Below are 57671 nucleotides of genomic sequence, written 5' to 3'. Positions count from 1 at the left end.
AGTGCTGATCAAATGGCTCATTTTTGTAATCAATTCGATAAGGTTTGTACAGATTTAGGGAGTGCTGTTATATACTGCCATCATCATTCAAAAGGATATCAAGGTGGTAAGCGTTCTATGGACAGAGCTAGCGGATCGGGTGTATTTGCTAGGGATCCAGACGCCCTTATAGATTTAACAGAACTATCTTTATCTGATGAGCTTATTAAACATGAAAAGGAAAAGGCTGCAGCAAATTATTTAGCTTTGGCTATTCAAAATCTAAATGAGGATTATTTTGAGGAAAATGTTGGTATTGATGATACCTTAAGCAAGGCACAAATGTTATCCCATGCTAGAAAATCATTATCTCAAAGTAAGTTTATAGAATTAGAGGGAAGATTGGATGGTGTTATGAGATTGGCAGCGCAAAAGACTGCATGGAGAATTGAAGGTACACTTAGAGAGTTTGCCGGATTTGATCCTGTAAATGTATGGTTTGACTATCCAATCCATAAGATTGATGAATCTGGTGTTTTGAAAGATGTGATGCCTGAATCGGAAAAAGCTCCATGGCAGAAAGGAATAGAATCTAGAAAACCTAAGGAGAAGAAGAAGGAAGAAAGGCAAAATACATTAGAAATCGCATTCGCAAGCTTGGAGATGGATGGAAAAGATATAACTATTCAGGATTTAGCTAAAGAAATGGGAGTATCAGAGCGAACTGCTTGGAGAAGAATAAAAGAACATGGTGGATTTGATTCTGAGGAAAAAGGTCCAGGTAAACATAGTATACTTCATAGAAAATCAGAAGATACTACGTGCGACAAAAACTGATTTTGTCATGCGTGTCGCAGTGCGTCAAAAACATAAATTTCAGTTATTGTCGCAGTGCGTCAAAAACCCGTGACAAAAACTGATTTTCAGTTATTGTCGCAGTGCGACGGCAAAAACATATATATAATATATATATTTTTCTGTCGCGTGACACAAAATGTCATAGACTGTGAAAGATTAGTTGGGCGTAAGCATTCGCCCAACATAACTATTCACGGTCGCCTAATGACTAAAGCAAAAATGCCGTTATGAAAAATATTAATAGATAATCAATATCATTTATAAAAGGATGGTAGAAAAGAATGGAGAATGTTATGATAGAGTTTTTTATGTCAATGAATCCACCAACAGTTACTCATCAAGAAAAGCAAGTTAATTTTAAAAATAAAACCTTCTACGAGCCGCCTGAACTTAAGCAGGCAAGAAATAAGCTGATTGGTCACTTAGGTAAATTTAAACCGTCTAGAAAGCTTAGAGGATCGTTAAGGCTATATGTAAAATGGTGTTACCCTATGAGAAATAGTAAGGTAGATGGTCAGTACAAAGACACTAAGCCTGATCTAGATAACGCACAGAAGTTATTGCAGGATTGTATGACAAGCGTTGGTTTTTGGTGCGATGATGCTCAAATTGCAAGTTTAATATGCGAAAAGTTTTGGGCTGATATTCCAGGTATTTATATTAGAGTTGAAAAAATAGGAAGGTGATTTGGTTGAACGAAAAAGAAAAATTGATAAAAATGATTGATAGCTGTTACCTAGCAAAAAAAGGTGTGGCGATAACATTTCATATGAAACGATTTTGTAAGACAGAAGTTGTTATTTATGTTGATTCTGAATTGAGTTTTTTAAAGCCAATAATACTGCATCATTATGATCATAATTTAGATAATGAGCATGTGAGAATAATCAATTTTGGAGAGGTAGAATATGACAGCTAAACAATATTTGATGCAAGTTCAAGCTTACGAGTATAAGATAAAATTAAAAATTGACCAAATTATTGAGGAACGTTCTAAGGCTGAAAAGTGTAGTGCTGTCTTATCTGAAAGAGTTCAGACATCAATATGTGGAGATAGTTTATCTAGCATTATTGCAAAAATCTATGATTATGAGAAAGAGTTGGATATTTTGATTGATAAGCAGATTGATATTAAGAGAAATATTGTATCTAAACTAGATTTGATGATGGATGATAGATACATAGAAATTTTAGACAGAAAATATCTTAAGGGGTATAATTTGATTAAAATAGCTTATGAGATGGGGTATTCATATGCGCAAGTGAAAAGATTTCATGGGAGGGCATTACAAAAATTTGGTGAATTATTAAAAGATGAGCCACAATGAGCCATAGAAATGTGATATTATGGTATTGTGGAAGTTGAGGGTGGTAGTCATTGTGAATCACTAATTACCACCTTCTTTGACTTAAGTAGACGGGCTTCATGACCTCCCTAAAATAATTTATTCAAAAAAAGGACATCTTGGGCAGGATGTTCTTTTTTCGTTGAATTTTTCTAGAAAATTTGACAATAATATATTGTGGAAAATATTTTCCTCTGGTATAGTTAGGGTAAGAATGATTATATTAGGGGGAAAATAGTTAATGGCGGTTAAGACGGTGTATTTTTATGATGTTAAAATTAGAGAAAATGAAAAAGAAAGTCTTTATTTAAAACATAAAAACATTATAGAGAAACATGGAAAGAAACATGGTAAATCAAAGAGTGAGTATATCAGCATAAACTTGTACGATAAGAACGAAGAAGATGATGAAAAAAGAATTGTTCTTGATGTTTTGGAACACAATAAAACTTTTTTCTTTGGAAGGTTAGGCAGACCGAGCAAAGCTGGAACAATAGGTAAAAGAGATTATGAAAGTGGTTCACTTGAGGATGTTTTGACGGCAGAAGAGGAGATAAAGAGAGGAATTCAGTTAGTTAATTATTTTTATTTTGTGTATTCAAGTAACATTTTATGCATTACGAATACTAAAGGAGGGGCGAAACATTTTAGTTTTAATGATATAGTGAATATTTTTGAGGGTGAAGGAGTAGTATCTTCATTTCCAATACCTAATGAATATGGGTTAAATGCGTTTTATAAAAATGACTATTCAAAAATAAAATCTATAGAGTTTGAATCTGCTGATATAGATAGCTCTTTCTTGAAGCATATATTAAATTTAGATGATAAGACGCTACTTCAAATGCAAGAGAATAAAAATAAGGTGGGTATATATTTAAAAGCTGATAGAGATAAATTTATATTAGATAATAAAGATGTTGTAAGGAATGCAATAGATTCTCTTAAGGAAGGTGTAAAAGCCAAAAAACTAAACAAAGCTAAAATAAAAGGTAGCACTAAAAATGAAAAGAAACAAGAATATGATTTAATGTCCTTGTATTATAAATACACGATTGATGTAAAACTATACAGATATGAGAATGGAAGGAAACATTCTCATGATTTGGAAGAATTAAAAACAGAATATCTATCAGCTTTGAAAACAGCATACAATGAAAAGAAGGAAATATTTAGTAAAATGAAAAAATAGTATTCTCTTTGATGGGGGGAGGGCTGAAAATGAAAAAAATATTTAAGTATCTAATTGTGCTAATTGTGTTGGTATGTATGTGCTTTCTTTTCATTAAAAATACAATAGTGAGGATTAATGATTTTGGTAATATATTTCTTTTTTTTATAACTATCAATTCAATATTATGTGGGTTTAGTACGAATAATGAAAGTAAAATACTGAGTGTTACATCTGAAAGTATAATTCAAGAATTAAGAGGGAGCGGAATAATTGCCGAAAGAGAAAGGTTAGTATCTATTAACTTTAAATTTTCAGTAGTATCAATCTCTCTTTCCTCGGCGCTATATTTGATATTGATTTTAGGCATTCTAAAAAATATTGTGATTTTTAAAATTGCGACCTATGTACTTATAGTATTAACCATAGTAGGAGTCAGCCTATTTATTAAGTCATCAAGTAAAATAAAGAGTATAATAAAGATTGTGTATGATGATAGGTGTCCGTTCACTAAAGACGAGTTGGAAAATATGAAGGATGATATAGAAAAATTACATTAGATATAGTAATGATGACTAATAACTTATAAGAAAAAAAGGACCCAGAGAGGTCCTTTTTTCGTGCAAATAAAAAGATTGATTAAAACGTGCAAAAGTTGAGAAAGGTGGTGAGTCTGATGGCTAAAGGTAAATATCAAGAATGGCTAGAGCCTGAAGGCTTGCTAAAGCTTGAAGGTTGGGCAAGAGATGGTCTAACAGACGAACAAATTGCAAAGAATATGGGGGTTAGAACATCTACTCTTTATGACTGGAAAAAGAAGTATTCGGAGATTTCGGAGGCCCTAAAAAAGGGAAAAGAAGTTGTTGATAGGCAAGTTGAGAATGCTTTACTAAAAAGGGCATTAGGATATAGTTATACTGAAACAACAAGAGAACTAGTTGGAACAAAGATGGTTATTACTAAAGAAGTTGTGAAAGAGGTGCAGCCAGATACTACAGCTCAGATTTTCTGGTTGAAGAATAGAAGACCTGATATTTGGAGAGATAGAAAAGACTTAGAGGCTAAAGTGGATATGAATCAAAATGACCAATTCAAAGAAATGACTAAGGAAGAGCTATTAAAAATAGCTGGTATTGATGATGGATAAGCACTTAATAAGACAAAGGGCAAAGATAGAACTTGCAAGACGTGAGTTCTTTTTTTATTGTAATCTTAAAGCTCCGGATTTCTATAAACCGAATAGAAAATTCCTAGTTGACCTCTGCAATGAACTACAAGACTTTTATGAGCAAAATGATTATGATGTTTTGATAATCAATGAGCCGCCTAGACATGGTAAGTCTAGAACAGCTGGCTGTTTTGTCGAGTGGATACTTGGGGAGCACCCAGAGGAGAAAATAATGACAGGGTCATACAACGAAACATTGTCTACTGTATTTTCTAAGAATGTCAGAAATTCAATACAGGAAGAAAAGGCTGATAGTACTAAAGTTGTGTATTCAGATATATTTCCGGATAGACGAATAAAAAAGGGCGATGGATCCATGAATTTGTGGTCGCTTGAAGGTGGATATAATAATTATCTGGCAACATCACCAACCGGTACAGCCACTGGGTTTGGTGCAAGCATATTAATTATTGATGACCTCATTAAAAACGCTGAGGAAGCCTATAATGAGTCTGTAAAAGAAAAACATTGGGATTGGTTTACCAATACGATGTTATCTAGGCTTGAGGAAAATGGAAAAATCATAATTATAATGACAAGATGGGCTAGTGATGATTTAGCAGGTAAGGCATTAGCTGAACTGCCTGATTTAGGGTTTAATATAAAACACATTAACATGAAAGCCATGCAGGATGATGGAACAATGCTTTGTAATGAAATACTTTCAAAAAAAACCTATGAACTAAAAACTAAGGCAATGGGGGAAGATATAGCTAGTGCAAACTACCAGCAGGAGCCAATAGATTTAAAAGGTCAATTATACAATCTCAAGACATATGACAAATTGCCAGAGTTTAAATATCGATGTAATTATACGGATACAGCTGACACTGGAGATGATTATTTATGTAGCATTGATTTTGGAATAACTTTTGATGATGAAGCATATATTATAGATGTTTTATACACAAAAGAGTCAATGGAAACTACAGAAGTGAAACAAGCTGAAATGATGGCAAGAGATAATATTAATGTATCTTTTATTGAATCGAATAATGGTGGTAGAAGTTACGCAAGAAATGTTGAAAGAATCATGAGAGATAAACTAGCAACTAATAAAACAGTTGTTAAGTGGTTTCATCAATCAGAAAATAAGAAAGCTAGGATATTGTCAAACAGTTCATGGGTAAATCAACATATTTACGTTCCATCTACTTGGAGGAATAAATGGCCTGAGTTTGCAAAAGATGTAATTAAATATCAGCGAGAAGGAAAGAATAAACACGATGACTGTGCAGACTGCCTAACAGGTATTGCAGAATCAATAGTTAAAAATAATAAGAAGTTCAAGACTATGAATAAATCTAAGTTAGGATTGTAAGGAGGTGTTACATTGTTTAGAACAGATAAAGACGAATTGAGTATAGACGATATACAAAAGTTTATTAAAAAGCATAAAGTTGAATGTGCTAGATATCTCAAGCTACAAAATTATTACGAGGGTAAGCACGATATTTTAAATGTCAAACGTGATGATGGTTTGCCTAATAATAAGATAGTTAATCCATATCCTAAGTACATTACTGATATGCTTGTAGGTTATTTTGTAGGCCAACCGATAAGTTATTCAAGCAAAGGAAATAATAAGTTAATTGATGAATTACAGGGTATATTTGATTATTCAGATGAACAGGAAGAAAATTTAGAGCTTGCCAAAATTTGTAGCATCAAAGGAAAAGCATATGAATTATTATATCGTGATGAAAATGCCAAGATAAGATTTAATGAGATTGACCCATCAAATATGTTTGTAATATATGATATGACAATATCCCCAAGTATTAAATTTGCAATTAGGTATTATGATGTGGGTGATGGTAATGATAAAGTCACATTCGTTGAAGTTTATGATAAAGATGCCTGTTGGATTTATAAAGGGAAAGATACCGATTTAAAACTTGAAGATGTAGCTGAGCATACATTTAATGATGTTCCAGTTGTAGAGTATGTTAACAACAAAGAAGAGCAGGGAGATTTTGAACAGGCGATACACTTGATAGATGCATATAATAAATCACAGTCAAACACATTAAACGATATGGATCAGTTTACCGATGCGTTTTTAGTTTTGGTAAATATGAATGGTACAAATTCAGATGATATTGATGAATTAAGAAAAGAAAGGGTTTTATTACTTGATAGTGAGGGAGATGCTAAATGGCTAATTAAAGATGTAAATGATAGCTGGGTTGAGAACTACAAGGATAGATTAAGGCGAGACATACATAAATTTTCATACACTCCAGATATGCAAGATGAAAGCTTTGGTAATAATCTTAGTGGTGTATCTATAAGATATAAAATCCTTGCAATGGAACAGATAAGGTCGAATAAAGAACGTAAGTTTAAAAAAGGTCTACAAAGACGAATAGAGCTTATTTGTAATACCCTTAGCCTTGAAAAAGATATAGATTTATTCACTGATATTCAGATTAAGTTTTCAAATACGCTGCCACAAAATGTATATGAACTGTCTCAAACAATCAAAAATTTATCTCCTTATCTCAGCAATGAGACATTAATTAATCAGTTGCCATTTGTTGAAAATGCCGTTGAAGAGATTGAGAAAAAGAAAAAGGAAGAGGATTTGACAGTTGAAGAACCTTACAATATAGGGGTTGATGTAAATGCCGAAAGTTAAAATATCGGACTACTGGATTAAAAGAGCTAAAGAAAGGCAACTCGAAGATTTGAGGGATTCTGATGAAGTAATTAGGTTGGTTAATGAGCAATTTGAGAATTGTTTGAAAAAGATAGAAAAAGAAATAGCAATGATATTTTATAGGTTTTCTGAAAATAATGAGATAGATTATGATTTAGCTATAAAACTTTTAACTGGTAAAGAATACACTAAATTCAAACGAGAGCTTGCTGAATATATGGAAATGATAGATAACCCTAATATTCTGTTAGAACTCAATACGCTGTCAGCTAGAAGCCGAATTTCACGACTTGAACAATCATTCTTTGAGATACAAAAGCATATAGATGGTGTTTTTAAATTTACTGATGAAAAAGTAGAGGGATTATTATATGAATCTACTAAATCAAATTATTTTAAAACTTTATTTGATGTTAGTGTGGCCAGTGAAGTGACTGTTAAAAATCTAAATGTATTATCTAAAGCTGAAATATTAAAAGAGTTTGCTAAACCCTGGAGTGGCAAAAATTTTAGTGAGAGGATATGGAAAAACAGAACTTTGTTAAAGGATACTTTGGAGGAAATAATAATACAGTCAGCTATTCAAGGTGTAGACACTGAGGATGCAATAGATAAGATCACTAAAAAAATAGATGTTAGTAAAAAAGCAGCAGCCACACTAATTCACACTGAACAAGCATATTTCAGTGGACTCGGAACTAAAAAAGCATACGAAGCTATGAATGTTCAAAAATACATTTATATAGCTACTCTTGACTTTAGAACATCTGATACTTGTAGGGAATTAGACCACGAAATATATCTAGTATCTGAAGCTCAAGCAGGTGTTAACTATCCACCAATGCACCCCAGATGCCGAAGTGCAACAGCACCATATACAGGAAAGTTAGAAGGAACTAGAACAGCAAGGGATAAAGATGGTAATGAGGTAAAGGTAGATAAGTCTTTAAATTATAAAGAGTGGTATAAGAAGTATGTTGAAAGTAATCCTGAATATTTGATTGAAGAAAAGAAGTGGAAGAACAGACATAGTGATAAAAAACAGTTTGAAATGTATAAAAATGTAGGCGTACAAGTTCCTAAAAGTTTTGATAATTACCAAGATTTAAAGTATAATGAAAGTGAAAGAGATAGAAGGTTAAGAAGTGTTGATTACACTAGGAGAATGAAGCTTAAAAATAATCCTGAACTGAAGTTGCCTAACGTTGACACCGCAACAATTGACAAAAATAAATTTGAAAAATATCTATTTGGTGGCAACAACGTAAGTGGCTTGAATAAAGGAAAGTTAATTGAAAAAAGGCTGGGCTACAACATAGATAATTATAAAGAGTTCGAAAAAGATATACTTAAAAAGGCTAAAGAAAATCCAGTTGTAAATAAAGGTAGCAATGGTCATGTAACTAGGTATGAACAAAAAATTATCATGTACAATAAAGACGGGATACCAACTAATGTAAAAGTAGGTTGGGGTGTAGATAAGGATAAAACACACTTAACTACTGTGATAATTGAAGAGGTGAAGTAATATGAAAATAAAACAGTATGATAGAGTTAGATTAAAAGACGGTAGAGAAGGTGACGTAATGGAGATATATGGAGATTATGAAGTCTTTTTAGTTACTGTTGGTAATGATGAATATACTTGGGAAGATATAGATGTAAAACTAGATGATATTGAAGAGGTGATATAGTGGACAATCTCAAAATAGTTTATAAAATTCTTGTAGGAATTGAAGAATCTATGGATAGCAATATATTTGATGGAACATTTCTAGAAGCATTAAAAATAAGCGAAGAAAGACGCAATAAAATACTTCAGTCAATGATTGATGATGATTTAATTGATGGCTTTGCAAGAGTTAATTATTGCGGTGGATATGGATTTAAAGCAATAGAGCCTAGATTAACAATCAAGGGTATGGAGTTTTTACAAGAAAATTCTACAATGCAAAAGATTAAGAATGGTTTGAAAGATGTTAAAGACATCACACCATTTATATAAGCACTTTAACAGTAAATGTTGAGGTGCTTTTTTTAATACAATCGTCCTAGACACGACGTTAAAAGGTCTTATTTTATTACAATGAAAGGAGTAACTATAAGGGATGAAAAATAACTTACAGGGACTATTAAGAATGAATTTACAGCTACTGGCAGAAGATACAGGAGCTGGTAATGGTGGTGAGAATCCACCAGAAGAAAACAAGCCAGAGAGTAAAACTTACACAGATGAGGAACTACAGAAATTAATTCAATCTGAATCTGATAAAAGGGTTACACAGGCGATGGAATCGTCTAGAGCTAAATGGGAAAAAGAGTACCAGGAGAAACTAGAAAAGGAAAAGTCAGAAGCTGAGAAGCTTGCTAAGATGACAGCAGATGAAAGAGCAAAGGCACAGTTTGAGAAAGAAAAGGAAAAGTTTGAATCAGAGAGGGCAAAATTTCAGAGAGACCAATTGGAACTAGAGACAGTAAAAGAACTTGGTAAACAAGGGCTTGATGTTGAATTTAGTTCTTTTTTAATGGGTGAAAATGCTGAATCTACAAATGAAAATATCAAGCTGTTTAAAGAAAAGTTTGATAGTGCAGTAGAAAAGGCTGTTACTGAGAGGTTAAAAGGAAAAACACCCAAGACTACTGACAAGAATACTACGATATCTGTGGATAAGCTAAAGGGTATGTCTATTGATGAAATCAATGCAAATTGGGATTCAATCAAAGGCATGAAGTTATAAGAAAGGTAATGGTGAATTAATATGACAGTAAAGAATTTTATACCTACACTGTGGAGTGCTAGGCTACTTGCAAACTTAGATAAAAAATTAGTGTATGCTAATGTGGTAAATCATGACTACGAAGGGGAAATCAAAAATTTGGGTGATAAGGTTAAAATTAATCAGATTGGACCTATCTCAATAAAAGATTATTTAACTGGTGATGGTGCAGCAAAGAAGCTTGCAGACCCAGAAGAAATAACTTCAACTCAACAGGAACTAGTTATAGACCAAGCGAAATATTTTAACTTTAAAGTTGACGATATCGACGCAGCTCAAGCGAATATTAAGTTAGTTGATAAAGCTATGGATAGAGCATCATATGCGATTGGTGATGTAATAGATCAACATATAGCGAGTTTTGTAAAAGATGCAGGAATAAAAGTTGGTACTTCGTCAGCACCTGTTGATATTGAAGTAGCGAACGCTTATGATCAGTTAGTTGATTTGGCTGTTAAACTAGATGAAAATAATGTAACAAGAGCCGGCAGATTTGCCATTATACCAGCTTGGTATTTAGGGATGTTATCAAAAGACCCAAGATTCACTAAGGATTTCAAAGTGCTAGAAAATGGTGTAGTGGATGGTGCTGATGTAGCAGGGTTTAACCTTAGAATGTCTAATAACGTGCCTGTATCAACTAAGAAGTATTCAATAATGGCTGGAACAGACCAAGCAATTAGCTATGCAGGTCAGATAACAAAGATAGAGCCATACAGACCAGAAAAAACTTTTGCTGATGCGGTAAAAGGGTTATTTGTTTATGGTACAAAAGTTATTGAACCAAAGGCATTGGTTAATTTTACTTGTCAGATAAAAGCTGTTTAGGGGTGATTTAGATGAACGAGAGAATAATTGAAAAACTCAAGATATTAGTAGGAACTATCGAGAACGAGATAACTATATCTCTCGTTCTCGATATCCTAATTCAAAAGATAAAAAACTATTGTAATAGGGAAGATATACCAACCGAATTAGAACTTGTTATTGTGGAGATGCTGGCTGAGTATAATAAATCACTATCTTCTAGTGGTCAAGATACTCAAAATACAGGTGGGATTAAATCCATAACTAGAGGGAATACGAAAATAGAATATAATGTTAGTACTAACACTAAAATAACAAGTGTGGATGATTTGATAAGTAAATATAAAACGCATTTAATAAGGTTTAAGAAAGTCGGAACTATCAGAATGAATGGAGGTAACTAAGTGAGAGAATCAGACATATTGGCAAGTACCTACCATGATAGAATGGATATAATTAGACACATGGAAATAGAAGATGATTCACACTTAACTACAATGAAGCCACAAACTATTAAATCTAATGTGCTTTGTGAACTAGATAAGGCGACCACAGGATATCACGATAATGAAATAGTTATTGATTATACAGTGTATACACGACCTGAAGAAGATGTTATAGAGGGTGATAAACTTGTTATAACTCATTTAGGTCGTGTATATGATTGTGTGGCAGGTATACCTTTTAAGTGGGCGTCACATTTAGAGATTCCGGTAACGCTGAAGGAGAGAGTATAATGAGTTTTGAATTTGAGGGAATGGATGAGTTAATAAAACGACTTGAAAATATTGAAAAGAAAATACCTGAAGAATTTGATAAATTAAAAATGACTGTTGCTACTGAAATACTTGAAGACGTGGTTGAAAATACTCCGGTGAATAAAAATCCTAAAGCTAAAACGGCAGGAAATCTAAGACGTGGATGGAAAATAAGAGATTTAGGAGATTCGGTTGAAATATATAACGATGTACAGTCTAAGGGGGAATACTATGCTTGGGATGTTGAATACGGTCATAGGACTAGGGCAGGTATGGGACTTAAACCATCTAAGCGTAGACGTAAGAGTGTAGTTGGTGATGATGGAAAAATACTATTTGTTCCAGGTAAATTTATGCTTAGAAATGCTATGAAGGTAGGAAAAGAAACATTAGAAAAAGAAGGTAAAAGAATATTGGATGAGATTACGGGTGGTAAATAATGATTAAGATAAATGAATTGATTAAATCAGTATCATCTATGATTTATGAGACCATAAAGGATACTGACTATAAATGTAAAATAACAGATGATGACGACCAATTACAATTATATTTAAATAAAGGTAGCTGTTTTTTTATTGATGTTCATATAGAAAATTCAAAATCAGTAAATTTACACTTTAATAAAAAATCACTTGTAATTGACATACGATACTTCCCACACGGTAGAGTTAAAAAATCCGATTTAAATGAAATCAAAGAATTGTTAGAAACTCAATTTGTAAGAAGTATAAAGGTTGGTAGAAGATATATTCATATATCCGATATTGACACTTTGATACTAAAAGATGAAGTGGGGTATACTTTGAATTTTAGCATTAAAACAAGTTATCATGAACAGGTATATTTTGATAAAAATGATAGTAATGTGATTGAAGTTATAAGAATGCGTAGTAGTGACGTATTAAAAATAGAAAGTGAGGTAAAAAATGGGGCTAACTGAGTTAAAAATTAGTTTCAAAGAAGAAAAAAGAAGAGCATTAGAAGGTGCTAGTACTAGTGTGGCTCTTTTGATATTAAAGGACTCAACTGTTAAGGGTTTGAAAGAATACGTGTCATTTGATCAAGTAACTGAAAAGTATAAATCTGATAATCTTATGTATATAGAGCACGCATTCAAAGGTAATATTCAGGATGTGAGAGTAGGTGGGGTGCTTGAGGAAAGAGCGTACACACCATCAAAGGTTATTGTATATTCAATAGGTAGTGATGATACATTAGATAACGCACTTGAGGTATTAGAAAATGTTGAATTCAATTATATGTGTATGCCTGATGCTACAGACGAGGTTGAAAATCCAAAGCTAATAGCATTCATTAACAAACTTAAGGAAATAGGACATTGGGCGGATGTTGTAATAGCAACAAATAATCCAAGTAATTCAAGTAGTGTGATTGAGTTTGCGACAGATAATATAAAGGAAGGTTCAGTTACCTACACTGCCAATAAACTATTGCCTTTTATCGTTGGTGCGTGTGCAGGTACACCTTTTACACAATCCATAACATATTGCAATGTGCCGTTCATCACTAATATACCTAAAAAAACTAATGAAGAATTGAACTCTTTAATAAATGCTGGTAAGTTGGTACTCGTAAAAAAAGGCGGTAAAGTAAGAATAGCCAGAGGTGTTACATCTCTAACTGGCGTTGATGGAAATGAAGGAGAAACTTTCAAGAAAATAAAGCTAGTACGAACGTATAAGATGATTAATAACGCTGTTAAAAAGTCCATTACCGATTTTTATGTAGGTAAGGTATCTAATAGCTATGATAATAAATGTTTGCTGATATCTGAAATAAAAGGATTTTTAGAGGATTTGAACAGAAGTGAAATGATAGCAAATGGATTTTCTGTAAATATTGATATGGAAGCACAAAAAAAATATTTGATTGAAAAGGGTGTTGATGTAAAATCTTTGAGTGAACAGGAGCTTAAAGAATTTAATACTGGTTCAAAAGTTTTTATAGTGATAACGCTTAAGGGCGTGGATGCTATGGAAGATTTTTATATAAATATAAATGTTTAGGAGGTGCTTAAATATGGCAGATAAAGAACAAGTAAAACAGATACTAGGTACTGATGGTATAAGTGGTACTTTCGGTGAGCTGTGGTTAGATGGGGAATATGTTGCAGAACTTGAAGGGTTTCAAGCTAAAATAGATTTTAAAAAGACGGCAATACCAAGACCAAGACAAATGATAGACGCCCATAAAACAACAGGAGCAGAGGGTAAAGGGTCTTGCACTATGACTAAGGTTTCATCAAGAATGACAAAGTTGATTGGTGTTAGAATGAAAGAGCAAAAAACAATTAGTTTTGAAATTATATCTAAGCTTGATGACCCTGATAATGTGGGAGCTGAAAGAATTAGATATATGGGAGTGCAATTTGATGACTTAACCCTTGCTGACTTTAAAAATGGAGAGGTTGGAAAAATAGAAGCCCCATTTACATTTGATGATTTTGACCCAATAGATTTGATATAAGGAGATAAAAAATGAGTGAAAAAAATGTTAATTTGATTGATTTATTGCTTAGTAAAGATAGAGATGATTTTTTAGTTAAAAAAGAGGAAATAGAAATAGATAGCTTGTCTAGAATGTTTAATCAACCTTTTATCATTGAAATGCGTAGGATGAGTTTGGAGCAAGAAGCAGAGCTTGAAGAGTATGGTTACAAGCTTAAGATGGCAGACAAAGGGAAGCTAGAAATGGCTGAAAATAATAGGATGAGAAAGTTGCTGACTTTAGTTTATTCTGTATTCTATAATGGTGAAGCACTATTTAAAAATAAAGAACTTATAAGCAAGTTTAAGGTAGGGACACCAACTGATCTCGTATTAGTTTTGCTTACCCCAGACGAAATAGATTTATTATATGCTGCATATGATAATTTAATTAATAATATACCAAAGGAAGATGAAATAAAAAACTAATTGAGGTGGATGATGAATTGCGTACTTTTTACTATTTCTGGAAGTACGCAAGACTGACTCCATCTGAATTATATAAAAAAAAGAAATCAGATATTGGTGAATATAGAATGATGAAGGCATTTCTATTCAAAGAAATAGAAGATAGATTAGACGAGAAAAAATATCAACTTTGCCCTTTTATGGTGGGAGAAAGGGGGTAGTAGATGGCAACAAATACAACAGAATTGAAAGCTAGGTTTAAAGCTGAAGATTTAATGACTAAAGAATTAAAGCGGATGCAAGCGGAGCTTAGAAAATTTAAAAAGGAAACGAAAGAAATTGAAAAAGCCAATAAGGAATTTGATAAGAGCTTGAAAGGTAATAAAAAATTAAAAGTGGATGGTAAGGATGCTAAAAAACAAGTTGATGAAGTATCAAAGAAGTACAAATCTTTTGGTGATATGATAAAAAAATCGAATAAGATACCTATTGAAGTAAAAGATTTAGCATCTAAAGGGTTGGATGCCATCGGTGGTAAGCTTAATAAGCTAGGACCACTTGGAAGTATCCCACTTAAACTTTTAGGAAAACATCCCGTGTTGGCTGGAATAGGATTGATAAGCCTTGGGATTGGGAAACTTGCTAAAAGTGCATATAACGATATTAAAGTGAAATTAAACGATATGACCCAATGGGGAATACAGAAGATTCAGCAAGGTCTTAATAGCCTTAAAGATAAGGTCATAAAAGTTACAATTGACGGATATAATAATTATTCGGATTACAAAGCTAGGGCAAGTTCACTTGATAGAGGTGGTATGAGTATTGGTGGATATGATAGTCTAGTCCAGGGTGTAGCTAGAAATTCACGATCAAATTTATCTGATGTTAGAAATGGTATGACTAAGCTTATGCAGATGTCACCTGATGTGTTTGGCGGTAAACCTCAAGAAGCTGCTAAATTCTACCAAACTGCTATGCAATCATTTAGAAAAGGTGGTTCATCAGGAGAAGAAGCAAGTTCAGCAATGTATCAGTTAAATCAAGGTTTGGCAAGTGGTACACTCCAAGGTGATGAACTTAGAACGATAAGGGAGTCAGCTCCACTAATGGCGAAAATGATTGAAAAAGAAGTTGGAATGGGCATTAAGGAAGCCGGGAAAGAGGGTCTTCTTACTGCTGATTTAGTTAAACGTGCAATTCTTAAAAATTCAGAACAGGTAAATAAAGAATTCCAAAATATACCTATGAACTTCAAAGATGCTTGGGTAATAGCAAATAACTTACTAGAATCAAAAGTATATACACCTATGTATGAAAGAATGCAAAAGATTTTCGACAGTCAAATAGTTAAGGATTTCTTTAGCGGTTTGTTTACAGATGCAGAAAAAGCTATTGACGGACTATGGAAGTTATTAGATATTACTAATTTTGGGGGTATCGATTTTAGTAAGCTAAAAACGGCAGCGAAGCCAATAACGGATATGCTGGATGATGTTTATAATCATATTATTACTAATTCTCCGGAAGCACAAGAAGCCATAAATATGTTTGGTCAACAGGTAAATGGTGCATTTGAAGGAATGGGGGATGTATTCCAATTTTTCAAAGGTGTAGCTGAAGATGTGTTTAAATTTTTGAAAGAAAATCCTGATTTTATAAAAAATGCAATAAAATTATTGGCATCTGATTGGGAGAAAAAATGGCAATTAATGCAGGTGAAACTTAAACTTGCTGATAAAGTAATATTACCACTATTAACTGGGATTAATAATGCTATCAGCGGTATCGTTGGCGCATTAAAAGATGTTATGCAATGGTGGGATAAAACTATCAATCATATGAGAAATACCAACTTTGAGGGGCTTAATGGCTTAGATGGTTTCCAAACAGGCAGTAGTAGCGGTGGCATAGGTGTAGACAACAGTGGAGTACCCTCATATGCGAGAAGAGCTATGGGACAGTCAAGAATACCCTATGACAACTACCCAATTAGAGCTCATCAAGGGGAAAAATTACTGACAAAACGAGAGGCAAATGAGTATGAAAATAGAGATCAAGAACGTATTGTGATAAATATAAATGATATTACAGTAAGAGAAGAAGCCGATATTGATTTATTAGTTAGTAGACTTGTAAAAAGAATGAAATTGGCTAAAGCAGGGGGTGTATAAAACTTGGAAGTATATCTAAATTCAAATACTGAAAATTTAAGATTTCCGGTTATACCGTCAGAGATAGGGAAAAATATCAATGCTGATATCTCAGGGGAAAATATAGTAAAAAAAGGGAAGGTAAATATCTTTAATGGATATGAGCCTTCCTCGATTAGTTTATCCAGTTTTTTCCCACATGAGGGTGCTAATTATCAATTTATAGATGGACCTACAACAGACCCATATAGTTACGTTAATAAGCTAGAAAAATGGTGTAGAGATGGGGAAAGACTTAGATATATTGTGACATCGACACCTATTAACATACCTGTAAGAATAAGCCATTTTGAGTTTCTTGAAAAAGATGGAAGTGGGGATGTATATTTCACATTAGAGTTAAAGGAAGATGAAGATATCATTATTCCAGAATGGACACCTCCGAACACCTCAAAGAGTTCAAATCCATCAAATACAGTTCCAAATAAAGTGTATTCGAGAAACCTAGAAAAAAATGAGTTAAGTAAAAGCTCTAAAATACATACTGTAAAGCATGGTGAATATCTATTTATGATTGCACAGAAATATTACGGTAATGGCTCTAAATATAAAAAGATAACATCAAATGCAGAGAATTTAAAGAAGTACCCACAATTAAAAAAATCTAATGTAATATATAGTGGTTGGAAGTTGGTGATACCTTAATGAAGTATAAAAATGAAGACATAGAACTAATAGTTCACATTAGACAAGGTAAATTTTATAAACTATCTAGCGTACTATCATCTGTTACCTGGAGTGGGGATATTAAATCCCCATCTAGGTGTTTGGAGTTTTCATTTATCCAAGCAGTAAATGACTCAAAAATACAACAAATAGGTATAGTAGAAGGCTCTACTTGTTGTTTTTATGTAGGTGGAAAAGAGATATTCAGAGGAACTATAATAGATATTGATAAATCAAATACAGATAATCGTCTATCTATGACGGCTTTTGATATAGGCTTCTTATTGAGTAAGGATCAAGTAAGTTATAATTTTGTAAACACAACAGCTTGTGATATTGCAAAAGCGGTGTTTAAGGGAAAAGACGGTCAACATGCTTTAGCTTATGGTAAGCTTGCACCTGCTGAAACTAAAATTACAAAGCTGTTTATTGGTGCTACTAGATATGATGTTATAATGAGTGCGTATACAGAGCATTCTAAGAAAGATAAAGCTCATAAAAAATACATGATTGAAGTTGATTTGGATAAGTTTAACGTCGTTGAAAAAGGTATAGTTAAATTGAAGCTTATGTTTGAGGAGTCAAGCAATATAGAATCAGCTAGCTATAAAATATCGATGAATGATATGGTAAGTAGGGTATTGGTTGTTGATGAAAAAGGAAACAAGGTAAAAGAAAAAATCGATCCACAGCTAAAAAAATTATATCATTATATAACTAAGGTTATTGAACAAGGAAAGGATAAGGCTTTATCTGATGATGAAATTAAAAATGAATTAAAGGGTCCTGAAAAAACTTGTAGTATTTCAGGATTTGGCAATATAGATTGTAAATGTGGCTACAAGGTACAGGTTAAGGATAGCTTTACAGGATTAGTTGGAGAGTTCTATATTGATAAAGATAAACATACATGGTCAGGTGGTAAATATAGTGTTCATGTGGAGACCATAGTTCTTCTGTCAAGGAAGTAAGAAGAAAAGTTGTATAAAAGCCTTGAAATCAAAAGGTTTAGAGAAAAATGCAGAGGTTTGGACAGAGGGGTTACATTGTGATTTTAGAGCATTTGACAATAGTTCTGACCACTGGAAAATAGAGGGGTGTGGCAACAGAACTGCTTTTTTTGCTTGGTGTAACAACGGTACTATTGTTTTTGAGGTGTTTTTAGGGTGTGTGACTATAGAACTGTTGTCAAATTTTTTTGATTAAGAATTACGATAATAGACTAATAATCATTATGCTAAATTAGCAATTTAATTATACTAAATTTGAAAGGGGACTCGAGTGTGGATGAACTAAATAGAATTCATGAAAATATAACAGTGATACAACCTCGTAGAGTGATTAAGGATTATGCTGTTGGTATCTACGCTCGTGTGAGTACAAACCGTAAGGAACAAATGGAAAGTTTGTCTACACAAGTATCAGGACTCACTAGATTGGCGGTAGCTCATAGGACTTGGTTTGTAGCAGATATTTTTTTAGATGTTGCTTCTGCTAAAACAGGAACATCAAGAATAGAATTCAATAGAATGATAAGTGAATGTGAAAAAGGAAATATCGATATTATACTTACAAAAAGTATTAGTCGTTTTGGACGTGACACACAGGAATGTCTGGAAGCCATACGAAAGATTCGTGCAGCGGGCAAAAGAATTATTTTTGAACGAGATAAGATTGACACAGAAGCAATAGGCGATGAATTGCTTATAAGTGTGATTGAAGCTTGTGAACAGTCTGAGAATGAATGGAGAAGTGAAAATATACGTTGGGGGCTGAAGAGGAAAGCAGAGAACGGTACATCAGGATTATATAATCGTCCTTGCTATGGATACAAAAAAGATAAATATGGAATGCTAGTTATTGATGACGAACAAGCTAAAGTCGTCAGAGATATTTTTAATTGGTATCTGGAGGGGTGTAGCATAGGTGGAATTATAAAGAGATTGGAAACAAACGGTATTAAATCGCCAAAAGGAAAAGAACGCTGGAGCAAAAAAGGAATTGAATCCACATTAACAAGGCAGAAGTATACAGGAGATGTGGCAATTGCTGATTCCGGCGGCTCCGAGAATCAGTATTTGAATAAGGAACACCATGAGGGAATAATATCAAAAGAGCAATTTGAAGCAGTTCAACTTGAGATGGAGTCCCGCAGCAATGTGGAAGTTTTAGAAGATGGAACAGTGCGTAGAAAGAATAAAAAATATAGCTCGAAGAGAGGAAAATAATAGGAGGATACATATGGGAGATAAATATTCTAAGTCAAATATTAATAATTTTTCAGGAAATGTTTTTAATGGACCTACTAATATCGTGACAGGAAATAACAAATTTAGTGAACATGAAGAAGATAGGATTGCGAAATATACACCAGATCCTGTTTGGAGAAGTCCTATAACAATGGCATTACTTTCATGGATGGGATTTTTCATTTCATTGATAGGGGTTTTTCCAATGTATAAAACATTTGAACCTGTAATTAATTTATTGACCAACAAGAGTAATCAAGTTAACACAAACAATAATATATATGCCGTAATTTTTGCTGTAACAATGCTAGTTTTGGTGCTGATATTCTGGTTAAGGAGTATCACAAAAAAAGAAACTAGACACCCCTTATTCTTTAATTATGCGATAAGTGGACTTGGAAGGAAGATTACAATAGAAAAAATTCATATTGAAAAATGTCCTATATGTGGTGGAAAAATGAAATACTTCAATAAACCAGTAGAGTGGATAGATGTATTAAATTCAGATGGAAAAATAAAGCGTGAAGTTACAAAAAGAGTGGCTGCATTACAGTGTAAAAGAAATTCAGAACATTGGTATGAAGTGGATCCGGCTGCAGATAAATTAAAATAGGTTTAGTGAAAATAAGTATATTATTATTTTAAAGTTGCGACTATATGCAAATTAAAAAATGTCAGTTGATGCTGGGTAGATATTTCGAGCGATAAATCTCTGAAAAAGATTAATAATTTCTATATTATGTAAAATAGCCTAATCAAAAATTATATGATTGAAACAATAGAAATGTTATAGTTATGATAAAATCAATGGGTTTTGCAGAGATATTTAATTTTCCAAAATAGCCTAATAATCTCATGTGGAGACTATAGTTCTTCTGTCAAGAAAGTAAGGAAAAAAAGCATAGAAAAGCCTTGAAATCAAAAGGTTTAGAGAAAAATACAGAAGTTTGGACAACGAGTTTATACTATGATTTTAGAGCGTTTGACAATAGTTCTGACCACTGGGAAATCAGAGGTCGTAGCAATAGAACTACTTTTTTTGCTTGGTGTAACAACAGGACTATTGTTTTTAAGGTGTTTTTAGGGTGTGTGACTATAGAACTGTTGTCAAGGAAGTAAAAATTAAGATTGTTAAAGCAGAATAACCCTCATAAACTTACAGAGTAAGAATCAAAGAAGCTCAATGGATAACAAAATCCAAAAGGCTTCTTTTTCTTTTTCAAAAATAAAAAGGTCTTTCTTAAGGTATCCGTATAATATCTAATTTATGAATAAAGAAACGGAGGGATATATATGAAATACGGATATATTAGAGTATCGACAAAGGAACAAAATATAGACAGGCAATTAACTGCTATTTTGAAAGAGGGAGTAGAAATGAATAAAATTTATATCGACAAGGCAAGCGGGAAAGACTTTAACCGCAGGAAATATAAAAAGCTCATCAGAAAACTAAAATCGGGAGATGAGCTATATATTAAATCCATAGACAGACTGGGAAGAAACTATGATGAAATTATTAAGGAATGGAATCTAATTACCAAAGAGAAAAATGCTGAAATCATCGTACTTGATTTTCCTCTTCTTGATACAAGAACAAAGGTAAGTGATATAACCGGAAAGTTTATAGCCGATATTGTCTTACAGATATTATCCTATGTAGCTCAGATAGAAAGAGAAAATACCCATCAAAGACAGATGGAAGGGATAAGAGAAGCCAAGAAAAGAGGAGTAAAATTCGGCAGAAGTAAAAAAGATATTCCTAAAGAATTTGAGAATATGGCTAATAAATGGAGCAAAAAAGAAATAGGCTTAAGAGCCGGAGCCAAAGAACTTGGTGTAAGCCATACTACCTTTTCCAACTGGCTGAAGGAAAGAGGATATACAAGAGAAAAATGAAAAAGAACCTGTGATAAGGTTCAAAAGTCGTAATCAAAATATAATTGTAGTAAATCGTCAAAAAAAGTAGACTTTAATTTACAGACAAAAACCTATAAATTAAGTGCTGCCTAACATCTACCAAAAGTCGTCAAATCCATAGTGAATCACACAACAAACCTATTTTAATCATTATACCAGAAAATGGCACGCAAAGTCTAACATTATTGACATTTAAAGTCTAAGTTTATTTCCAGAGATTGAAGCAATAAACAAAGGAAGGAGATAGAAAACAGATGAAAAAAAGAGGTAACATACAAAAGCTAACTTCATTCTTCTTAGTTTTTGTTATGCTTTTAGGTATGTTTATACCAATTGAAACTGTATTTGCGGAGAACAAGGAAGTTCAAGTTAACATTACAGATTTTAGTATCACAAATTCAGAAGGTGTTGTACCACCTGATGGGTATTTTTCCAACTCATTATTTAAGTTGAACTATAAGTGGGATGCTTCAAGTCATGGAAATGAACTACACGAAGGAGATTACTTTGAAATAGACTTACCGGATCAGTTTAAATTTCCACCAGAGTCATCATACTGTAATTTTGATATAAATGCTCCTTCAGGGGAGTTGATGGCAAGGGCTGTTATTACACCGCAAGAACCCGGTGGCGGTAAAATTAAAGTAACCTTTACAAGCTATGTCAATGATAAGTTCAATATAACTGGAGATATGCACTTAACAGCAAGATGGAATACAACATCATATCCTGTCGAGCAGGAGGGTGAATACGAAATTGCTGTCGGTTCTTTTAATCCGCATATTACATTAAAACCATATGTGCCACCACAATATGGAAATGAGATTCTTTATAAAGTTTCAGGGCAAACATTAACAAGTGACAGTCTGGTCAGATGGAGAATCCGAATAAACGCAAAGCAAGGTGATTTGAACAATGTTATTATCAAAGATACATTGGAAGTGGAAGATCCGGGAAGTCCAGAAGGCATTGAGTATGTGGCAGGTGAGTTTGTTTTATATGAAATAGTCTTTGAAGATGGTAAACCTGTTGAAAAAAATCCTGTAAATGTAAGTAATCAAGTCACATTATCTTCAGATAAAAGAAGTTTCACTTATAGCATGGGAAATCTTGATGGGAAAGCCTATATGCTGCATTATCGTTCAACATATAGACAAGGACTTAAATTAAAAAATACAGCTGAACTTACAAGCACAGAAACAGGGAAAATTGTACAAAGTCAGTTTCAAGATGCAGAAAGTGGCGGTGGCGGACAAGGAAATTTAACGAGCAAGATTAAAATCGTTAAAGTTGCTGAAGATAATGAAGAAATTAAATTAAAAAATGCTAAATTTAAAATCACAAGAAAAGCCTCAGGAGCAACATTTGAGGTCATAACCGATTCAAATGGAGAAGCTGTTACTATGCAATTGATTCCGGGAGAGTATGAAATAGAAGAAATAGCCGCACCGGATCATTATTTGGTTGACAACACGAAATATACAGTGGTCGTTACATCTGATAATCTTGAGATAAAAACAATCACAAACGAACCGGAGAAAATAGACATTAAAGTCCAAAAGAAATGGATAGGACCGGTAGGTTCTGAAGTTACAGTTGTTTTGAAAGCAGATGGAGTACCGGTTGCTGAACATAAACTGTCTGCTCCTGATTGGGAATATACTTTTACAAACCTTAGAAAATACAATGCTAAAACAGGTGAAGAAATTAAATACATTGCAGAGGAAAAAGATGTCTTGCAGGGGTATACTCCATCTATTTCAGGTTCAATAGGAGATGGCTTTATCATAACAAATACCAATAATGAAAAGGTAGATATTCCTGTAGAAAAGAAATGGGTAGGACCAGCAGGTGATTCTGTAGTCGTACAGGTTAAAGCCGAAGGTAGTAATGATGTAGTAGCAGAATATGAGCTTAAGGCAAATGAAAATTGGGAACATATCTTTACAGGACTTGATAAATACGCACCGGACGGCACGCTTATTAAATACAAGGTAGTAGAGAAAAATGTTCCAAATGGATATAAAGTTTCTTACGAAAAAGATCCAACAGGCAAGTGGGTTATCACCAATACCAATGTTGAAAAAACAGAAGTTTCTGTAAAAAAGAAATGGATAGGAGCAGAAAGAGATTCTGTACTTGTAGAGCTTAGAGCTGAAGGTAGCAACGATGTAATAAAAGAATATGAACTCAAGAAAAGTGAAGGTTGGAAGCACACCTTTACGGGACTTGATAAGTATACAGCGGACGGTACGCTTATTAAATATAAGGTGGTAGAGAAGAATGTTCCGCAAGGTTATGCAGCTACCTATGAACAGGAATCTGACAACTTATGGATTATTAAGAATACACAAGATAAAACAGAGGTAAAAGTAACCAAAGAATGGGAAGGTGTAACAGGAAATCATCCGACAATCAAATTACAGCTTCTAAAGAACGGACAAAATGAGGGGAGTCCGATTGAATTAACAAACGGAACAACCACATATACTTGGACCGACCTTGATAAAACAGATGCACAAGGAAATGAATATAACTACACAGTAAAAGAAGTAGGAGAAACAGCTAATTCCATTCAGCTTAATGGAGATTGGTATAAGGTTAGCTACGGAGGCAACACACAAGATGGACTAACAGTTACCAACAAAAAACTTTCCCCTTGGACACCGATGATACCACCTACAAGAGATATTAAGGTAACTAAAGAGTGGAAAGACATTTCAGGAAGTAATTTGAATGAAGCTCCTGTTGATAAGATTAAAGTAGAACTATATAAAGACGGAATTGCCACAGGAGATATAAAAGAGCTTACAAAGGATAATAACTGGACGGTAACTTTTGAAAAACTGAAAGTCTATGAGTCAATAGAAAATCCTACCATTCATAAGTATACCGTTAAAGAAGTAGGGGAAGTTGGATCAGCTATTCAATTCAATGATAAATGGTTCGGAGTAAGCTATGACGGAACTATGGCAGATGGTTTTACCATTACCAACAAAGAAAAGACGCCATGGACACCGATGATACCACCAACAAGAACTATCAAGGTAACAAAGGCATGGGACCTTCTTGCAGGAAACAATATACCTGATACAAAGATAGAAGTAGAACTATATAAGGACGGAGACGCTACAGGCAAGAAACTTGAACTGACAAAAGATAATAACTGGACAGGAGAGTTTAAGAACCTTGAAGTGGCAGACGGACTTGGAAGTACCAACTACTATAAATATACTGTCAAAGAAGTAGGGGAAATTGGTTCTGCTATTCAGTTTGATGGTAAGTGGTTCGGAGTAAGTTATGACGGAACTATGGCAGATGGTTTTACCATTACCAACAAAGAAAAGACGCCATGGACACCAATGGAGCCACCAACAAGAACTATCAAGGTTACTAAGGAATGGAAAAATGATAATGGAAATGTTTTAACTGCTCCTGTTGAAAAAGTTGAAGTAGAACTATACAAAGATGGAGTAGCCACAGGAAAGAAACTTGAACTAACAAAGGATAATAACTGGACAGGAGAGTTTAAGAACCTTGAAGTAGCAGATGGACTTGGAAGCACCAATTATTACCAATATACAGTAAAGGAAATCGGAGAAACAACAGGTTCCATTAAACTTGATGGTAAGTGGTTTAAGGTAAGTTATAGCGGAAGCATGAAAGACGGCTTTACCATCACTAATCAAAAGGAAAAACCATGGACACCTATGGAACCTCCAATTAGGGAAGTCAAGGTAACAAAGCTGTGGAAAGACCATAAAGGAAACACCATTACAGCTCCAACGGAAAAAATTACCGTAGAACTATATAAAGATGGTAATCCTACAGGAAAAACACTTGAATTAAATGCAGGTAATAACTGGAGCGGAGTATTCAAAAATCTTGCAGTGGCAAATGGACTTGGAAGTACAGACTACTACAAATACACAGTTAAAGAAGTAGGAGAAGATGGTAATGCCATTAAATTTGATGGCAAGCAGTATAAGGTAGTCTATGGAGGAAGCATGAAAGATGGGCTTACTATCACTAATGAGAAAGAAACTCCACCAACACCACCAAATACTGAAAAACCGAAAGTACCAAACACAAGTACAAACAATAGCTTACCTAAAACAGGAGATGGAGCAAACCTATCCCTATATGCTTGGTTGATGTTCGCTTCAGGAAGTTTACTTATTCTGTTAGGTATTAGAAAAAGAAAACACGCAAAGTAAAATTTGTATTATGGGAATGGAGACAAAGAAGTGAAAACAATAACAAAGATTTTTAAGTAATCAAGACCGAAAACTGAATAAAGACCATACAACAAAGGACAATTTCCTTGTTGTAATCGGAGGACTTTTTACGCCAAAGTGTAGAAGTCCTCCTTTTTTATTCTCAAAAACCAAAATCAGAGAGCAGAAAAAGGAGGAACGCACAATGGATAAAAAAGAATATTACATCTATGTCAAAGGGAAAGCTATACCTGTCAGTGAAGAAGTTTACAAATGAGAGAATAGAAAAACAGGAAAAATTAAAGGTTTTAAAAAGAGAGGGAATACCAGTGAAGTTAGCGTGAAAAATATACGAAACCTTTACTCAGGACTTGTTAGATTACACTAACTGCTGTATAATCAATAATATAATTATCGATTATGATATTATTGATTATAAAAACATGGTATTTTTAACACGAGGAGGAATGAACATGGCTAATAAAAATCATGAACTGGATAAACCAATTATAGAAGCTGCTAAAATAGAATTTTTGAAAAATGGATTTCAAGCTACCGCAATAAGTAATATTGCTAAAAAAGCAGGAGTTACAACCGGGGCTATATATACGAGATACAAAGGAAAGGATGAACTTTTTTATAGTCTGATTGAAGATTTTTTAGAAGCTTTGAATAGAGAGGTGAAAGATAATAGAGCATCATATATGAATTATCGCACAGATAAAAATTTTGAAGATTTTTTGAAGAATATAGAGAAAGAAACTGCAAGGTATATAGATCTTCTGTTTGAATATTATGAGGAATGTAAACTTTTGCTATGTTGCAGCAAAGGAAGCTCCGTTGAGGCTATGTTTGATGAAATGATGAAAAATAAAATATTTCAAACAAAGACATTTATAAAGGAAAACATTGACTCAGATATAAGTGAGATGAAATTGGATTTAGTGGAACTTTTAATGAGTCAACAATTCAATATCTATGCCTTAATTATCAAAAAAGGATATAGCAAGGATGAAACTATTGAATATGTAAAAATGCTGGGGGAATTTATTGGAGCAGGTTGGAAAAAGATTTTTAATGAATTTATAAAATAAGGGTTGAATTTATGAGTCGTATAACTGATAGAAGTGAAGATATTTTGGATTTTAAAATAGACTTTGCTTATGAAGGAAAAAAAGAAAAGACATTAGATAATGTAAAAGGAACTATATCAAAAGGTCAATGTGTAGTACTTTGTGGCGAAAGTGGGTGTGGGGATAATGCTATAATGATGACAGTACAATAAATCCAAGAAAAATCAAGGGTTAAAGGCTTCCACAAAACTTTTAAACTTTGATGATGGATAGACTGTCATCATTTTTTATACTCAAAATTTGTATAAAAGTATAGCATAAAATGAAATCTCTGTATAGAGAAGAAGGGGGCATACTATGGCAGAAATTATCACCGTTGCCAATCGAAAAGGTGGAGTTGGAAAAACAACGACAACATTAAATCTTGCGTATTCATTAAAAGAACTCGGCAAAAAAGTATTCGTCATTGACCTTGATCCGCAAGCTAATCTCACAAGATGCTTTGGCATAGAAAATGCCAATGAACTTACAGAAACCATAGGACATCTGTTAATGGCAGAATTAGAGGAAGAAAACTACTTGGCGAAGGGATATATCCTATCCTATGATGGCATAGACTTTATTCCATCAAGCATTTATCTATCCGTTACAGAAACGCAGATGAAAGCAGAAACCGGAAGTGAACGAATCCTATCAAGCATCCTTGAACCTATACGAGAGCAGTATGACTACATCCTGATAGACACTTCTCCATCGCTGAATATCTTGACCATCAATGCACTTTGTGCATCGGATAGTGTGCTTATTACAGCAGATACACAGTTGTTTGCAATCGTCGGAATCAGTGAACTTTTAAAAACCATTCAAAAAATTAAAAAGAGGGTCAACGCAAGTCTAAAGGTAAAAGGCATCTTGCTTACCATGTGCGATAACAGGACAAATCTTTCAAAACTCCTTACTCAGCAGGTGGAAGAAATGTATCAGGGAAAGGTAGAGGTATTTCAAACCAAAATCCCCAAAACAGTCAAAGTGGGTGAATCCATATACAGCGGTCAAAGTATAAAAAAATATGCAAAAGGCAGCAGCGTAGATATTGCATATGACAATTTGGCAAAGGAGATCTGCTATGAGTAAAAAACTTGTGAAAAGAGAAATAACCGATGCGGTCGATATTTTACTGGATGATGTAGGTGTCTTGGAACAGGGGGATATACAGGATATAGAAATTGACTTGTTGGAAGCTTACCACGACCATCCATTTACCCTATACACCGGCAAGAGACTGGAGGATATGGTAGATAGTATAAGAGAAAACGGAATACTTAATCCAATTATCGTACTCAAAAAAGAAGATGGAGCTTATGAAATACTCTCCGGACATAACAGAGTGAATGCAGCCAGACTTGCCAATCTAAAAACCGTTCCCTGTATCGTCAAAGAACATCTTTCCGAAGAAGAAGCCTATACCTATGTGATAGAAACCAATCTGATGCAACGATCCTTTTCCGACCTGCTACCAACCGAAAAAGCTCTTGTCCTTAAAGTGCGATATGAAAAAATAGCAAGTCAGGGCAAGAGGAACGATTTACAAAAAGAGATAAACAATTTAGATAGGGGTATTATAGAAAAGGAAAGCAAAGCGGAAGATAAAACAGACAGCAGAAAATCACTCGGAAAAGAATATCATCTTTCGGGGGCATCTATTGCAAGATATTTAAGATTAAATGAATTGTCTGATTCTTGGAAACAAGATGTTGATAACGAAAAAATAGGACTGACAATGGCAGTAGATTTATCCTATCTTCCAAAAGAGATACAGGATTATCTGTATCAGCAGTATGAAGAATTGGAATTAACCTTAAAATCAAGCGATACTAAAGCACCTCATTTGATGAACAGACAAGAAGAACTGAATAAGGAGATGATTACAACATACTTGCTGAACTTGAAAAAACCGAAGATGAAAGAGTATCAGAATATCAAGTTATCTCAGAGTATTTATCAAAAATTCTTTCAAGATAAAGCGAAAGAAGAAGCAGAAGGGATTATAGAAAAAGCACTGGAAATTTACTTTAAAGAGTATCTCCGTTAGCAGAAAGACAAGATTACAAATTTAGGGTATAATATAAGGTGCTAAAGAGGTAAAAAAAGAGCTTATTTAACAGGATAATATATAAAAGAGGTAGATGTAATGGATGAAATAAAACTATATGAAAATAAAGAAATACGCTCTTTTTGGGATGAAGAAAAAGAAGAATGGTATTTTTCAGTAGTCGATGTAGTTGGAGTCTTGTCAGAAAGTAAAAATCCAACAGATTATCTCAAGAAGATGAGAAAACGTGATGAACAGTTAGCTTTCTACATAGGGACAAATTGTCCCCAGGTAGAAATGAAATCATCAAGTGGCAAAAAAAGAAAAATATTGGCGGGAAATATGAAAGATATTTTCCGTATTATTCAGTCCATTCCATCCCCAAAGGCAGAGCCTTTCAAATTATGGCTTGCGGAAGTAGGAAAAGAGCGAATTGATGAAATTGTTGATCCGGAACTTACTATTGACAGAGCCTTAGAAACATATTTGAAGAAGGGCTATTCAAGAGAGTGGATAAATCAAAGATTACAAGCTATTCAAGTAAGAAAGGAACTTACGGATGCTTGGGAGGATCATGGGATTGAAAAAGGAATTGAATATGCAATCCTTACCGATGAAATCACTAAAGCATGGTCCGGAATGACAACAAGAGGATACAAAAATCTAAAAGGACTGAAAAAGGAGAATTTAAGGGATAATATGACTACTCTTGAAGTAGTTCTCAATATGCTTGCAGAAGCCACGACAACAGAACTTACCAAAACGACCAATCCTAAAGGATTAGAAGAAAATAGAAAAGTTGCAAAAAGAGGAGGCAGTATAGCGGGCAATGCAAGAAAGGAAATTGAGAAAGAAACCGGAAAACCAGTTATCACTTCTAAAAATGCAGTAGATATGTCAAAACTTATAGAAGATGTTGTAAAAGACCCTATAATAGAAAATACAAATTCTGAAGATAAAACAGAGTAAAGATAACAACTAAAATTAAGATATTTTCAAAGAGATAGCAAAGAAGTTATCTCTTTTTTTGTTGCTAAAACAAATAAAAATACAGGAAGGAGGAAGTTATGAATATTAAATTTAGCTATTATTACGGAAAAGAAGCAGATCAATACTCCTTCTTTAAAATACCTAAAATTTTATATACAGACAGCATTTTTAAAACATTAAGTAGCGATGCAAAAGTTTTGTATGCTATTTTGCTCGATAGAATGAGCTTATCTATGAAAAATGGGTGGTTAGATGAAGAAAATAAAGTATTCATCATATTTACCATAGATGAAATAGAAGAAACTATGAATATAGGCAGAAACAAGGCAATCAATATTATGAAAGAAATACAAGATTTCGGACTGATAGAAAAGAAAAGAAGAGGGCTTGGAAAACCGAACATAATCTATGTCAAAAGTTTTCTTGTAGAAACAAAAGAAGAAAATAGGACAGCAGAAGAAGAAACTAGTGAAGATAGAAGTTTAAATGTTAAATTTCAAGAAGTTTCAAAAGTAAACTTACAGAAGTTTGAAAAACAAACTTCAAGAAATTTAGAAAACAAACCTCAAGAAGTTTCAAAAACAAACTGTAATAAGACTAATATAAATAAAACTAAAAAGAGTGAACCTGATATTAGTAAGACCACCTCCATAGATAAAACAGGATGTAAGAGAAAATTGAAAAAAGAGGAAGGAGGTCAAGTAGAAAAAATAATCAAGCAAAATATTTCATATTTAGATTTTATGGATAGAGATAGCCCTACAAAAGAAAATATAGATTTTGTCGTAGAAATTATGGTGGATGCAGTTGAAGGTAAAAGAGATTTGAAAATAAATCAGACTTGGATAAGTTATGAAAAAATTAGGGGAAGGTTATTAGAAATCAAAAAAGAGCATATAGAGTATATATTGTTAGTTCTAAAAGAAAATACATCTAAGATTACACATTTTAGAGCATATCTACTATCTATTATCTACAATGCTCCTATAAACATTATTTATTACAATAAACAGTCAACAAACACAGGAAATCTGGAGAATTATGCTGATGATGAAAGAATATGGCAAGATTTTTTAAAGGGAAAATGATTGAAAGGCTTAAAAAATAAAATTTAGTGAAAGAGAGGATCGAGAATGGAAACTACAAGAGAACTTTTCGATAAGGTATTTGAAAATATGGAAAAGAATATGCTAAATGAGGAAAATGGAGATTATGTAAATAGTGAAGATGGACTTGTCTATTGTGGAAAATGCCATACAGCCAAGCAACAGATGGCAAATGTCGGTGGTGTCTTAAGAAAAATACCTAAAAATTGTGATTGTAGAAGCAAAGAGATGGAAAAAGAACGAAAAGAAATGGAAGAATTTGAACATAGTATGCGTATAAATAGACTCAAAAGTATGGCATTTGATGATGATCTTATGTATAAACAAACTTTTGAACAAGAAGATGGAAGTTTGGAGCATAAACAGGCAGGCTTAAATTATGTAAAGCATTTTGAGGATATGGAAAAAGAAAATATAGGACTTATATTGACAGGGGCGGTAGGAACCGGAAAAACATATTTGGCATCCTCTATTGCAAATGCCCTGATAGAAAAAGGAATCTCTGTTAGAATGACAAACTTCGGAGTGATATTAAACGATATGATGAATCTACAGATAGATAAAAATATGTATATCAAAAATCTAAACAGTAATAGACTTTTGATTATAGATGATTTTGGAATACAAAGAGATACATCTTTTGCCCTAGAACATATCTTTAACATCATAGACAGCAGATATAGGGCAAATAAGCCTATTATTGTTACAACAAATTTATCAATCTCTCATCTGATGAACACAACAGATTTAAAAGAAAAGAGAATCTATTCCAGACTTCTCGAAATGGCAACACCTATTATCTTCAATGGGGAAAATCATAGAATAAAAACCATGAGGGAAAAGGCAATGACAGCTAATTTAATTTTGATGGAAAGTAGGTGATATATTGATCAATGAAGAAGTAACAAGACAAGTGATTGCGGTAAAAAAAAGGGCAATTCATCTAACGGCAAGAGAAGTTGTAAAACTGATGAAAATGATACTTAACAAGGCAGAAAAAGAGAAAAACGGATTAAAGGATTTCATCGGCAAACAAAAGCCTACTACAGTAAAAGATTTAGTAAAAAAAGGCAAAGTGGAAACCTTAGAATTAAATGATGTGGACTTAAAAAACCTAAAAAGAGAACTAAATAAAAATGGCGTGAAATTCAGTATCAAAAAAGATCTCACTACGGGAAACAATATAATTTTCTTTCAGGCAAAAGATGAAAAGGTAATGGAACAGGCATTTAAAGAAGCGGTTGCAAAATTTGCAGGGAAAGATAAAAAGAAAGAATCTGTAATAGATAAGTTAAATCATTTTAGAGAAAAAGTTAAAAATACACATCAAAAAGATAAAATCAAAGAAAAACATAAGGAGCAGAGTTTGTAGGAAGGAGTGGTAAAGACGAAGATTGTAAAAGAAATACTAAAAGATATAAAAAATATATTTCACATAAGAGATAAGAAAAAGTTTGTAATTAAAAACTTACCTTATCTCTTTTTCTTTTATCTGGCGAATATATTTTCAAAGCATATAAACAGTTATGTAGGTGGTGATTATGTAGATAAGATGATAGTAGCTTTATCTGATATAGGAACACTGTCTTATCTGCCATCATTTCATATAGATGACTTATTTGCAGGTATTTGTTTTTCAGCAGTTATTTGGCTTATTGTTTATCAAAAAAAGAAAAATGCAAAAAAATTTCGCCAAGGAGTAGAATATGGCTCAGCAAGATGGGGAAGTTCTAAAGACATTGAGCCATATTTGGATGAAAAATTTGAAAACAACATACTTTTAACTAATACGGAAAGCCTTACAATGAACTCAAGACCTAAAAATCCTAAATTTGCTCGTAATAAAAATGTGCTTGTAGTAGGAGGATCCGGGAGTGGAAAGACCCGATTTTTCTTAAAGCCCAATTTGATGCAAATGCACTCATCCTATGTTGTAACCGATCCTAAAGGTACCGTTCTTGTTGAGTGCGGAAAGATGCTAGAGAAAAACGGATATGATATTAAAGTGCTAAACACCATAAATTTCAAAAAATCCATGCACTATAATCCCTTTGCCTATCTAAGGAGTGAAAAGGACATACTAAAACTTGTACAGACGATTATGGCAAATACAAAAGGCGAAGGAGAAAAATCTACGGAAGATTTTTGGTGTAAAGCGGAACGCTTGTATTATACAGCCTTAATAGGCTATCTATACTATGAAGCACCGGAGGAAGAACAAAATTTTGAAAGTCTACTTGCCTTTATTGATGCCAGCGAAGTGAGAGAAGAAGATGAAAACTTTAAAAATGCAGTAGATTATATCTTTGATGCACTTGAAAAAGAAAAGCCGAATCATTTTGCTGTCAAGCAATATAGAAAATACAAATTGGCCGCCGGAAAAACTGCCAAGTCGATTCTTATATCATGTGGGGCAAGACTTGCGGCATTTGATATAGAGGAACTTAGAAACCTTATGGAATATGATGAAATGGGACTTGACACCATAGGGGATAAAAAGACAGCCCTCTTTATTATCATATCCGATACCGATGACACCTTTAACTTTGTAGTGGCAATGATGTATACTCAGCTATTTAATCTCTTATGTGATAAGGCAGATGATGTATATGGTGGAAGATTACCTGTTCATGTGAGATGTCTACTTGATGAATTTAGCAATATTGGACAAATACCGAAGTTCGAAAAACTCATTGCAACCATTCGTTCCAGAGAAATATCGGCAAGTATTATCCTTCAAGCAAAAAGTCAATTAAAAGCAATCTATAAAGACCATGCCGACACGATTCTAGGCAATTGTGATAGCGAGCTATTTTTAGGCGGAAAAGAAGGAACGACTATCAAGGAGCTGTCCGAAAACTTGGGAAAAGAAACCATAGACCTTTACAACACATCGGAAACAAGATCAAATCAAAAATCGTTTGGACTAAACTATCAAAAGCTTGGAAAGGAACTGATGAGCAGAGATGAACTGAAAGTGATGGACGGAGGAAAGTGTATCTTGGAAATAAGAGGAGCAAGACCTTTTTTCAGTGATAAGTTTGATATAACCAAGCATAAGAACTACAAACAGCTTTCCGATTACAATAAGAAAAATACCTTTGATATAGAAAAATATTTAAAGAGAAAAGACAAAGTTAATCTAAAAGAAAATATGCAAGTAACTTTAGTGGAAATTTATGATGAGGGATAACTTTTGTTCAAAATGAGCAGAAGTATCTATTGGATTAAATTTTGGAAAGGAATATTTAAGAATGACTGAGCTTGAAAGAACAGAAATACGAATTGAAAAAGAACAAAAGAAATTGCAACAGATAAAAAATAGGATTAGGTTGTTAAATCAAAAGTTAAAACATCTAAAAAAGAAGGAAGAAATTCGCAAAATGTATATCGGTCAAAAGTAAGGACCTAAGATAAATACAAATCTTGTTTTTTATGCTAAGAGCAAGGGAGGAATGATGAAATGAAGGCAAAAGGAAGAAGTCCTCCGACTTTTGCTCATAATGAGCAGAAGTTAGAAAAAGGGAGCATATATAAGGATATTATGAAAATAGAAAAGAGGTGATGTAAGTTAAAAGAAATAACACTTGGAAGTTTATTTGATGGAATAGGAGTATTTCCTTTAGCGGCAAGAAAAGTAGGGATAAAAACGGTATGGGCAAGCGAAATTGATAAAAATGCAATATCTATATCCAAAAGACATTTTCCTGATGTAGAGCATTTAGGAGACATAACCGAATTAAAGGCAAAAGATATAAAACCGGTGGATATCATCACATTCGGTTCTCCTTGTCAAAATTTTTCAAAAGCGGGAGATTTAACAGGACTTCGTGGAGAAAAATCATCTCTTTTTTATCAAGCGATACGATTGATTAAAGAAATGAGGTGTGTAACAAATGGGGAGTATCCAACTTTCGCTATTTGGGAGAACGTCATGGGAGCTTTTGTATCGGGAGATAGGTTGGATTTTAGAACCGTCCTCGAATCCTTCAGTAGCACCTGCCTTCCAATGCCTGAGTCTAAATGGGCAAATGCAGGAGTGGTGCGAGGGAGAGAATTTGAGTTTTCTTGGAGAGTCTTGGACGCCCAATATTTCGGAGAGCCTAAGCTCTTACAAAGAAGAAAGAGAATATTTATTGTCTGCGATTTTGGAGGATTTCGTTCCCACAAAATATTATATAAGCCCGAAAACCTGCTCGAAAATACTGAGATTATCAGAAGCATCGAAGATAAGGATACCAAGTCCAATCGAAGGCATTCTGATAAAGCAGGGAGGAAAATACCAAACATCAGACCCTTTCAAGATAGAAAAATGCGAGGAGGAGCAAAAAGAAGAAATAAAACTCTTTTTAGAAACAGCTTCGGAAAGCCAAATGAGCCTTTTTAGGCCCTATTAGCATCAAATCCTACAATGTTTGCGTATTGGGAGGACGGAAAAGAAGAGGAGGGATTTATTAGATATTTAACGCCGATAGAATGTGAAAGACTGATGGGACTACCTGATAACTATACAAAGTATGGGGTAGATGGAAATATCATACTTGACAGTGCAAGATATAAAGCACTTGGAAATGCGATAGCACTGCCCTGCGTGGAGTATATTATGGCAGGAATAAAAGATGAATTTCTAACTTCTGCTCAAAATGAACAGAAGTTAGAATAAACAAAAGATAAAATTTAATATGAAAAAATATAGATAAGACCATGACAAAATAGAAAAGTTGTGGTCTTTTTTTGATTCAATCAAAAGAAATGAAAATGGAGGATGTATATGCAAAAAGAAATGCTAAATATCAACGGAAACTTAATAGGTAATGTAGAAATAAAAACCATTCAGGGAAAAGAGGGAGAAGTTACAGTAGCGAATTTTACACTCTTTAGAAAAATGGGAAAGACGGGAGAAAAAAAGAAAGAGTATATAAATTGTAATGTCTACGGTGAAAAGACTGAACTTGTAAAAGATTTTGAAAAGGGAGATTTTATTCATGTATTTGGATACTACAAGGAAGTAGAAAAAGGGGATAAAACCTACAGAAACTTTATTGTAAAGCATGTCAATAAAATTGATAAAGAAACAAACAATAAAAAAGAACAGGAAAATGAGGAGGAATAAATTATGGATTTTTTTGTACAAGCAGTAAATGTGCTTAAAATTTTAGTTATGGCAATCGGTGCGGGACTTGGTGCATGGGGAGTTATCAACTTGCTTGAAGGATATGGATCAGATAATCCCGGAGCCAAATCACAAGGCATAAAACAACTCATGAGCGGTGGAGGAATTGTTTTGATAGGGCTAAAACTGATTCCGCTACTTGCGAATGTATTAAAGTAAGATGTTTGATTTATTTGGAAAGATAAATGAGTTTTTCAAGGAGATTATGATTGATATTATTAAAGATAATCTTTCTGCAATGCTTGTAGATATTAACGATAAAGTGGGAACCGTTGCAGGAGAAGTGGGAAAGACTCCGAGTTCTTGGAACTCGGAGGTCTTTGCCTTTATCAAATCAATCAATACCAATGTTGTTTTGCCCATAGCAGCAATAATTTTAACCGCAATACTTTGCGTAGAGCTGATTCAAGTGGTGATGAGGAAAAATTCCATGCAAGACACGGATACCTTTGAATTTTTTAAATACATCATCAAAATGTGGATTGCCGTATGGCTTGTGTCTCATGCTTTTGATTTTTCAATGGCGGTCTTTGATGTTGCACAGTTCATGATATCAAAGGCGGCAGGTGTTGTGGGGACAAGTGCAAATATAACTGCCGGTAATTTTGATGCTATGGTAGAAGCCCTTAAAACAAAGGAACTTGGAACACTTATCGGGATTGCACTTGAGACGGGATTGGTTAAATTTTCTTTAACGATTCTATCCATCTTAATCACTGTAATCCTATATGGAAGAATGATTGAAATATATATTTACTGTTCGATTGCAGCAATTCCATTTTCTACCATGGGAAATAAAGAATGGGGAAGTATCGGAACAAACTATATAAAAAGTTTGTTTGCACTGGGACTTCAGGGACTTTTTATCCTGATATTTTTTGGAATTTATGCAGTCTTGGTCAAAACTGTAAATTTTACGGATATTCATACAAGTATTTTACAGGTGCTTGCATATGGATTGATTTTAGGAGTCATGATGATGAAATCCGGAAGTATCGCAAAGGCGATTTTAAACAGCCATTAAAGGACTTTTGCTCATTTTGAACAAAAGTTGATTAGAAAATTGGAAAAAGAAGATGGATACAATTATTGGAGGTAAATATGAAGAAAATAAATAAAATGAATAAGAAAACGGGAATTTTGATAGGAGTAGGTTCAGTTCTTTCTATCGGGACGATGATAGCAGTACTACTGAAAAAGAAAACGAAAAAATTATCTGATTTTAAGGAAGATGACTTTGACTTTGATTTTGGTGAGATAGAAGAGTCTTTTGATAAAGACGAATTTGATACAGAAAATGATGATGAAAGAAAAGAAGAGATATATAGTTTAGAAGATGAGTATTTAGAATACGAATCAAAAACGGAAGAAGAAAAGCAAAAAGAATTTAGAGTGTTGGTAGTAGATGTACTAAGTGCCATGTATAAAGAAATTCTTTCCATGAATGAAAAACTGGATACAGTAAAGAAAGATATTGATAGGATAGGTGAAGTAAAGGCACTGGTTGAAGAACTGGAAAATTGTAAAGAAGAAATTATCTCACTTTGGGAGCATATGGAAAAGTTATCCGAAATGAGAGAAGAAATTACCGGCAAAAAGAATAGAGGTTAGGCTATGGTATATGTAAAAATACCGAAGGATTTGACGAAAGTAAAAACTAAAGTGGCACTTAATATGACAAAAAGACAGCTCATAGGTTTTAGCATAGCGGGGCTTATCGGTTTTCCTGTATATATGCTTTGTAAAAATTATCTGAGTACAGATATTTCTATGATTGTAATGAGTATAGCAGTCCTACCTGTTCTTTTTGCAACGCTTTATGAAAAGGACAATCTGCCTTTTGAAAAACATTTAGCATATATCTTGAAGTTTCATAAAAGTAAAAAGATTAGGATATACAAAGCGAAAAGCATTTATCATACGAAGAGAACAAAAAGGCAGGATATAGGAAATAAGCATAGGATAAAAAGAAGGAGATAAAACAAGTGCTATTTTACAAATTAATATATTCCAAAATCAGAAGTAAAAACATATAAGGATATACAAAAGATAAAAGGAACATATTCTAGCAAGCAAGGTAATTATGCAATGGGTGTTGCATGATTAAAAATATAATAAACACTCATAAAATATAATTCAAAATATGTCTAATGTCTCTTGTATAAAAAGTTAAATGTAGTATTATACTAATATGAAGTTAACTTCATGTGAAATTAACTTCATATTTTGAGTGTAATATTTGTTGAGGAGTAATATGATTAATAAATTAAAAGAAATGAGAGAAGCGAAGACGATTACTCAGGAGGAACTAGCTAATAAAGTTGGTGTAACTGCCAGAACTATTATATCTTTGGAAAAAGGACAGTATAAACCATCTATTATGTTAGCATATAAATTAAGTTTATTTTTTTGAGTTAACTATTGAAGAGTTATTTATGTTAAAAGAAAATTTGGAGGAATTGAAATGAGAAATCTTTTTTATGGAGTGATTGCTTTAATATTGATGTTATTAGGATTATTAATATATGTTATAGATGGAAAATTTAATGTAGAATTTTTTCTTGGAAGTATCTTTTTTATATATGTGTTTTTAGAGAGAAGGTATGAATTGTCTAGAGATGATGTATTTAAGGATAGTGAAATGGATAGATTTGATGAAAGATCAGAGCTTATTTTTTATAAAAGTAGAGCCAAGGTTAATGTTGTCATTCAATATTTATGTGCGTTTATATTTTTGATAGTAACAACATTAAAATTTATGGGAATATCTTTTCATGGCATGAATTTGCTTATGTTTTTTTCATTTGGAATATACATTACAATTTCTAGTCTGAACATATATTTTAATAAAAAAATAGACAAGAAGGAATGAATCTAAATGAAAAAGAAAATATCAGCAGTATTGCTTTTTTCGATTTTGACAGGTTCTGTTTTACCGTGTGTAAATACAGTTAGAGCAGAAAAAAGTAGCTATAGAGAGATAAAAAATGAACATGATGCGGAGATGAATTTGTCTATAGCACAACTTGAAAAGGTATTTGAAGTTATTGAAAAGATGCCTGAGGATATATTACTAAAAAATGATGTTAATAGTATCTATGACTATTTATTAAAAAATGGAATTGAATTAAAGAGTAGTAGTTACACAACATATGGTGCTTGGGAAATCGCAAAATGTGTTGGTGCAATAGCATGGGTTGTAGGATCAACAGTTTTTGCGGCTACTAAGATTTTGAAGATTAAAAAATATATAAAAACTATCGGTGGGATAAGAAAAGCTGCGATATTGGTAATGGGTTTCTTTAAGACAGGAGTCGTTCCACCAGATGCAGGAGAAAAGGTAGGAACAGCTATCATGAATTTAGCGTCCGAATTATTAGGGATAACAGCAATTAAAGATAATTGTTTCTAATTTTATAAATATGTCATGAAAAGATATAAAATATAAAAACAGCAATTTATTGCTGTTTTTTGTTTTTAAGTATAAGGAGGAAAAAAATTGAACAAAGACAAAAGAAAAAAACAGCAACAGCGAATTAAAAAAGAAGAGATGGAGCTTAGGAAAAATAAAAAAGAGTTATCGGAACTTAAAAAATCAGGGAAGAAAAAAACAAAGTCTAAAACAAATGGGAAATCATCAAAGAAAAACGGGTGGTTTTCTTTTTTTATGAAAGAGGAGAAAAAGGAAACCGTACAAGATACCATTCCCTATAAGCGAATGTTAAAAGACGGGATTTGTCAAATTGAAAAGAATAAATTTAATAAAACCATTCGATTTTTGGACATTAACTATCGATTAATGGAGGAAGCTGACCAAGAGGGAATATTCTCGGAATTTTCTTCTTTTCTAAATTTCTTTGATTCCTCTGTGGAAGTACAGTTCAGTTATATCAACAGTATCGGTGAAAATGAGGAAATCAATAAACTGATTGATATTAAAGAAAATATAGATGATTTTAACGAAATTAGAAATGAATACAGACAGATGCTTTTAAATCAAAGCAGCAAGGGGAATAACGGACTATCCAAGAGTATGTATCTTACCTTTACCATAGAAGCGGAGGACTTAAAGCAAGCAAAAAGCAGGTTAGAGCGAATGGAAATGGATGTGTTAAACAATTTTAAGCAGATGGGAGTGAAAGCCTATGTGCTTGATGGTGAGGAGCGTTTAAAGGTTATTCACGACATTTTAAATCCAAATGATAAACTTGTTTTTTCTTTTGAGGATTTGAAATACAGTGGACTGACGACTAAGGAATATATTGTACCTCCGTCTTTTAACTTTTCTAAGCCGACTTATTTTAAGACAGGAGAAGTCTTTGCGGAAGTAAACTTTTTACAACTTTTAGCCTCAGATATTAAAGATGAGATGTTATCAGAGTTTTTGGCATTGGAAGAAAATATGATTGTTACCTTTCATATCAGAGCAATCGACCAGATGGAAGCTATTAAACATGTAAAAAGAAAAATAACGGATTTGGATAAGATGAAGCTTGAGGAAAACAAAAAAGCGATTCGTGCAGGCTATGATATCGACATCTTGCCAAGTGACCTTGTAACTTATGGGGCAGAAGCAAAGAACCTGCTAGCAGAGCTTCAAAATCATGATGAAAAGATGTTTTTGGTAACCATTCTTTTTATGAATACGAGTAAAAGTAAAAGTAAACTTGATAATACGGTATTTGCATTAAAGTCCATTGCAAACAGACATAATTGCAGTTTGAAAAACCTAAATTACAGACAGGAACAGGGACTTGTTGCAAGTTTACCTCTTGGGATCAATGAAGTGGAGATAGAACGAGGGCTTACTACAAGTGCAGCAGCTATCTTTATACCATTTACAACAGAAGAACTTTTTATCAAGGGAGAAAGCCTATATTACGGACTGAACGCACTAAGCAGAAATATTATTATGGCAGATCGTAAAAAATTAAAAAATCCGAACGGACTTATCTTAGGCACACCGGGTTCCGGTAAATCCTTTGCGGCTAAAAGAGAAATTACCAATGCTTTTTTAATTACCGATGATGACATTATTATAGCAGATCCGGAAGCCGAATATGCACCACTTGTAGAAGCACTCAAAGGGCAGGTGATTAAAATATCGCCCATTTCAAAAAACTATGTCAATCCGCTGGACATCAATATTGACTATGCGGATGAAGATAACCCTTTGTCTTTAAAATCAGACTTCATACTATCCCTATTTGAACTTGTTGTAGGAGAAAAGAAATTAAGTGCAGAAGAAATCTCCGTTATTGACCGTTGTTTACCTATTTTATATAAAGCCTACTTTGAAAATCCTATACCTGAAAATATGCCGATTTTAGAAGATTTATATAATCTTCTTCAAAAACAGGAAGAAACGGTAGGAAAGAAACTTGCGGTAGAAATGGAGATTTATGTCAAAGGAAGCCTGAATGTATTTAACCATAGAACAAATGTAGATACAAATAACCGAGTTGTTTGCTATGACATTAAGGAACTTGGAAAACAGCTTAAAAAGATAGGGATGTTAGTTGTGCAGGATCAGGTGTGGAACAGAGTAACGATAAATAGAGCAAATAAAAAGGCTACAAGGTACTATGTAGATGAATTTCATCTCTTGTTGAAGGAACCGCAAACCGCCAATTATTCCATTGAAATTTGGAAGCGTTTCAGAAAATGGGGAGGTATGCCGACTGGACTTACTCAAAATATTAAGGACCTTCTTGCAAGTCCGGAGATTGAAAATATTTTCGATAATACGGATTTTATTCTAATGCTTAACCAAGCGGGAACGGATCGAGATATTTTAGCGAAAAAACTCAATATATCAAAGCATCAGCTTTCCTATGTAACAAATTCAGGAGAAGGAGAAGGACTTGTTTTTTATGGAAATACGATTGTTCCTTTTATAGACCGGTTTCCGAAAAATACAAAACTATATTCTCTAATAACAACCAAACCGAGCGAAACAGGAAAAAATAATAAATAGGAGGGCAAATGGCATGAGAAACAAAATAGAAGATATATGTTTTTTAGACAATCATATTAATACAATTATTTGCAGAGATGCCCTTGAAACATTAAAGAATTTTCCAGATGAAAGTATAAACTGCTGCATTACCTCTCCACCCTACTATGGACTTAGAGATTATAAAAGCGATGGTCAAATAGGAAGAGAAGCTACGGTTGAAGAATATCTTGACAGGTTGGTACAAGTTTTTAGACAAGTAAGGAGAGTTCTTAGAAAAGATGGTACTTGCTTTATTGTTATTGGCGATTCCTATGCCGGTTCGGGTGGTAGAAAGGGAGAGTATATGGATCCTAAATATCCAAAAGGAAGAAATGGACAAAACCCTTCAATTACACAAAAAGTGTTAGGTTACAAGTCAAAGGATTTAATGGGAATACCTTGGAGATTGGCATTTGCTTTAAGAGAAGATGGATGGTATCTTCGCTCGGACATCATCTGGCACAAAGAAAATGCCATGCCTGAGGCTTGTAGGGATAGACCTACTCGTTCTTATGAACATATTTTTTTACTTTCCAAATCACCAAAATATTATTATGATTTTGATGCTATGGCAGAGCCGATGAAAGAAGTCAGCAAGAAAAGATATATGAGAGGAAGAAGTGAATATAACAAATATTTAAATGAAGATGCAGGGATAAACGTGCAGAAGATAAATAAGGCAAGAAAATATGGAGAGTATAAAGGAGATAATATTCCGCAGTTTCGTAATAAACGAGATATTTGGACCATCAATACCATATCTTTTAGAGGGGAGCATTATGCTGCTTTTCCTCCTAAGTTGGCTGAAATCTGTATGATTGCAGGCTCACCGAAAGGAGGATTAATCCTTGATCCTTTTATTGGAAGCGGAACGGTCGGATTTGTAGCACTTATGCAAGATAGAAAATATATCGGGATTGAATTAAATGAGGAATACGTAAGCCTTGCAAAGAAAAGAATTGAAAGTGAGGTGAAACAATTTAATGAAGAACAAAAGCAAGAGGTACAAAAGGAGTAAAGAGAATAGATTAAATCAAGAAAATCAAAAACATATTGATGAAAAAAGAAAAGGCATATCAGAAACCGTAGAAAATTATCCTTATAACTTAAATGAAAATTATGAAGAAAATAAAAATTTGTCTTTTGATAATAAGAGAGAAAAAAAGAAGATTTATAAAGAACAAGAAACTTTAAATCAATATAAGAAAGAAGACTTTTCAGATGATATTTCCTTAAAAAAATATGAAGGTTCAGATGATATAAAACAAGATCTTTTAAATGAAAAGATACCTTTAGATATAAGTCATGACAATGATTTTAAAAATAAGCTTAAAAGGCAAAGTTTAAAGAACTATAAAGGTAATTCTTTTCGCAATTTTGGTGAGAAAAAAGATATACAAGAATCTTGTGTGGTCATTTCTAAAGATAAGAAAAATATGCGAAGACAGATGGATAAATTTAAAAAAGAACAGGAAGTCTATGATCCATTATCGAAGGATATGGATAATGATGGAGTAATAGATAGGTACGATGTGGATTTTAGGGATAGTAAAGTGTCATATCGACCTCTTGCAGATGATGAAAAGTATGATAATAGGCAAAATGATAAGGAAAAAAATTATAATGACTATATAAAAAATCCAAAATCCAAGAATAAGAAATATAAACAGTATGCCAAAGAAAGATTTTTCAATGAAAGTCCAAAAGTAGAAAAACAGAATAAATATACCAGGAGCAACTTTGATGATAAGGAGTTTACCAGAAATAAGGATACGAAAAAGAATTCATTTCAGGATGCAAAGGATAAAAGAAAAACTGCTGATAAAAACACATCACAAAAAAAGGCAGATAAATTTGAAAGTAAGGAAAAGAAAATCTCCAAGTTACAGCAAAAAAAGCAAAGACAAGAGAAGAAATTAAAAAATAAGAGAATTGACAAAAAAACACAAAGTGCTAAAAGTGCAGTAATAGCAACGGGTATGTTAAAGAGGTATCTTGAAAGCGGAAAAGAAGATAACGCAGCAGTTGAGGGAAGTCATAAGGCTGTAGAAAAGATAGAAACTCTTTCAAGACATGCCTATCATCGTGGGAAAAAGAAGGCATTAAAGGGACAAAAGAAGATAAATAAACTTGAAAAGAGTATTCAAAAAAAAGAAAAGAAACTCTTCTTTCAAAAAAATATGGAAGAGTTGAAAAAAAGTGCGGATTACCAAAATACCTCAAGGCTCAGACAATTTTTTAAAAGAAGGCAGTATAAAAGACAGATTCAAAATAAGTATAAAGACAGTGTAAAAAACAGAATAAAAAAATCTTTTATAGAGGGCAGTAAAAGATTTGCTGAATTTGTAAAGGGTAGAGGGAAAAAGATAGGATTTCTACTATTTTTATTAGTAGGAATCTTTTTTATGCTTTTTCAGTCAGGAAGTATGATGATGAATATGGGAACGGGGATGGTAAGTAATACCGTAGGGACAACCTACTTATCATCAGAAGATGTACTCAAAGAAATCAATCAAAAGTTTTCATCTTTAGAACAGGCTTTGCAAGAAGAGATGGACAGTGTAAAGGAAAATCATCCGGGATATGATGAATATATTATAAATGGAAAAGAGAATATCGGCCATAATGTCCATGAACTCTTGTCTTATATCACAGCTCGTTATGGAATCGTAAAGAATATTTCTGAAGTAGAAAGTGAACTTAAAAGTCTGTTTCAAAATATGTATACCTTAACCTATAAGGAAGAGATCGAAATTAGATATAGAACTGTTACATCAAGCTATATGGATGCTGACGGCAATGAACATACTGAAAGTCATGAAGAACCGTATGAGTATAAAAAACTCATCGTAACCTTAGAAAAAAGAGAGATGGATTCTATTATCAGAGAAACATTTAAATCTTATACTAATAACTTGGCACACTACGAAACTTTGTTTTTGGCACAAGGGAATATGGGACAAGTATTTGGAAATACTGACCTTATAAATTCAAATGGTGGAATCGGCGGAGGAAAAGAATATGAGGCATCAAGTGAAGTGCAAAAGAAAATAGTAAATGCCGCTTATGTTACCCCATCTCCGGGAATGGGTTGGTGTGCAATGTGGGTATCGCAGGTATATCAAAATGCAGGACTTGGATATATAGGAGGAAACGCTAATGATATGTACCGAAATTACACCTTTACATCAGATAAGTCAAAGCTAAAAGTGGGAATGCTTGTTGCAGTGGAAAGCAGCAGTAGCGGTGGAAGTTTAGGTGCTACCTATGGTCATGTAGGTGTTTATATCGGAGATGGAAAGGTAATGGATAATATAGGACGTATAAGAGTAACTACCATAGATAATTGGATTGCAACATTTTGTAAACATCATCCTGTGGGGTTTGGATTTCCACCATCAGTACAAAAATAAGGAGGGAATATTTTGAATAAAAAATATAGAAAAAATATAGAAAAGCAAAAAGATATTCAGGAAAAAATAGAAGAACTCCAGTTAAAACAGGAGATGTTAAAAGAAGAACAGGAAGAGATGGAAAATATTGAGGTTTTAAAGGAATACCGAAGTATTGACATTTCTATTGACGATTTTTTAGAAATGATGAGACGTTATAAAAAAGAGGAAAAACAAGAAAAAATGAAGTTACAGGAAATGAGAAATACAGAAAATCATAATAATATGGAGGAAAATCATGAAAATCAAATGGAAGAATAAAAAAATGGCGATAACATTGTCCGGAGTAATCTTTTTGATATTTGCTTTACTTGGAACAATGCTTTTCAATCACCAGATTGTTTTTGCACAAGGTAGTTTAATCCCGACACTGATTAGTCCCACAGAAGTTTTAGCTCAAACTAAAGTGGAGGTTAAGATAAAATATATATTTAAGGATGAGAGTGTATATAAGGAAGAAATAATTGAAGAAGAAACCGGGCAAGTTCTTGACAGTGGAGATTTACCAATGTTAGAGGATAATATGAAATTTATTGACGAATTTTTGTTCTATAAAGTAAAGGGAGACGGTACAGATGAGATTATCCGTAAAGTAGAAAAAATTACAGTTAAGGATAAAGAAACTCAGGCAGAAGAGGAAAAGCCAAAACAGGACGAAAGCACTCAGACGGAAGATAAAAAAACAGAAGATAAGGGAACACAGACAGATCTTTCTAAGGACGATATTTTCAAAATGGAAAAAGAGGCCAAAGAGCTTCAGGATAAACTTGATAAGTTAAATGGTGAAATCAGGGATAAAGACAAACTAAGCGATAAACAGAAAGAAAAAATCAAAGACCTTGAAGCTGAGATTGAAAGTCTGAAAGAAAAAATGAAGAAAGATAAGGGAAATAAAGACTTATCAGAAGATATGAAAAAGGAAATAGATAAGCTGACGGAAAAGGTGAAAGAGCTTGAGAAAAAGGCAACTGAAACAAACAAAGCTCCTGTAACATCACAGTCAGTTACACCGATTAGTCCTATTTCAGGGATTAAGACAAGCTCAGGTATTTCTTCTCAAACACCACAGAGTTCCGGTAAAGGTTCATCTGATGCAGTAAGCTCCGGCAATACTACAAAAGATACAGGTAAAACTGAATCAAAGGAGAAAGAAAAGGAAGTTCGCTATCCCAATAAGCTGACACCGAAAGCTCCTGCTAATAACAGTAGTCAGGATTCATCAATGGACGGTGCAAGTAGCAATGTAAATACCAATAAGGGTGTGGCTTCAGCTCCGTTAAAGGCAAGAGGAACTGTTACAGAAAATAAAGATAATGCGAATAATGATTATCCAATTCATCATGGGGATAGCAGCGATAACAAAGAAGCAGATAAGTATTCAGCAGATGCAAGACAATTTATTACTTTCCAGACAAAATCCGGAAAGACATTTCATTTAATCATCAATCACGATGAGCAAAGTGAAAATGTAATGCTTTTGACTGAAGTATCTGAAGATGATCTTCTGAATATGGTAGAGAAGAAGGAAAACCCGAAAGAAGAAATCAAAAAAATGGAAGAAACGGTACCGAAAAGCGAAGTAAAAAAAGAAGAGCCGAAAAAAGAAGAAAGCAAAGGTAGCGGCTCATATATTTTTTTAGGAATCATCGTTCTTGCAGTAGTTGGAGCAGGATATTACTTTAAAATCTACAAGAAAAAGCAGGAAGATGATGATTATGATGAAGATGAAGAAGAATATGATGAATTTGAAGATGAGTATGAAAAAGAGGACGATACAGAAGATTTGGAAGAAACAGTAGAAGAACAGCATAACATAGATGATATGGCAATCGACTCTTATGATGAAGAAGATGAGGAATAAAGTTATAAAAAGAGAAATGTAAACCCTGATGTTGCGTTTACACTTAAAAAATGGTATAATGCAAGTGTAAACGCAACAAAGGGGGTGGATGGGATGAATTATGAAAATAAAATTGAAAAATATCTGAAGCAATCAGGTGGAATTATTACAACAGCATACTGTAAGGAAAATAATATACCGACGATATATCTCAGTCGACTATTGAAAGATGGGAGATTGTCAAAAGTAAGAAAAGGAATTTATATAACGAAAGATGGGGATTACGATGAGTATTATTTCTTTCAACATCAGTATAAAAAGGCGATATTTTCTTATGAAACAGCACTTTACCTGCTTGGACAAACAGATAAAATTCCTTGGAGTATCGATGTAACCGTTTATAACGGATATAAATTTAATGAAAAACCGAACGGTTTCAATGTTCATTATGTAAAAAAAACAATTTATGACTTAGGGGTAACCCAAAAACCTACAATGTTTGGCAATAAAGTTAAGGTATATTCATATGAGAGGACACTCTGTGATTTTATTGCTCATAAAGAAGAAATGGATATAGAGGTTTATGTAAAACTTATTCAATCATATTCCTCTTATAAAGAAAGAGATATCCATTCCCTCTATGACATTGCAATGAAAATGGGAATTGAAAATAAAGTAAGAGAGGTTATGGAGGTGGCTTATGAATAAAGCTAAATTAACGGCTCTTTGCCATAAAGTTAGTAAAGAAGTCGGTCTTTCGTTTAATGCTGTTATGTTATATTATTTTTTAGAAAGTATTTTAAAAAAATTAGCAGGAAGCGAATATAGTGAACGATTTATTTTTAAGGGCGGCTTTTTGTTATCAAGTGTAGTTGGAATTGATTCAAGAAGTACTGTAGATATAGACTTTCTTTTGAGAAATATGCAACTATCAGAAGAAAATATTGTTCAAATGCTGAACGAAACTTTAAAACCGGAAGAATCCGACGATATCTTTTATGAATTGCAAAACATTGTGCCAATCAAAGAAGAAGATCAATATGGAGGATTTCGTGCAAATATCTTATGTAAAATGGAAAATATAAGACAGATTGTACCACTTGACATTGCAACAGGAGATGTTATTACACCTCATCCGATAGATTATAAGTATGTGAGTTCTTTTGGAGAAGAAGAAATAATAATCAAGGCTTATCCGATAGAAACTATGCTTGCAGAAAAAATACAAACTATTTATGCAAGAGGATTTTTAAATAGTAGAAGTAAGGATTATTACGATCTTTATATTATTTATAAATTAAAGGATAAAGATGTAAATGTAGAGATATTAAGAGAGGCTTGCAGAAAAACTTTTAGTTATAGAAAAACAGAATTTGACATAGGTAAAATCATAGACTTACTGGAAAAATTGAAAATAAATGAAGCCTTTTTGAAAAGATGGCAAGCCTATTCGAGAAAAAATCTGTATGCGAAAGATATAACTTTTGAAGAAGTATTGGACAGCGGAATAAAAATGGTGGAAAAAATAAAGAATGAAAATTAGCATATAACGGTTTTACAATGAAAAGAAGGCGTCAAACATTTTTTTGTAAGTTAGTTCCCAAACAGGAAAATGGATTAAAAAATAGAAAATGAAATATATAAAACTTTAAAAGACAATTGGAGAAATGCAAACTCTGATTGTCTTTTTTCATGTAGAAAAAAGGAGGAATTTATGCAAACACTGGTGATAAGTGAAAAACCGAGTGTTGCAATAAGCATATCAAAGGTGCTTGGAGCAACAAAAAAGAAAGATGGATATTATGGGGGGAACGGATATATAGTTTCTTGGTGCATTGGACATTTGATTCAGATGTCCAATCCTGAAAGATATGATGAAAAGTATGCAAAGTGGAATATAGAAGATTTACCGATTATTCCAAGTGAATATAAATATGAAATAATGAAACCTACAAAAAAACAGTTTGTTATCCTTAAAAAACTGATGAATGATAAGGACGTGAAATTTGTAATCAATGCTTGTGATGCAGGAAGAGAAGGAGAAGCAATTTTTAGACTGGTATATAATGAGGCTCATTGTAAAAAGAAAATGAAACGTCTTTGGATTTCATCTATGGAAGACAGTGCCGTTAAAGAGGGCTTTGATAATCTAAAAGAAGGAAAGGACTATGATAATCTCTTTGAATCGGCACAGGCAAGAGCCATTGCAGATTGGTTAGTAGGAATGAATATTAGTAGACTTTATTCTTGCCTTTACAAGCAGAATTACTCTGTTGGCAGAGTGCAGACACCGACTCTTGCCATGATTGTAAAACGAGATGACGAGATAGCAAATTTCAAGAAAGAGAAATACTATACCGTAGAGCTATCTATGGACGGTTTTATACTTTCCACAGACAGAATTGATGATGAAATAGCAGCTGAGCAGCTCTTAAATTTAGTAGGCGATAGGATTGAAATTACCGATGTCATTCAGAAAGAAAAAATCACAAAGCCCGACTTACCCTATGACTTAACTACGCTCCAAAGAGAGTGTAATAAGTATTTTGGATATAGTGCAAAGCAAACCCTTGATTATGCACAAAGTTTGTATGAGAAAAAACTTATTACTTATCCGAGAACGGACAGCAGATACCTTACAACAGATATGATTACAAGTATGATAAACAACATATTGGGACAAAATGACTTTGATACACAGCGTATTAAGGTCATTTTTAATTCAAGCAAGGTAACGGATCATCATGCTATTATACCGACAGTAAGTTCAATGAGTGAAGATTTATCGAGTATTCCGGAGAGTGAAGCAAAAGTGTATGGACTTATTTTTAATAAGCTACACGCAAGTGTAGGTTATCCTTTAATCGAGAATACTACTAAGATTGTAGCAATTTTTGACGGCTTTGAATTTACAAGTTCAGGAAAAGTCATTATATATGAAGGCTTTACAAAATATCTTAAAGAATACAAATCCAAGAAGAATGAGGATATGGAGCTTCCTGATGTAAGTATTGGAGATGTTTTAAGCATTGAAAATAAAGAGATTAAAGAAAAATATACTAAGCCTCCAAAACACTTTACAGAAAACACCCTATTAAAAAGCATGGAATTGGCAGGAAATGAAGCACTTGAAAAAGGGGTAGAGGTCGAACGAAAAGGACTTGGCACACCGGCAACTCGTGCAGGGATTATAGAAAATTTAATTTTCAAAGGTTTTATTGAAAGAGATAAGAAAAATTTGATTGCCACTAATAAAGGAATCAGCCTTGTAACGATTGTAGCAGATATCTTTAAATCGGCAGAAACGACAGCAAAGTGGGAAATGGAATTGACAGACATTGCACATGGCAAGTCTTCTAAAAAGGAATTTTTGTCCGGAATTGAAACGGAAATTAAAGATGTTATTGCTCAGTATAATAAGGAGTAGCCTATGTTTGATACGCTAATAAAATTCAGTAAAAACAGAGAAAAATTGGATTTTTATGCTACCGATAAAAGGGCAACCTATGAACTTTTAAAAAGAGAACAGTTTAAATCTTTAGTCTATGAGCCGGCTTGCGGGATGGGACATATCGGAAAAATTTTAGAAGAATACGGATATACGGTAAAAGCGACAGATATTTGTTATAGGGGATATGGAGAAGAAAGAGAAGTTGATTTTTTTGCACTTAAAGAAAATAAAATGGATATAGTAACCAATCCGCCATATTTTTGTGCAAGTGAGTTTTTACGACACGCACTTGAAATATCAGGAGAGGGCGTAAAAATAGCAATGCTCTTTCGATTGGCATTTTTAGAGGGTCAATCAAGATATGAGTTATTTAGAAAGTATCCACCAAAAAGAGTATATGTATTTTCCAAAAGATTAAATTGTGCCAAAAACGGAGAATTTGAGAAATACAAAAGCAGTGCCATTGCCTTTGCATGGTTTATATGGGAGGTGGGATACAAAGGTATTACGGAGTTAAGGTGGATTCGATAAAAGGATGGAATAAAACAATTGAAAAAACGAAGGAGGATAAGTATGGATAAGAACGAAGTATTACAATCACAGGAAAATCAACAAAAAATCAAGAAGGAAGAAAAAGTAAGGGATGCAAAAGTACCTAAAAAAGATAAGGGAGTGGAAATATAGTAGAGGTAGCAGCTATGAATGACCTCATAAAAAATTATGAAAACATTCCTGATAATCTTAAAAAAGAGAAACGCTGGTGTCTATATAAAATCATTCAAAGAGACGGGAAGAACACCAAATTACCCTTAATGCCAAACGGAAAACCTGCCAAATCCAATGATAAAATAACATGGAATTCTTATGAAGATTGCATAGCAGCACTTAATCGAAATATTGGTGACGGTCTTGGCTTTTTCTTAGGAGACGGATATATCGGAATAGATATCGATAAGGTAAGTGATGATATTTTTGTATATAGTATGGATTATCATGCAAAGTCTATGACAGCCGATTTTTTAAGAGGAATTTCCACCTATGCCGAAATATCTCCATCAAAAACGGGACTCCATTTTATAGGGATTGGAGAGGTACCGGGAATAAGAAAAAGATACAAAAATCTTGAAATCTATGATAAGGATAGATTTTTTACAGTTACCGGTAATATCATAAAAGACAGAGACAGAAACAAAGTAGTAAATATTGACAGTGAGTTAAAACCCTTATATGAAAAATATATGCCCAAGATAGACGTAATTAACAATGAAAATAAAAGAAATCAGATTACTACTTTTTTAAAAGATGATCAGGATATAGTAGAAAAGCTATTTGACAGAGGATATTTTTCATATACTGGAGAAGATCTAAGAAGGATATATTATGGGAATTATGAAAGATATTTTAACAGTAGATCAGAGGCTGATTTTTTTATGCTTGGGAGACTAATTTATTATACCTCCGATACACAAAAAGCCATATCTCTTATGGAAAATAGCGGACTGAAAAGAGAAAAATGGTATAAAAGACGAGGCAATACCGACTATATCCACTATATTGCAGATAAGGCGATAAGCTCTATCAATCAATTTTACGATTGGAGAAAAGAGGAACTGTTAAAGGATAAAGCAGAAGAAAAAAGACATGAAAATAAAAGAAAAAAGGAGGGAGATACAGTGCCAAGATATGAATTTGATGAAGTCAAACAAATTCTTGATTTTGCAAAAGAAGAATTTAAAAAAGATATAGATAGGTATGAAACCTATCTTAAGGTAGTGGGAAACAACTATAAATATCCGTATTTTAATCAACTTAGCATATATACAGTAAATGAAAAGGCAACAGCCTGTGCGGAATATGACTATTGGAAGAGTATCGGAAGAAATGTAAGTAGGGGAGAAAAGGGGATTCCCGTTTTAGATATTGAAAGGGAAAGGATAAAATATATTTTTGATGTAAGTCAGACAGTAAGTTTAAATCATAATATTTCTGAAGTGAAATTATGGAAGTATCATAATGAAAAGCATATAACTGCCTTAGATACCCTGATTGATACTTTTAAAGAAAAAAACAGTAACCTTATATTTTCTACCGAAGATAAGATCAATACACTTGTTTCGCTATATATAAGGCAGATATTCAATAAAGTACTGGATTCTTTAAGTGATGAAACTTTAAAAGAAAACAGTAAAGTTAAGATTCTTCACTTTTTGGAAGAATCTGCAAAGGTTTCGGTATATGAGAGAATGGGACTTCGTCTTTCAGGAGATAGGGAAAAATTAGAACTGCTCTCAAAAGTTTCAAGTATGCAAGACATTGACAGATTGCTTGCCTATACTTCAAACAATGTGAAAAGAATACTTATGGATATAGGCAGAGAAATTTCAAAAGTGGAAGAAAGAGAAAAAATCTCGGAAATTCAAAAAAGGGAGCAGACAAACAGCTTTAAGGAGCGTTATAATAATCTTACAGATGAAATTAACGGAAGTACCGAAAGTATAGAAAAAGAAATAAAAGAAGGAGGCTTAGAAGATGAAAGAAACCGTAGTATTGGCGAAGAAGGAATACACTCTGGAGGGCGAGAGATATACACCGATCATAAAAGAGAGTCCATTCGAGAGACAGGAAGGGACTTACAGACTGGAGAAGATGGAGGATGGATCGGAAGTGTTAATTCCGAATATGAAACTGCCGGAGAAACTGAACTTAAGCAAACTGAACAGATTTGGCAAAGCGAGACTGAAATATCTCAAAGAGGAAAAAGGGGAAGAATATCAGATTATGCTGATGGAAGAAAGCTTAATGGATCATCTGTTGGACATTCAGGAACAGGTGGAGAATTTCCTAAATATAGAGGAGCTGAGAATGAAAGAAGCTTGGGAGATGACACAAGAGTTGCAGGATCAGGATTTTCTGAAGTACGCAGGACTGAAGAAGAATCTGGACATGACACTTACAAGAATGGCGATGGAACAGATCGTTTGGGCATAGGTGAGGATTTTAAAGAAAATACACAGAAATTAGAACAAGAACATATAGAAGATAATCCTAAAGAAGTCGATAAGGCTTCTTTTTCTTTTGCTCAAAACGTAGGAATTCAGGGAAGATTTGAATTACCAATGCAGCAAGAAGAAATTGATGCTGTTTTAATTCATGGAGGAAATGAGGATAATTTACGCTTAAAAGTTCTTGCAGAATATTCCAAAGGTAAGAGTGCGGAAGAATTGGCTGATTTTCTTCAAAAAACATTTCAAGGTGGAAACGGATATGAGCTGAATGGAAATAAGGTTTGTGCTTGGTATGGAAAGGACGGAATACATTTATCCAATGATGTTTCCTCAAGAGAAAATCCTATGCAGATTTTACCATGGAAAGATGCAGCAATACGCATGGGAGAATTGATTGATTATGGAAAATACAGTACAAATGTGGAGGTAGCAGAAGCCTTTTCTTTTGAAAGAGCAGAACTTTCTGAAAAGCTGTGGTTTTTAAAAGGAGATCTAAGTGATGAGGTAAAAAATCAGTTTTTACCAATTCTAAATGAAAAACAAAGAAACGGATATCCTGAAAAAACAGAGTATCTTACAAAAAAATTGGAAGATAAAGAGTTTAGAGTGAACTTAAAAGAGGAGTATATAGAGTTTTTTAAGGCGTATAAGGAGAACTCAAATGTTTTAAGATTTCATAATCATGATTTAGATGATATATCAAAACGATTAGATGATTTGGAACTGTCAAGAAAAGAATTTACCTCAACACTTATAGAATTACCAGCAATACAGGGATTTATCACAGAAGATGAAATTGATAGATATTTAAGCAGCGGTAGCAATGTATCCGGCGGAAAAGAAAGAATATATAACTTTTTTAGGGAAGCCCATACTACCGAAGAACGAGCAAATTTTTTAAAAGACGAGTACGGAACAGGAGGACAGACTCATGCTTTGTCAGGAGCAAGAGAAAGTAATGAGTGGCACGATGCCAAAGGAATTAAGCTTGAAAAGGAAAATTGCAATGATATTTTTCTAAACTGGAATCAGGCGGCTAAAAGAATAGAGAATCTTATTGAAAACGGTAAATATATTCAGGAAGATTTGTATAAAGAGCAAGAAAACACAAAAATTGAGGAAGAGCTATTCGATGAAGATACCTATACGGAACAAAACTTTAAAGAAGATAAACAAGATTTGCACAGAGAACAGGAAATCCTGATGATTCAAGATGAAAGAGAAGTATCTTATGAGGAAGCTGAGCAAATCTATGAAAGGCAAGCAGAAATAGAACATAATGCTTTTGCAACGGGTGTAGAGAACAACATATCGTTAAACCAAAATAACAAGGATTATTGGATTGTAGAATTTAATGAAGGCTTGAGTCTTATAGAAAAAAATTATGCCGGAGAACTTGTTACAAAAGAATTACTTGATGAAATTAAAGAGCTTGACGAAAAAATCAGAGTTCATAACAAAACGGTAGGTGAAGATGAATATGGAGAAATGACTGACGAGTGGGTAGGTTATTCTAAATTCTATTTTGATCATATTATAGATGGTAAAGTAGAAGAACACTTCAGAATGGATATCGGGGATGGAAATGAGGTAAACCAAAGAGATTTTCAGTATCTTTATGAGCAAATTGAACAGGAAAAAGAAAATAAAGAATACGGTATAGATAGTATAGATAGTGTCATAAAAGATATTTTAGAAAAAGAATCTATGACAGTGGTATCGAGCAAAGATGATTATATAAAGTTATTTCCATATTTTAGAAACTTTGTATATGCCGATGGTTTAAGGCTTGATGAATATAATCCTTTTGAAGATGATGAAAATATTTCGGACTTAATTCGACTGACTTTTTTCAAAAATAATGATGGAAAATATAGGGTAGTCTATAACAATGCGGACAGTTTACTGTATTCAAGCAATATTGATTATTTTTTGGAGAAAATAAAGGCAGAAAAGGTAGTGTTAGAAGATAATATAGCTGAGATACCGAATGAAGATAAAATTGCCGTTAAGGTTGGGAATTACTATGCTGTTGTAGAAAAAGATAGAGTAAAGGATATATCCTTAGAAGAAACTGGAGTTCGTATTTATCCGAAAGAAAATAACTTTGAGGGCAAAATTTATCCCTTGTATCGTGGAAGCACCTTTGAAGAAAGTACAAAAATAGATAAACTTTTCGATGAGATTGCAATAGGTATGAAAGAGGTTAATTTGACCGATTTAAATGATGTTTTTTATCTTGAAAATCAAGGACTTTATGAAATTTCATCAGATAGGGTAACGGAAGAAAAAGCAGGATACGATTTTGAAGTGGCAAGTTTTAATGAACAGTTTCCTGATTACTATAATGACATTTATGTATATAACAGAAATTTAAAAATAGATGGTGCTAATCAAAACATTGCATATATCAATAGAGAAAATGAAATACATTTTAATGTAAATCTACCGGAAGAAGAAAAAGCAAAGGTGCTTGAAATTAGAGATAAGAAAGAAGTCTTATCAACTCTTATTTTTAAAGATGTAAAGGAGGTCGGCGAATATCAGTTTCATCCACAAAGCGAAGAATTTATCTTAGATGAAATCAGTATATCTGAAGAGAAATTAAAAGCACCGGAACATATAACAGACAAGATTTATGGAAAAGAAGGCTATGAGGCGGAGCTTATTTTGGATATGAAAAATAAGGAGTTAAGGCAACATTTAAGATATAACGGATATATATTAACTTCCAATCTAGCAGTTTCCTATGACAGTTATAAAGAAATGCTTAAAAATCTTCCTTATCTGCTTGATGATAATCATAGAAATATTATGCTTACCGGCTATGTCAACGAACAGATTGAAAAGGCAAAAGCACAGGAAGAAAAAAAAGAGCCTGTATATCAAGAGGGAATGAATGTAAGATATCAAGGCAAAGAATATATCATTTCAGAAATTCAGGACTATAGAACATATAAAACAATAAAGTTAGATGATCCGGAGGGTTATTTAAACGGCTTTATAACGGGCAGTGAAATTATTCCTTTTCGGAATGAAAGAGAACTTGATTTGGAGATTGTATCTATAACAGAGAAACTACAAGAACAAAGTATCAATGAGGAAGATCTTATTTTGTTAGATATTGAAGATTATAACAAAAAAGGACTTTCCGTTCTCTTTCAAAATAAAGAGTATGAAATTACAGGAAATAATTTTAATCCGTTTGGAATGAGTAGGATTCAACTTGTCTCAAATACAGAAAAACTGCTGACGGAAATTTCATATACACCTCAAAGACCGGTCGCAAATCTTTATGCAAAAAAAGAAGATCTTGAACAGTTTAAGCTGGATGAGAAAAAAAGTGAAGAAAGCATTGAAACAAAGCAAATGTCTTTAATGGATATTTTAAAAGAAAAGGATAACTTAAAGGAAAAAGAAGAAATTTCAAGCGAGAAAGAACGTGTACCTGTCAATATAGGGGCAAAAGTAATCTATCAGGGAGAAGAATATACAGTCAGTGCTTTTCAATATAATGATATTTTAGAAAAAAATGATATATGGTTAAATCCTGCATCAAAGAATAACCATCAAATTCCGATTGTAAGTTTCTCTGATAGAAAAGAGCTAAATGAAAAACTCATTGTTATTGACACCAACCTTAACTTAGGAGAAGATAAGTCGGAACTTTTACACCATAGTTTAGATGTAATAAATGATAAAGGGGCTGTGGTTGCCAATCA

General features: G+C 33.2%; 61 protein-coding genes and 1 pseudogene (2 of these 62 cut by a window edge). All 62 read left to right on the top strand.

Annotated elements, in window-relative coordinates:
- Window positions 1-816, top strand: the 3' end of a protein-coding gene (locus BM120_RS03690) for an AAA family ATPase (protein ID WP_091993356.1). 1443 nt of this gene lie to the left of the window's left edge; the window shows 816 of its 2259 coding nt (coding positions 1444-2259); its start codon lies off the left edge, out of view; the stop codon is at window positions 814-816.
- Window positions 817-1130: 314 nt separating this feature from the next.
- Complete coding sequence (locus BM120_RS03685) at window positions 1131-1523, top strand: RusA family crossover junction endodeoxyribonuclease (RefSeq protein WP_091993354.1); 393 nt, start codon at window positions 1131-1133, stop codon at window positions 1521-1523.
- Window positions 1524-1528: 5 nt separating this feature from the next.
- A complete protein-coding gene (locus BM120_RS03680) occupies window positions 1529-1756 on the top strand; it encodes a hypothetical protein (RefSeq protein ID WP_091993352.1) in 228 nt (75 codons plus the stop codon).
- Window positions 1746-2165, top strand: coding sequence for an RNA polymerase sigma factor sigma-70 region 4 domain-containing protein (locus BM120_RS03675; RefSeq protein WP_091993351.1), 420 nt, complete (start codon window positions 1746-1748; stop codon window positions 2163-2165). Before BM120_RS03680 ends, BM120_RS03675 begins: the two co-directional genes overlap by 11 nt.
- A 259-nt stretch (window positions 2166-2424) precedes the next feature.
- Entirely contained in the window at window positions 2425-3375 is a 951-nt protein-coding gene (locus BM120_RS03670) for a hypothetical protein (protein ID WP_091993349.1), read from the top strand.
- A gap of 29 nt (window positions 3376-3404) precedes the next feature.
- Window positions 3405-3914: a hypothetical protein gene (locus BM120_RS03665; protein ID WP_091993347.1), complete on the top strand. Its 510-nt coding sequence runs from the start codon at window positions 3405-3407 to the stop codon at window positions 3912-3914.
- Window positions 3915-4030: 116 nt separating this feature from the next.
- On the top strand, window positions 4031-4501 hold the full coding sequence (locus tag BM120_RS03660) for a transposase (protein WP_091993346.1): 471 nt from the start codon (window positions 4031-4033) through the stop codon (window positions 4499-4501).
- Complete coding sequence (terL, locus tag BM120_RS03655; protein WP_091993398.1) at window positions 4494-5903, top strand: phage terminase large subunit; 1410 nt, start codon at window positions 4494-4496, stop codon at window positions 5901-5903. The genes BM120_RS03660 and terL overlap by 8 nt, the downstream gene beginning before the upstream one ends.
- A 12-nt stretch (window positions 5904-5915) precedes the next feature.
- A complete protein-coding gene (locus BM120_RS03650) occupies window positions 5916-7223 on the top strand; it encodes a phage portal protein (RefSeq protein WP_091993344.1) in 1308 nt (435 codons plus the stop codon).
- The gene (locus BM120_RS03645; protein WP_091993343.1) at window positions 7210-8772 is read left to right on the top strand and encodes a minor capsid protein; all 1563 of its coding nucleotides are present in this window, start codon (window positions 7210-7212) and stop codon (window positions 8770-8772) included. Before BM120_RS03650 ends, BM120_RS03645 begins: the two co-directional genes overlap by 14 nt.
- Before the next feature lies 1 nt (window position 8773).
- On the top strand, window positions 8774-8938 hold the full coding sequence (locus tag BM120_RS10850) for a hypothetical protein (protein ID WP_177187365.1): 165 nt from the start codon (window positions 8774-8776) through the stop codon (window positions 8936-8938).
- Window positions 8938-9249, top strand: coding sequence for a YjcQ family protein (locus BM120_RS03640; RefSeq protein ID WP_091993341.1), 312 nt, complete (start codon window positions 8938-8940; stop codon window positions 9247-9249). The genes BM120_RS10850 and BM120_RS03640 overlap by 1 nt, the downstream gene beginning before the upstream one ends.
- A 103-nt stretch (window positions 9250-9352) precedes the next feature.
- A complete protein-coding gene (locus BM120_RS03635) occupies window positions 9353-9982 on the top strand; it encodes a DUF4355 domain-containing protein (protein ID WP_091993339.1) in 630 nt (209 codons plus the stop codon).
- Between the two features lie 21 nt (window positions 9983-10003).
- Window positions 10004-10849, top strand: a complete 846-nt coding sequence (locus BM120_RS03630) for a phage major capsid protein (RefSeq protein ID WP_091993338.1) — start codon at window positions 10004-10006, stop codon at window positions 10847-10849.
- An 11-nt stretch (window positions 10850-10860) separates the two neighbouring features.
- Window positions 10861-11232 carry a head-tail connector protein gene (locus BM120_RS03625; protein ID WP_091993337.1) on the top strand — a complete coding sequence of 124 codons (372 nt, stop codon included), beginning with the start codon at window positions 10861-10863 and terminating at the stop codon, window positions 11230-11232.
- Window positions 11233-11565 (top strand): hypothetical protein, encoded by a 333-nt coding sequence (locus BM120_RS03620; RefSeq protein ID WP_091993335.1) that lies wholly within the window; start codon window positions 11233-11235, stop codon window positions 11563-11565.
- Complete coding sequence (locus BM120_RS03615; protein ID WP_091993334.1) at window positions 11565-12026, top strand: HK97 gp10 family phage protein; 462 nt, start codon at window positions 11565-11567, stop codon at window positions 12024-12026. Before BM120_RS03620 ends, BM120_RS03615 begins: the two co-directional genes overlap by 1 nt.
- Window positions 12026-12529 carry a phage tail terminator family protein gene (locus BM120_RS03610; protein WP_091993332.1) on the top strand — a complete coding sequence of 168 codons (504 nt, stop codon included), beginning with the start codon at window positions 12026-12028 and terminating at the stop codon, window positions 12527-12529. The genes BM120_RS03615 and BM120_RS03610 overlap by 1 nt, the downstream gene beginning before the upstream one ends.
- On the top strand, window positions 12516-13616 hold the full coding sequence (locus BM120_RS03605; protein ID WP_091993330.1) for a phage tail sheath C-terminal domain-containing protein: 1101 nt from the start codon (window positions 12516-12518) through the stop codon (window positions 13614-13616). The genes BM120_RS03610 and BM120_RS03605 overlap by 14 nt, the downstream gene beginning before the upstream one ends.
- Window positions 13617-13629: 13 nt before the next feature.
- The gene (locus BM120_RS03600) at window positions 13630-14076 is read left to right on the top strand and encodes a phage tail tube protein (protein WP_091993328.1); all 447 of its coding nucleotides are present in this window, start codon (window positions 13630-13632) and stop codon (window positions 14074-14076) included.
- 11 nt (window positions 14077-14087) lie between these two features.
- Window positions 14088-14525: a phage tail assembly chaperone gene (locus BM120_RS03595; RefSeq protein WP_091993326.1), complete on the top strand. Its 438-nt coding sequence runs from the start codon at window positions 14088-14090 to the stop codon at window positions 14523-14525.
- Window positions 14526-14542: 17 nt separating this feature from the next.
- A complete protein-coding gene (locus BM120_RS03590) occupies window positions 14543-14725 on the top strand; it encodes a hypothetical protein (protein WP_091993325.1) in 183 nt (60 codons plus the stop codon).
- Between the two features lie 75 nt (window positions 14726-14800).
- Window positions 14801-16678, top strand: a complete 1878-nt coding sequence (locus BM120_RS03585; RefSeq protein WP_177187364.1) for a tape measure protein — start codon at window positions 14801-14803, stop codon at window positions 16676-16678.
- Between the two features lie 3 nt (window positions 16679-16681).
- Entirely contained in the window at window positions 16682-17362 is a 681-nt protein-coding gene (locus BM120_RS03580; RefSeq protein ID WP_091993321.1) for a LysM peptidoglycan-binding domain-containing protein, read from the top strand.
- The gene (locus BM120_RS03575) at window positions 17362-18354 is read left to right on the top strand and encodes an XkdQ/YqbQ family protein (RefSeq protein WP_242941550.1); all 993 of its coding nucleotides are present in this window, start codon (window positions 17362-17364) and stop codon (window positions 18352-18354) included. Before BM120_RS03580 ends, BM120_RS03575 begins: the two co-directional genes overlap by 1 nt.
- Window positions 18355-18376: 22 nt before the next feature.
- A complete protein-coding gene (locus BM120_RS03570) occupies window positions 18377-18589 on the top strand; it encodes a hypothetical protein (RefSeq protein ID WP_091993320.1) in 213 nt (70 codons plus the stop codon).
- Between the two features lie 77 nt (window positions 18590-18666).
- Complete coding sequence (locus tag BM120_RS03565; RefSeq protein WP_091993318.1) at window positions 18667-19611, top strand: recombinase family protein; 945 nt, start codon at window positions 18667-18669, stop codon at window positions 19609-19611.
- Window positions 19612-19624: 13 nt separating this feature from the next.
- The gene (locus BM120_RS03560) at window positions 19625-20245 is read left to right on the top strand and encodes a hypothetical protein (protein ID WP_091993317.1); all 621 of its coding nucleotides are present in this window, start codon (window positions 19625-19627) and stop codon (window positions 20243-20245) included.
- A gap of 299 nt (window positions 20246-20544) precedes the next feature.
- A complete protein-coding gene (locus BM120_RS10690) occupies window positions 20545-20751 on the top strand; it encodes a hypothetical protein (RefSeq protein ID WP_143076508.1) in 207 nt (68 codons plus the stop codon).
- Window positions 20752-20925: 174 nt separating this feature from the next.
- Window positions 20926-21531 (top strand): recombinase family protein, encoded by a 606-nt coding sequence (locus BM120_RS03555; RefSeq protein ID WP_091993315.1) that lies wholly within the window; start codon window positions 20926-20928, stop codon window positions 21529-21531.
- A gap of 275 nt (window positions 21532-21806) precedes the next feature.
- Window positions 21807-25769 carry a Cna B-type domain-containing protein gene (locus tag BM120_RS10845; protein ID WP_177187363.1) on the top strand — a complete coding sequence of 1321 codons (3963 nt, stop codon included), beginning with the start codon at window positions 21807-21809 and terminating at the stop codon, window positions 25767-25769.
- A gap of 205 nt (window positions 25770-25974) precedes the next feature.
- A pseudogene (locus BM120_RS10960) lies at window positions 25975-26043 on the top strand (sigma-70 family RNA polymerase sigma factor); the annotation flags it as partial.
- A gap of 199 nt (window positions 26044-26242) precedes the next feature.
- Entirely contained in the window at window positions 26243-26863 is a 621-nt protein-coding gene (locus BM120_RS03530) for a TetR/AcrR family transcriptional regulator (RefSeq protein ID WP_091993314.1), read from the top strand.
- 11 nt (window positions 26864-26874) lie between these two features.
- Window positions 26875-27054, top strand: a complete 180-nt coding sequence (locus BM120_RS03525; protein WP_091993312.1) for a P-loop NTPase family protein — start codon at window positions 26875-26877, stop codon at window positions 27052-27054.
- A 145-nt stretch (window positions 27055-27199) separates the two neighbouring features.
- Window positions 27200-27976: a ParA family protein gene (locus BM120_RS03520; RefSeq protein ID WP_091993311.1), complete on the top strand. Its 777-nt coding sequence runs from the start codon at window positions 27200-27202 to the stop codon at window positions 27974-27976.
- A complete protein-coding gene (locus BM120_RS03515) occupies window positions 27969-28934 on the top strand; it encodes a ParB N-terminal domain-containing protein (protein WP_091993309.1) in 966 nt (321 codons plus the stop codon). The genes BM120_RS03520 and BM120_RS03515 overlap by 8 nt, the downstream gene beginning before the upstream one ends.
- Before the next feature lie 99 nt (window positions 28935-29033).
- Window positions 29034-29903 carry a BRO-N domain-containing protein gene (locus tag BM120_RS03510; protein WP_091993308.1) on the top strand — a complete coding sequence of 290 codons (870 nt, stop codon included), beginning with the start codon at window positions 29034-29036 and terminating at the stop codon, window positions 29901-29903.
- Between the two features lie 98 nt (window positions 29904-30001).
- Entirely contained in the window at window positions 30002-31012 is a 1011-nt protein-coding gene (locus BM120_RS03505) for a replication initiator protein A (RefSeq protein ID WP_091993306.1), read from the top strand.
- 45 nt (window positions 31013-31057) lie between these two features.
- A complete protein-coding gene (locus BM120_RS03500) occupies window positions 31058-31912 on the top strand; it encodes an ATP-binding protein (RefSeq protein ID WP_091993304.1) in 855 nt (284 codons plus the stop codon).
- Between the two features lie 4 nt (window positions 31913-31916).
- Window positions 31917-32402 (top strand): PcfB family protein, encoded by a 486-nt coding sequence (locus BM120_RS03495; protein WP_091993303.1) that lies wholly within the window; start codon window positions 31917-31919, stop codon window positions 32400-32402.
- Window positions 32403-32423: 21 nt separating this feature from the next.
- A complete protein-coding gene (locus BM120_RS03490) occupies window positions 32424-34223 on the top strand; it encodes a VirD4-like conjugal transfer protein, CD1115 family (RefSeq protein WP_207645694.1) in 1800 nt (599 codons plus the stop codon).
- 61 nt (window positions 34224-34284) lie between these two features.
- A complete protein-coding gene (locus BM120_RS10840; protein WP_168851795.1) occupies window positions 34285-34434 on the top strand; it encodes a hypothetical protein in 150 nt (49 codons plus the stop codon).
- Between the two features lie 176 nt (window positions 34435-34610).
- Complete coding sequence (locus BM120_RS03485) at window positions 34611-35417, top strand: DNA cytosine methyltransferase (RefSeq protein WP_330389345.1); 807 nt, start codon at window positions 34611-34613, stop codon at window positions 35415-35417.
- A gap of 24 nt (window positions 35418-35441) precedes the next feature.
- Entirely contained in the window at window positions 35442-35693 is a 252-nt protein-coding gene (locus BM120_RS11380) for a DNA cytosine methyltransferase (RefSeq protein ID WP_242941549.1), read from the top strand.
- A 108-nt stretch (window positions 35694-35801) separates the two neighbouring features.
- Entirely contained in the window at window positions 35802-36143 is a 342-nt protein-coding gene (locus BM120_RS03480; protein ID WP_035915746.1) for a single stranded DNA-binding domain-containing protein, read from the top strand.
- Window positions 36144-36146: 3 nt separating this feature from the next.
- A complete protein-coding gene (locus tag BM120_RS03475; RefSeq protein ID WP_035915748.1) occupies window positions 36147-36362 on the top strand; it encodes a Maff2 family mobile element protein in 216 nt (71 codons plus the stop codon).
- A 1-nt stretch (window position 36363) separates the two neighbouring features.
- Complete coding sequence (locus BM120_RS03470; protein ID WP_091993300.1) at window positions 36364-37227, top strand: VirB6/TrbL-like conjugal transfer protein, CD1112 family; 864 nt, start codon at window positions 36364-36366, stop codon at window positions 37225-37227.
- 77 nt (window positions 37228-37304) lie between these two features.
- Window positions 37305-37814, top strand: a complete 510-nt coding sequence (locus tag BM120_RS03465) for a conjugal transfer protein (protein ID WP_091993298.1) — start codon at window positions 37305-37307, stop codon at window positions 37812-37814.
- A 3-nt stretch (window positions 37815-37817) separates the two neighbouring features.
- Window positions 37818-38183 (top strand): PrgI family protein, encoded by a 366-nt coding sequence (locus BM120_RS03460; protein ID WP_091993296.1) that lies wholly within the window; start codon window positions 37818-37820, stop codon window positions 38181-38183.
- Window positions 38184-38478: 295 nt separating this feature from the next.
- The gene (locus tag BM120_RS11285) at window positions 38479-38616 is read left to right on the top strand and encodes a helix-turn-helix transcriptional regulator (protein WP_330389336.1); all 138 of its coding nucleotides are present in this window, start codon (window positions 38479-38481) and stop codon (window positions 38614-38616) included.
- 51 nt (window positions 38617-38667) lie between these two features.
- The gene (locus tag BM120_RS03450) at window positions 38668-39075 is read left to right on the top strand and encodes a hypothetical protein (RefSeq protein ID WP_091993293.1); all 408 of its coding nucleotides are present in this window, start codon (window positions 38668-38670) and stop codon (window positions 39073-39075) included.
- Window positions 39076-39081: 6 nt separating this feature from the next.
- Window positions 39082-39615 carry a hypothetical protein gene (locus tag BM120_RS03445; protein ID WP_091993292.1) on the top strand — a complete coding sequence of 178 codons (534 nt, stop codon included), beginning with the start codon at window positions 39082-39084 and terminating at the stop codon, window positions 39613-39615.
- An 87-nt stretch (window positions 39616-39702) separates the two neighbouring features.
- A complete protein-coding gene (locus tag BM120_RS03440; protein WP_091993290.1) occupies window positions 39703-42180 on the top strand; it encodes a VirB4-like conjugal transfer ATPase, CD1110 family in 2478 nt (825 codons plus the stop codon).
- Between the two features lie 13 nt (window positions 42181-42193).
- Entirely contained in the window at window positions 42194-43219 is a 1026-nt protein-coding gene (locus BM120_RS03435; protein WP_091993289.1) for a DNA-methyltransferase, read from the top strand.
- Window positions 43185-45614 (top strand): CHAP domain-containing protein, encoded by a 2430-nt coding sequence (locus BM120_RS03430; RefSeq protein WP_177187362.1) that lies wholly within the window; start codon window positions 43185-43187, stop codon window positions 45612-45614. The genes BM120_RS03435 and BM120_RS03430 overlap by 35 nt, the downstream gene beginning before the upstream one ends.
- A gap of 12 nt (window positions 45615-45626) precedes the next feature.
- Window positions 45627-45914: a conjugal transfer protein gene (locus tag BM120_RS03425; RefSeq protein ID WP_026624440.1), complete on the top strand. Its 288-nt coding sequence runs from the start codon at window positions 45627-45629 to the stop codon at window positions 45912-45914.
- Complete coding sequence (locus tag BM120_RS03420; RefSeq protein WP_207645691.1) at window positions 45892-47514, top strand: CD1107 family mobile element protein; 1623 nt, start codon at window positions 45892-45894, stop codon at window positions 47512-47514. Before BM120_RS03425 ends, BM120_RS03420 begins: the two co-directional genes overlap by 23 nt.
- Window positions 47515-47607: 93 nt before the next feature.
- Complete coding sequence (locus tag BM120_RS03415; RefSeq protein WP_091993288.1) at window positions 47608-48201, top strand: type IV toxin-antitoxin system AbiEi family antitoxin domain-containing protein; 594 nt, start codon at window positions 47608-47610, stop codon at window positions 48199-48201.
- Entirely contained in the window at window positions 48194-49036 is an 843-nt protein-coding gene (locus tag BM120_RS03410) for a nucleotidyl transferase AbiEii/AbiGii toxin family protein (RefSeq protein WP_091993286.1), read from the top strand. The genes BM120_RS03415 and BM120_RS03410 overlap by 8 nt, the downstream gene beginning before the upstream one ends.
- A gap of 171 nt (window positions 49037-49207) precedes the next feature.
- Window positions 49208-50920, top strand: coding sequence for a DNA topoisomerase 3 (locus tag BM120_RS03405; RefSeq protein ID WP_091993284.1), 1713 nt, complete (start codon window positions 49208-49210; stop codon window positions 50918-50920).
- A gap of 3 nt (window positions 50921-50923) precedes the next feature.
- Window positions 50924-51475, top strand: coding sequence for a PDDEXK family nuclease (locus BM120_RS03400; RefSeq protein ID WP_091993282.1), 552 nt, complete (start codon window positions 50924-50926; stop codon window positions 51473-51475).
- 281 nt (window positions 51476-51756) lie between these two features.
- On the top strand, window positions 51757-57671 hold the 5' portion of the coding sequence (locus BM120_RS03395) for a phage NrS-1 polymerase family protein (protein WP_207645695.1). The gene runs 5797 nt beyond the window's last position; 5915 of the gene's 11712 nt are visible here — the first part of the coding sequence; the start codon lies at window positions 51757-51759; its stop codon lies beyond the right edge, outside the window.

It is taken from the genome of Peptostreptococcus sp. D1, from assembly GCF_900112955.1.
Lineage (GTDB): Bacteria > Bacillota > Clostridia > Peptostreptococcales > Peptostreptococcaceae > Peptostreptococcus.
Note: the sequence above shows the minus strand (reverse complement) of the source record. Positions and strands in the feature narration are given on the sequence as shown.

Coding starts and splice junctions, on each gene's coding strand:
- BM120_RS03510 (WP_091993308.1), top strand. CDS start 29,034: ATGGATGAAATAAAACTATATGAAAATAAAGAAATACGCTCTTTTTGG.
- BM120_RS03605 (WP_091993330.1), top strand. CDS start 12,516: ATGGGGCTAACTGAGTTAAAAATTAGTTTCAAAGAAGAAAAAAGAAGA.
- BM120_RS03520 (WP_091993311.1), top strand. CDS start 27,200: ATGGCAGAAATTATCACCGTTGCCAATCGAAAAGGTGGAGTTGGAAAA.
- BM120_RS03530 (WP_091993314.1), top strand. CDS start 26,243: ATGGCTAATAAAAATCATGAACTGGATAAACCAATTATAGAAGCTGCT.
- BM120_RS03625 (WP_091993337.1), top strand. CDS start 10,861: ATGAACGAGAGAATAATTGAAAAACTCAAGATATTAGTAGGAACTATC.
- BM120_RS03445 (WP_091993292.1), top strand. CDS start 39,082: ATGAAAAAGAAAATATCAGCAGTATTGCTTTTTTCGATTTTGACAGGT.
- BM120_RS03610 (WP_091993332.1), top strand. CDS start 12,026: ATGATTAAGATAAATGAATTGATTAAATCAGTATCATCTATGATTTAT.
- BM120_RS03585 (WP_177187364.1), top strand. CDS start 14,801: ATGCAAGCGGAGCTTAGAAAATTTAAAAAGGAAACGAAAGAAATTGAA.
- BM120_RS03595 (WP_091993326.1), top strand. CDS start 14,088: ATGAGTGAAAAAAATGTTAATTTGATTGATTTATTGCTTAGTAAAGAT.
- BM120_RS03670 (WP_091993349.1), top strand. CDS start 2,425: ATGGCGGTTAAGACGGTGTATTTTTATGATGTTAAAATTAGAGAAAAT.
- BM120_RS11285 (WP_330389336.1), top strand. CDS start 38,479: ATGAGAGAAGCGAAGACGATTACTCAGGAGGAACTAGCTAATAAAGTT.
- BM120_RS03415 (WP_091993288.1), top strand. CDS start 47,608: ATGAATTATGAAAATAAAATTGAAAAATATCTGAAGCAATCAGGTGGA.
- BM120_RS03615 (WP_091993334.1), top strand. CDS start 11,565: ATGAGTTTTGAATTTGAGGGAATGGATGAGTTAATAAAACGACTTGAA.
- BM120_RS10845 (WP_177187363.1), top strand. CDS start 21,807: ATGAAAAAAAGAGGTAACATACAAAAGCTAACTTCATTCTTCTTAGTT.
- BM120_RS03500 (WP_091993304.1), top strand. CDS start 31,058: ATGGAAACTACAAGAGAACTTTTCGATAAGGTATTTGAAAATATGGAA.
- BM120_RS03675 (WP_091993351.1), top strand. CDS start 1,746: ATGACAGCTAAACAATATTTGATGCAAGTTCAAGCTTACGAGTATAAG.
- BM120_RS03660 (WP_091993346.1), top strand. CDS start 4,031: ATGGCTAAAGGTAAATATCAAGAATGGCTAGAGCCTGAAGGCTTGCTA.
- BM120_RS03410 (WP_091993286.1), top strand. CDS start 48,194: ATGAATAAAGCTAAATTAACGGCTCTTTGCCATAAAGTTAGTAAAGAA.
- BM120_RS03665 (WP_091993347.1), top strand. CDS start 3,405: ATGAAAAAAATATTTAAGTATCTAATTGTGCTAATTGTGTTGGTATGT.
- BM120_RS03400 (WP_091993282.1), top strand. CDS start 50,924: ATGTTTGATACGCTAATAAAATTCAGTAAAAACAGAGAAAAATTGGAT.
- BM120_RS03420 (WP_207645691.1), top strand. CDS start 45,892: ATGAAAATCAAATGGAAGAATAAAAAAATGGCGATAACATTGTCCGGA.
- BM120_RS03430 (WP_177187362.1), top strand. CDS start 43,185: ATGAAGAACAAAAGCAAGAGGTACAAAAGGAGTAAAGAGAATAGATTA.
- BM120_RS03465 (WP_091993298.1), top strand. CDS start 37,305: ATGAAGAAAATAAATAAAATGAATAAGAAAACGGGAATTTTGATAGGA.
- BM120_RS03515 (WP_091993309.1), top strand. CDS start 27,969: ATGAGTAAAAAACTTGTGAAAAGAGAAATAACCGATGCGGTCGATATT.
- BM120_RS03525 (WP_091993312.1), top strand. CDS start 26,875: ATGAGTCGTATAACTGATAGAAGTGAAGATATTTTGGATTTTAAAATA.
- BM120_RS03685 (WP_091993354.1), top strand. CDS start 1,131: ATGATAGAGTTTTTTATGTCAATGAATCCACCAACAGTTACTCATCAA.
- BM120_RS03645 (WP_091993343.1), top strand. CDS start 7,210: ATGCCGAAAGTTAAAATATCGGACTACTGGATTAAAAGAGCTAAAGAA.
- BM120_RS03470 (WP_091993300.1), top strand. CDS start 36,364: ATGTTTGATTTATTTGGAAAGATAAATGAGTTTTTCAAGGAGATTATG.
- BM120_RS03435 (WP_091993289.1), top strand. CDS start 42,194: ATGAGAAACAAAATAGAAGATATATGTTTTTTAGACAATCATATTAAT.
- terL (WP_091993398.1), top strand. CDS start 4,494: ATGGATAAGCACTTAATAAGACAAAGGGCAAAGATAGAACTTGCAAGA.
- BM120_RS03555 (WP_091993315.1), top strand. CDS start 20,926: ATGAAATACGGATATATTAGAGTATCGACAAAGGAACAAAATATAGAC.
- BM120_RS03635 (WP_091993339.1), top strand. CDS start 9,353: ATGAAAAATAACTTACAGGGACTATTAAGAATGAATTTACAGCTACTG.
- BM120_RS03560 (WP_091993317.1), top strand. CDS start 19,625: ATGGGAGATAAATATTCTAAGTCAAATATTAATAATTTTTCAGGAAAT.
- BM120_RS03405 (WP_091993284.1), top strand. CDS start 49,208: ATGCAAACACTGGTGATAAGTGAAAAACCGAGTGTTGCAATAAGCATA.
- BM120_RS03480 (WP_035915746.1), top strand. CDS start 35,802: ATGCAAAAAGAAATGCTAAATATCAACGGAAACTTAATAGGTAATGTA.
- BM120_RS03600 (WP_091993328.1), top strand. CDS start 13,630: ATGGCAGATAAAGAACAAGTAAAACAGATACTAGGTACTGATGGTATA.
- BM120_RS03460 (WP_091993296.1), top strand. CDS start 37,818: ATGGTATATGTAAAAATACCGAAGGATTTGACGAAAGTAAAAACTAAA.
- BM120_RS03505 (WP_091993306.1), top strand. CDS start 30,002: ATGAATATTAAATTTAGCTATTATTACGGAAAAGAAGCAGATCAATAC.
- BM120_RS03450 (WP_091993293.1), top strand. CDS start 38,668: ATGAGAAATCTTTTTTATGGAGTGATTGCTTTAATATTGATGTTATTA.
- BM120_RS10840 (WP_168851795.1), top strand. CDS start 34,285: ATGACTGAGCTTGAAAGAACAGAAATACGAATTGAAAAAGAACAAAAG.
- BM120_RS03475 (WP_035915748.1), top strand. CDS start 36,147: ATGGATTTTTTTGTACAAGCAGTAAATGTGCTTAAAATTTTAGTTATG.
- BM120_RS11380 (WP_242941549.1), top strand. CDS start 35,442: ATGTTTGCGTATTGGGAGGACGGAAAAGAAGAGGAGGGATTTATTAGA.
- BM120_RS03630 (WP_091993338.1), top strand. CDS start 10,004: ATGACAGTAAAGAATTTTATACCTACACTGTGGAGTGCTAGGCTACTT.
- BM120_RS10850 (WP_177187365.1), top strand. CDS start 8,774: ATGAAAATAAAACAGTATGATAGAGTTAGATTAAAAGACGGTAGAGAA.
- BM120_RS03575 (WP_242941550.1), top strand. CDS start 17,362: ATGAAGTATAAAAATGAAGACATAGAACTAATAGTTCACATTAGACAA.